General features: G+C 51.1%; 59 protein-coding genes, 1 tRNA gene, 1 pseudogene and 1 riboswitch. Of the genes and pseudogenes, 59 read left to right on the top strand and 2 right to left on the bottom strand.

What is annotated here, in order from left to right; genetic code table 11:
* Window positions 1-257: 257 nt before the first annotated feature.
* Complete coding sequence (locus EYB31_RS37200; protein ID WP_131018627.1) at window positions 258-776, bottom strand: hypothetical protein; 519 nt, start codon at window positions 774-776, stop codon at window positions 258-260.
* A gap of 192 nt (window positions 777-968) precedes the next feature.
* Between EYB31_RS37200 and EYB31_RS37205 the strand changes: the two genes are divergently transcribed.
* From EYB31_RS37205 to rsmI, 10 genes are all read left to right on the top strand, one after another.
* On the top strand, window positions 969-1,196 hold the full coding sequence (locus tag EYB31_RS37205; protein ID WP_131018628.1) for a sigma factor G inhibitor Gin: 228 nt from the start codon (window positions 969-971) through the stop codon (window positions 1,194-1,196).
* Window positions 1,197-1,318: 122 nt separating this feature from the next.
* The gene (locus EYB31_RS37210; RefSeq protein WP_131018629.1) at window positions 1,319-2,794 is read left to right on the top strand and encodes an aminotransferase class I/II-fold pyridoxal phosphate-dependent enzyme; all 1,476 of its coding nucleotides are present in this window, start codon (window positions 1,319-1,321) and stop codon (window positions 2,792-2,794) included.
* 44 nt (window positions 2,795-2,838) lie between these two features.
* Window positions 2,839-3,483, top strand: a complete 645-nt coding sequence (tmk, locus tag EYB31_RS37215) for a dTMP kinase (protein ID WP_131018630.1) — start codon at window positions 2,839-2,841, stop codon at window positions 3,481-3,483.
* A gap of 35 nt (window positions 3,484-3,518) precedes the next feature.
* Window positions 3,519-3,848 (top strand): cyclic-di-AMP receptor, encoded by a 330-nt coding sequence (locus EYB31_RS37220; protein WP_131018631.1) that lies wholly within the window; start codon window positions 3,519-3,521, stop codon window positions 3,846-3,848.
* A gap of 36 nt (window positions 3,849-3,884) precedes the next feature.
* On the top strand, window positions 3,885-4,331 hold the full coding sequence (locus EYB31_RS37225; protein WP_131018632.1) for a YaaR family protein: 447 nt from the start codon (window positions 3,885-3,887) through the stop codon (window positions 4,329-4,331).
* A gap of 14 nt (window positions 4,332-4,345) precedes the next feature.
* A complete protein-coding gene (holB, locus tag EYB31_RS37230; protein WP_131018633.1) occupies window positions 4,346-5,323 on the top strand; it encodes a DNA polymerase III subunit delta' in 978 nt (325 codons plus the stop codon).
* Window positions 5,324-5,325: 2 nt separating this feature from the next.
* Entirely contained in the window at window positions 5,326-6,126 is an 801-nt protein-coding gene (locus tag EYB31_RS37235) for a PSP1 domain-containing protein (protein WP_131018634.1), read from the top strand.
* Window positions 6,127-6,160: 34 nt separating this feature from the next.
* On the top strand, window positions 6,161-6,502 hold the full coding sequence (yabA, locus tag EYB31_RS37240) for a DNA replication initiation control protein YabA (RefSeq protein ID WP_131018635.1): 342 nt from the start codon (window positions 6,161-6,163) through the stop codon (window positions 6,500-6,502).
* A 77-nt stretch (window positions 6,503-6,579) separates the two neighbouring features.
* Window positions 6,580-7,332 (top strand): tRNA1(Val) (adenine(37)-N6)-methyltransferase, encoded by a 753-nt coding sequence (locus tag EYB31_RS37245; protein WP_131018636.1) that lies wholly within the window; start codon window positions 6,580-6,582, stop codon window positions 7,330-7,332.
* Between the two features lie 59 nt (window positions 7,333-7,391).
* Window positions 7,392-8,261, top strand: coding sequence for a 16S rRNA (cytidine(1402)-2'-O)-methyltransferase (gene rsmI / locus EYB31_RS37250; protein WP_131018637.1), 870 nt, complete (start codon window positions 7,392-7,394; stop codon window positions 8,259-8,261).
* A 133-nt stretch (window positions 8,262-8,394) separates the two neighbouring features.
* Here the strand turns inward: rsmI and EYB31_RS37255 are convergent, their stop codons facing one another.
* Entirely contained in the window at window positions 8,395-8,649 is a 255-nt protein-coding gene (locus tag EYB31_RS37255; protein ID WP_131018638.1) for an AbrB/MazE/SpoVT family DNA-binding domain-containing protein, read from the bottom strand.
* 390 nt (window positions 8,650-9,039) lie between these two features.
* Here EYB31_RS37255 and EYB31_RS37260 point away from each other — a divergent pair, with 390 nt between their 5' ends.
* The 49 genes and pseudogenes from EYB31_RS37260 (at window position 9,040) to dusB (ending at window position 57,627) form a co-directional block, all read left to right on the top strand.
* Window positions 9,040-10,329 carry an HD domain-containing protein gene (locus tag EYB31_RS37260; protein WP_131018639.1) on the top strand — a complete coding sequence of 430 codons (1,290 nt, stop codon included), beginning with the start codon at window positions 9,040-9,042 and terminating at the stop codon, window positions 10,327-10,329.
* A 27-nt stretch (window positions 10,330-10,356) separates the two neighbouring features.
* Window positions 10,357-11,124, top strand: coding sequence for a TatD family hydrolase (locus EYB31_RS37265; RefSeq protein WP_131018640.1), 768 nt, complete (start codon window positions 10,357-10,359; stop codon window positions 11,122-11,124).
* Between the two features lie 228 nt (window positions 11,125-11,352).
* Window positions 11,353-11,518, top strand: a riboswitch (cyclic di-AMP (ydaO/yuaA leader).
* A 289-nt stretch (window positions 11,519-11,807) separates the two neighbouring features.
* Window positions 11,808-12,914 carry a 3D domain-containing protein gene (locus tag EYB31_RS37270; protein WP_131018641.1) on the top strand — a complete coding sequence of 369 codons (1,107 nt, stop codon included), beginning with the start codon at window positions 11,808-11,810 and terminating at the stop codon, window positions 12,912-12,914.
* 101 nt (window positions 12,915-13,015) lie between these two features.
* A complete protein-coding gene (rnmV, locus tag EYB31_RS37275) occupies window positions 13,016-13,594 on the top strand; it encodes a ribonuclease M5 (protein ID WP_131018642.1) in 579 nt (192 codons plus the stop codon).
* Entirely contained in the window at window positions 13,575-14,486 is a 912-nt protein-coding gene (gene rsmA, locus EYB31_RS37280) for a 16S rRNA (adenine(1518)-N(6)/adenine(1519)-N(6))-dimethyltransferase RsmA (RefSeq protein WP_131018643.1), read from the top strand. The genes rnmV and rsmA overlap by 20 nt, the downstream gene beginning before the upstream one ends.
* Window positions 14,487-14,542: 56 nt before the next feature.
* Window positions 14,543-15,400 (top strand): sporulation peptidase YabG, encoded by an 858-nt coding sequence (gene yabG / locus EYB31_RS37285; protein WP_131018644.1) that lies wholly within the window; start codon window positions 14,543-14,545, stop codon window positions 15,398-15,400.
* Between the two features lie 331 nt (window positions 15,401-15,731).
* On the top strand, window positions 15,732-16,007 hold the full coding sequence (veg, locus tag EYB31_RS37290) for a biofilm formation stimulator Veg (protein WP_131018645.1): 276 nt from the start codon (window positions 15,732-15,734) through the stop codon (window positions 16,005-16,007).
* 138 nt (window positions 16,008-16,145) lie between these two features.
* A pseudogene (locus EYB31_RS37295) lies at window positions 16,146-16,325 on the top strand (small, acid-soluble spore protein, alpha/beta type); the annotation flags it as partial.
* A 250-nt stretch (window positions 16,326-16,575) separates the two neighbouring features.
* Window positions 16,576-17,430, top strand: coding sequence for a 4-(cytidine 5'-diphospho)-2-C-methyl-D-erythritol kinase (gene ispE, locus EYB31_RS37300; RefSeq protein WP_131018646.1), 855 nt, complete (start codon window positions 16,576-16,578; stop codon window positions 17,428-17,430).
* Between the two features lie 142 nt (window positions 17,431-17,572).
* Window positions 17,573-18,391, top strand: coding sequence for a pur operon repressor (gene purR, locus EYB31_RS37305; RefSeq protein ID WP_131018710.1), 819 nt, complete (start codon window positions 17,573-17,575; stop codon window positions 18,389-18,391).
* Between the two features lie 20 nt (window positions 18,392-18,411).
* Window positions 18,412-18,801 carry a RidA family protein gene (locus EYB31_RS37310; RefSeq protein WP_131018647.1) on the top strand — a complete coding sequence of 130 codons (390 nt, stop codon included), beginning with the start codon at window positions 18,412-18,414 and terminating at the stop codon, window positions 18,799-18,801.
* Between the two features lie 121 nt (window positions 18,802-18,922).
* On the top strand, window positions 18,923-19,207 hold the full coding sequence (spoVG, locus tag EYB31_RS37315) for a septation regulator SpoVG (protein WP_127610130.1): 285 nt from the start codon (window positions 18,923-18,925) through the stop codon (window positions 19,205-19,207).
* 124 nt (window positions 19,208-19,331) lie between these two features.
* Window positions 19,332-20,726, top strand: a complete 1,395-nt coding sequence (gene glmU / locus EYB31_RS37320) for a bifunctional UDP-N-acetylglucosamine diphosphorylase/glucosamine-1-phosphate N-acetyltransferase GlmU (protein ID WP_131018648.1) — start codon at window positions 19,332-19,334, stop codon at window positions 20,724-20,726.
* A 103-nt stretch (window positions 20,727-20,829) separates the two neighbouring features.
* Window positions 20,830-21,468 carry a 50S ribosomal protein L25 gene (locus EYB31_RS37325; RefSeq protein ID WP_131018650.1) on the top strand — a complete coding sequence of 213 codons (639 nt, stop codon included), beginning with the start codon at window positions 20,830-20,832 and terminating at the stop codon, window positions 21,466-21,468.
* Window positions 21,469-21,596: 128 nt separating this feature from the next.
* Window positions 21,597-22,157, top strand: coding sequence for an aminoacyl-tRNA hydrolase (gene pth, locus EYB31_RS37330; protein WP_131018652.1), 561 nt, complete (start codon window positions 21,597-21,599; stop codon window positions 22,155-22,157).
* A 95-nt stretch (window positions 22,158-22,252) separates the two neighbouring features.
* The gene (locus tag EYB31_RS37335; protein ID WP_131018654.1) at window positions 22,253-22,483 is read left to right on the top strand and encodes an anti-sigma-F factor Fin; all 231 of its coding nucleotides are present in this window, start codon (window positions 22,253-22,255) and stop codon (window positions 22,481-22,483) included.
* A 127-nt stretch (window positions 22,484-22,610) separates the two neighbouring features.
* Window positions 22,611-26,132 carry a transcription-repair coupling factor gene (gene mfd / locus EYB31_RS37340; RefSeq protein ID WP_131018655.1) on the top strand — a complete coding sequence of 1,174 codons (3,522 nt, stop codon included), beginning with the start codon at window positions 22,611-22,613 and terminating at the stop codon, window positions 26,130-26,132.
* Between the two features lie 22 nt (window positions 26,133-26,154).
* The gene (locus EYB31_RS37345) at window positions 26,155-27,225 is read left to right on the top strand and encodes a peptidylprolyl isomerase (protein WP_240763195.1); all 1,071 of its coding nucleotides are present in this window, start codon (window positions 26,155-26,157) and stop codon (window positions 27,223-27,225) included.
* A gap of 298 nt (window positions 27,226-27,523) precedes the next feature.
* Window positions 27,524-28,066, top strand: a complete 543-nt coding sequence (gene spoVT / locus EYB31_RS37350) for a stage V sporulation protein T (protein ID WP_131018658.1) — start codon at window positions 27,524-27,526, stop codon at window positions 28,064-28,066.
* Window positions 28,067-28,196: 130 nt separating this feature from the next.
* Window positions 28,197-29,882 (top strand): putative polysaccharide biosynthesis protein, encoded by a 1,686-nt coding sequence (locus EYB31_RS37355; protein ID WP_240763196.1) that lies wholly within the window; start codon window positions 28,197-28,199, stop codon window positions 29,880-29,882.
* A gap of 39 nt (window positions 29,883-29,921) precedes the next feature.
* Entirely contained in the window at window positions 29,922-31,427 is a 1,506-nt protein-coding gene (gene yabN, locus EYB31_RS37360) for a bifunctional methyltransferase/pyrophosphohydrolase YabN (RefSeq protein ID WP_131018660.1), read from the top strand.
* A 112-nt stretch (window positions 31,428-31,539) separates the two neighbouring features.
* Window positions 31,540-31,812, top strand: a complete 273-nt coding sequence (locus EYB31_RS37365) for an HU family DNA-binding protein (RefSeq protein ID WP_131018661.1) — start codon at window positions 31,540-31,542, stop codon at window positions 31,810-31,812.
* A complete protein-coding gene (locus EYB31_RS37370; protein ID WP_131018663.1) occupies window positions 31,812-32,084 on the top strand; it encodes an RNA-binding S4 domain-containing protein in 273 nt (90 codons plus the stop codon). Before EYB31_RS37365 ends, EYB31_RS37370 begins: the two co-directional genes overlap by 1 nt.
* A gap of 91 nt (window positions 32,085-32,175) precedes the next feature.
* Complete coding sequence (gene yabP, locus EYB31_RS37375; protein ID WP_420819499.1) at window positions 32,176-32,502, top strand: sporulation protein YabP; 327 nt, start codon at window positions 32,176-32,178, stop codon at window positions 32,500-32,502.
* Window positions 32,499-33,080 carry a spore cortex biosynthesis protein YabQ gene (yabQ, locus tag EYB31_RS37380; RefSeq protein WP_131018665.1) on the top strand — a complete coding sequence of 194 codons (582 nt, stop codon included), beginning with the start codon at window positions 32,499-32,501 and terminating at the stop codon, window positions 33,078-33,080. Before yabP ends, yabQ begins: the two co-directional genes overlap by 4 nt.
* Window positions 33,081-33,330: 250 nt before the next feature.
* A complete protein-coding gene (locus tag EYB31_RS37385) occupies window positions 33,331-33,699 on the top strand; it encodes an FtsB family cell division protein (RefSeq protein WP_131018667.1) in 369 nt (122 codons plus the stop codon).
* A gap of 113 nt (window positions 33,700-33,812) precedes the next feature.
* Window positions 33,813-34,277, top strand: a complete 465-nt coding sequence (locus EYB31_RS37390; protein WP_131018669.1) for a S1 domain-containing RNA-binding protein — start codon at window positions 33,813-33,815, stop codon at window positions 34,275-34,277.
* 126 nt (window positions 34,278-34,403) lie between these two features.
* Window positions 34,404-34,477: transfer RNA gene (locus EYB31_RS37395), tRNA-Met, on the top strand.
* Window positions 34,478-34,926: 449 nt separating this feature from the next.
* Entirely contained in the window at window positions 34,927-37,419 is a 2,493-nt protein-coding gene (spoIIE, locus tag EYB31_RS37400; RefSeq protein ID WP_131018671.1) for a stage II sporulation protein E, read from the top strand.
* Window positions 37,420-37,558: 139 nt separating this feature from the next.
* The gene (locus EYB31_RS37405; protein WP_131018715.1) at window positions 37,559-38,311 is read left to right on the top strand and encodes a vWA domain-containing protein; all 753 of its coding nucleotides are present in this window, start codon (window positions 37,559-37,561) and stop codon (window positions 38,309-38,311) included.
* A complete protein-coding gene (locus EYB31_RS37410) occupies window positions 38,295-39,203 on the top strand; it encodes a protein kinase domain-containing protein (RefSeq protein WP_131018672.1) in 909 nt (302 codons plus the stop codon). Before EYB31_RS37405 ends, EYB31_RS37410 begins: the two co-directional genes overlap by 17 nt.
* A 59-nt stretch (window positions 39,204-39,262) precedes the next feature.
* The gene (gene tilS / locus EYB31_RS37415; RefSeq protein WP_131018673.1) at window positions 39,263-40,684 is read left to right on the top strand and encodes a tRNA lysidine(34) synthetase TilS; all 1,422 of its coding nucleotides are present in this window, start codon (window positions 39,263-39,265) and stop codon (window positions 40,682-40,684) included.
* A 12-nt stretch (window positions 40,685-40,696) separates the two neighbouring features.
* A complete protein-coding gene (gene hpt / locus EYB31_RS37420) occupies window positions 40,697-41,236 on the top strand; it encodes a hypoxanthine phosphoribosyltransferase (RefSeq protein WP_131018675.1) in 540 nt (179 codons plus the stop codon).
* 70 nt (window positions 41,237-41,306) lie between these two features.
* Window positions 41,307-43,259, top strand: a complete 1,953-nt coding sequence (gene ftsH, locus EYB31_RS37425) for an ATP-dependent zinc metalloprotease FtsH (RefSeq protein WP_131018677.1) — start codon at window positions 41,307-41,309, stop codon at window positions 43,257-43,259.
* A 1,041-nt stretch (window positions 43,260-44,300) separates the two neighbouring features.
* Window positions 44,301-45,239 (top strand): quinolinate synthase NadA, encoded by a 939-nt coding sequence (gene nadA / locus EYB31_RS37430; protein WP_131018679.1) that lies wholly within the window; start codon window positions 44,301-44,303, stop codon window positions 45,237-45,239.
* A 37-nt stretch (window positions 45,240-45,276) separates the two neighbouring features.
* A complete protein-coding gene (gene nadB / locus EYB31_RS37435; protein WP_131018681.1) occupies window positions 45,277-46,890 on the top strand; it encodes an L-aspartate oxidase in 1,614 nt (537 codons plus the stop codon).
* Window positions 46,883-47,752 (top strand): carboxylating nicotinate-nucleotide diphosphorylase, encoded by an 870-nt coding sequence (gene nadC, locus EYB31_RS37440; protein WP_131018683.1) that lies wholly within the window; start codon window positions 46,883-46,885, stop codon window positions 47,750-47,752. The genes nadB and nadC overlap by 8 nt, the downstream gene beginning before the upstream one ends.
* Window positions 47,749-48,513 carry a type III pantothenate kinase gene (locus EYB31_RS37445; RefSeq protein WP_131018685.1) on the top strand — a complete coding sequence of 255 codons (765 nt, stop codon included), beginning with the start codon at window positions 47,749-47,751 and terminating at the stop codon, window positions 48,511-48,513. The genes nadC and EYB31_RS37445 overlap by 4 nt, the downstream gene beginning before the upstream one ends.
* A 44-nt stretch (window positions 48,514-48,557) precedes the next feature.
* Entirely contained in the window at window positions 48,558-49,427 is an 870-nt protein-coding gene (gene hslO, locus EYB31_RS37450) for an Hsp33 family molecular chaperone HslO (protein ID WP_131018686.1), read from the top strand.
* Window positions 49,428-49,467: 40 nt separating this feature from the next.
* Window positions 49,468-50,418, top strand: coding sequence for a peptidylprolyl isomerase (locus EYB31_RS37455; protein WP_131018688.1), 951 nt, complete (start codon window positions 49,468-49,470; stop codon window positions 50,416-50,418).
* A 136-nt stretch (window positions 50,419-50,554) separates the two neighbouring features.
* Window positions 50,555-51,493: a cysteine synthase A gene (gene cysK / locus EYB31_RS37460; protein WP_131018690.1), complete on the top strand. Its 939-nt coding sequence runs from the start codon at window positions 50,555-50,557 to the stop codon at window positions 51,491-51,493.
* Window positions 51,494-51,634: 141 nt separating this feature from the next.
* A complete protein-coding gene (locus EYB31_RS37465) occupies window positions 51,635-53,179 on the top strand; it encodes an anthranilate synthase component I family protein (protein ID WP_131018692.1) in 1,545 nt (514 codons plus the stop codon).
* 18 nt (window positions 53,180-53,197) lie between these two features.
* Window positions 53,198-53,779 carry an aminodeoxychorismate/anthranilate synthase component II gene (gene pabA, locus EYB31_RS37470; protein WP_131018694.1) on the top strand — a complete coding sequence of 194 codons (582 nt, stop codon included), beginning with the start codon at window positions 53,198-53,200 and terminating at the stop codon, window positions 53,777-53,779.
* Window positions 53,773-54,666, top strand: coding sequence for an aminodeoxychorismate lyase (gene pabC / locus EYB31_RS37475; RefSeq protein WP_131018696.1), 894 nt, complete (start codon window positions 53,773-53,775; stop codon window positions 54,664-54,666). Before pabA ends, pabC begins: the two co-directional genes overlap by 7 nt.
* A gap of 7 nt (window positions 54,667-54,673) precedes the next feature.
* A complete protein-coding gene (gene folP / locus EYB31_RS37480) occupies window positions 54,674-55,516 on the top strand; it encodes a dihydropteroate synthase (RefSeq protein ID WP_131018698.1) in 843 nt (280 codons plus the stop codon).
* Window positions 55,517-55,529: 13 nt separating this feature from the next.
* Entirely contained in the window at window positions 55,530-55,892 is a 363-nt protein-coding gene (gene folB / locus EYB31_RS37485) for a dihydroneopterin aldolase (RefSeq protein ID WP_131018699.1), read from the top strand.
* Between the two features lie 6 nt (window positions 55,893-55,898).
* The gene (folK, locus tag EYB31_RS37490; RefSeq protein WP_131018701.1) at window positions 55,899-56,399 is read left to right on the top strand and encodes a 2-amino-4-hydroxy-6-hydroxymethyldihydropteridine diphosphokinase; all 501 of its coding nucleotides are present in this window, start codon (window positions 55,899-55,901) and stop codon (window positions 56,397-56,399) included.
* Entirely contained in the window at window positions 56,384-56,593 is a 210-nt protein-coding gene (locus EYB31_RS37495) for a helix-turn-helix domain-containing protein (protein WP_131018702.1), read from the top strand. The genes folK and EYB31_RS37495 overlap by 16 nt, the downstream gene beginning before the upstream one ends.
* Before the next feature lie 14 nt (window positions 56,594-56,607).
* Window positions 56,608-57,627, top strand: a complete 1,020-nt coding sequence (gene dusB / locus EYB31_RS37500; protein WP_131018706.1) for a tRNA dihydrouridine synthase DusB — start codon at window positions 56,608-56,610, stop codon at window positions 57,625-57,627.
* Window positions 57,628-57,671 lie beyond the last annotated feature (44 nt).

The raw sequence follows: 57,671 nt of genomic DNA on the forward strand, positions 1-57,671 counted from the left end.
GCGCGGCAACGTGTGCAGCTGACGAATACTAATCGGTCGAGGGCTTAACCAAAACATCCCAAGAAAGTGAAGATAAGCGTTGCAGCTTATTCCGAATACTTTCTCGGGGCCCAAAGGACAAGAAGCATATGCTGAAGTTGTTTCGCATCCAGTTTTCAGGGAGTAATGCGATTAAATAAAAGCAGCCGCTGCATAACGGCTGCTTTTTGGCGTGCACATAAGGATGACGGGCGGGATACAAAACAAGACACCTCCCGTTATTGAGCGTAACATGAGGTGTCTTGCGCCGATATTTTAATTAGGGCGGATTGGATATGCTTGCGAAATAAATAAAAGACAAGTATACGAGGCAAAGCCAGCCAAAGATGGGAAACTAGCAAGTACAGCATTGTTAAAGAAGAAACCCAAGGATACAAGCAGGTGAGAAGGATCATCGGCACCCAAAATAGCTGTTGATGGAGTTTGGCCAGCTTATTTAACGAATAATAGTTGTCGGGTATGAGACAGACCCACGGCAAGCGCAGGTGAAGCGACCAGGCCTGCGGAGCGCGTTCTTCTTTCATGATAAACAGCAGCCGGATCACCCCGTAATGACTAGCGGCAACGAAGGCAAAACAGGCAGGCAGCCGGACAGGATCCATACGAAACAAATCTGCGGCATACAATGCACCTAACAAGCCTATATAGACATATGTATACATCATCGGATAACGGAGTCTTTTGAGCAGCCTATAATTATAGATGGTAGCGTCTTTGTTTACTTGTTGTTCTCTCACAGCAGCCTCCAGAATGAGCTCTTGTAGTGGGTGACTATCATTTTATCGGAAAAAGACAGCAAAAATATAAGCCTTTTTGCGTAACAGAAGCAGAAGCGGCGCATAAAATATAGCGCTATAATAAAAGAGGATTCGTTTAAAAAACATAGAGTATGGGCATACTTGATAGAAAAAGGGTCAGGAGGGTAAGGCATGGACGAAACGGAGAACATTCAGAAGGACAATTGCACTTGTACTTGCATCATCTGCGGTGAAACGCGCAACGACGGGATTATGATTATAGATGAATTCATTTGCGACGGGTGCGAGGCGGAAATCGTTCGAACCGACGTGAAAGATGCCAAGTATCCTTTTTTCATTCATCAATTGAAGCGCATATTATATAAAGGGAATATAAACGAGAAACATATAGATTTGTAATCATAGGGCTTTCTTCATTGAAGAAGAAGCCCTTTTTGCATATCAAGAAAGCGGCAGCGGTGTTGGTAGATCGCTTTGAAATAAGCTACAATGAAAGGATCAGTGCATTAAGGAGATAGGAAATGGATGAAAACAGAGCCCCTTTATATGAAAAGTTAGCGGAGCATTCCCGCCGGCGGCCGTTAAGTTTCCATGTTCCCGGCCATAAATCGGGACAAGGTTTGGATGAACGGGCAGAGGATCATTATGCATCGGTCATGGCAATCGATTTAACGGAAATAACCGGTCTGGATGATTTGCATCAGCCCGAGGAAGCGATAGATGAAGCCCAGAAGTTAGCGGCGCAGTGTTTTGGGGCGGAGATGACTTTTTTTCTGGTGAATGGAAGCACCGTAGGCAATCTCGCCATGCTGATGTCTTTGTGCGGCAAGGGGGATCTTGTGCTTGTGCAGCGGAATGTGCATAAATCGGTCATTCATGCGCTGATGTTGGCCGAAGCCAGAGCTGTTTTTATAACGCCGCAGATGGACGAACTAACGGGCCTGGCAACCGGCGTGTCCGCCGGGGATGCGGAACGGGCGTTAAGAGCTTATCCGGAAGCCAAAGGGCTGCTCATTACCAACCCCAACTATTACGGAATGGGAGTGCGTGTGAGCGAGTTGGCCGAGCTGGCCCATCAATATGGGAAACCGCTGCTGGTTGACGAAGCGCATGGCGCCCATTACGGATTTCATCCCGGTGTGCCGCCATCGGCATTGTCTGAAGGGGCGGACGTTGTCGTCCAATCGACTCATAAAATGCTGACCTCGATGACGATGAGCGCGATGCTTCACGTTCAGGGTCCTCGAATCGACAGGACGGGACTGCGCCGTTATTTATCGATGCTGCAAAGCTCCAGTCCGTCTTATCCGCTGATGGCGAGCCTGGATCTGGCCAGGAGGCAGATGGCGACCCAGGGGGAGCAAATCATTGATCAGGCATTGCAGCATATCCGCTGGTTTACCGGGCAAATGAGCAAACTGCCAAGTTTTCGGGCCATTGGCGAAGGAATGTTTTCCGCTGCTGTACATACGAAGGATCCATTTAAAGTGGCGATCGAGGATCTTACCGGCACATTAAATGGTTACAAGCTGCAAGAGCGCTTGGAGGCACGGGACTGTTTCTGCGAAATGGCGGACCCCAGGCATGTGCTGCTGGTGTTTGGATTAGGTTCACATAAACGGGATGCGGAGAAGCTGTTTCAAGTTTTTTGCGAGATTAATGCCGAATTGAGATTGGATAAGAAGGAACTTATGCCAAAGACAACGAATATATATAAATTAACCCCGCAAATGTCGATTTCCGCCCCTGTTTCCTTTAGTCACTCAGCGGCCAGACGATCCGGTCCGACCGTTCGAGTGCCGATAGATGAAGCCGTGCAGCGCTTCGCGGCAGAGCTGATAATTCCGTATCCGCCAGGCATTCCGATCTTGTATCCGGGAGAACAAATTACTCCCGAAACAGCTGAATATTTGGGTTCGCTTACGCGAGCAGGAGCTAAATTTCACGGGAATGCCCCGGATGAACGCTGTACAATCGCGGTATTTGCACAATGTTAGCTATAAAACGCACAATCAACATAGAAGGAATGCAGGAGGATCCAGTGAAAGGACTATTCATAACATTCGAGGGACCGGACGGCGCCGGTAAAACGACGCAGCTGAAACGGCTTGCCGCCAAGCTTCAGGAGACGGGACGAGATGTGATCGTCACCAGAGAACCCGGCGGCACATCGATCAGCGACCAAATCCGCGAGGTCTTATTGTCCCCGGATAACAAGAAAATGACGGACCAGGCCGAAGTGCTGCTTTATGCGGCATCGCGAGCCCAGCATGTGCATGAATTGATTATCCCGTCTTTGGCTCAAGGCAAAATCGTATTGTGCGACCGCTTTATCGATGCCAGTATGGCTTATCAAGCTTATGGACTAGGGATTGACGAACAATTCGTTCGTTCAGTCAATCATTATGCGAGCTCGGGTCTTCAGCCGAACCGTACGTACTTGCTGGATGTGCCCATTGAAGTAAGTCTTGCAAGATTAAGCCATAGACAAAGTACAGTGACGGGCAGCGAGTTGGATCGCATCGAGCAGAAACCGGCTGACTATCACCGTAAGGTAAGAGAAGGATTTGTCCGAATTTCCGAACAAAACCGCGAACGCGTTTGTTGGGTGAATGCAAGCAGAGGCGAGGAAGAAATTGCCGGGGACATTTGGAGTGATTGTAACCGTTTGCTGAATCATTTTTAATCCGAAAACAGGTATAATGAAGGAGGCGTAAAACCATGAAATTAGTGATTGCCATTGTACAGGACAAAGACAGCAATCGATTATCCAATTCCTTGATTAAAGAAGGATTCCGCGCAACGAAGTTAGCCAGTACGGGTGGGTTTCTAAGAGCAGGCAACACGACGTTTATGATCGGTGTGGAGGATGAGCGTGTCGGCGAGGTCATGCAAATCATTAAAGCAAACTGCAAAATCAGGGAGCAGATGGTCACGCCGGTTTCCCCTATGGGAGGAACGACCGACTCTTACATTCCGTTCCCTGTCGAAGTGCAGGTTGGCGGAGCGGCAGTATTTGTCGTACCTGTAGAACGATTTGAACACTTTTAACATGTTGCTCATGAAACCGGAGGAGAGTGGACCGAAGTGAAGATCAATCCGGGTTGGCGCCCTTTTGGCAAAGAAGTCAAGATGGCTGAAAACAACTCTTCTCCGCAGCTGCAGCCTAAGACGTTTTCCGATATGATGCAGCATCACGATGAAAAAGCGTCTCAGGAGCAGCTGCAAAAGATGCTGCAGCAAATTCAAACGCAAGCGGATCGGCTTAGTAAATCGATGACCGTTCGCGAATTGCGTCAATATAAAATGCTCGTTAAGCAGTTTCTGGAGGAAACCGTACGCCGCGGCGTTCATCTGAAGGAAACGCGGGGCTGGGACCGCCGAGGACGCGGCAAGAGATACAAAATTTTGGACGAAATCGATAAAGAACTGCTAGGTCTGGCTGACGACATGTTGGAGAGCGAGCAGGGGAGAATCGATATATTGTATAAAATCGGCGAAATTCGCGGCATGCTGATTAATTACGCATTTTAAACGGAGCGTACATCATGTCATTTCAATCCATCCGCGGCCAAAACCGTGTGAAACGCATATTGCAAAACAGTTTGCTGAACAATAGCGTATCCCACGCTTATATATTCAGCGGTCCAGCAGGCACCGGCCGCAAAGCGATGGCGCTTGCGCTAGCTCAGGCGATCTATTGCAAAGTGCTGCCTGACGACGCTTGCGGCGTCTGTTTGGATTGCCGGAAAGTGCTGCATCGCAACCATCCGGATTTGCTTTTTATCGAACCCGACGGGTCTTCCATTAAGATTGACCAGATCCGCGGATTGCAAAAAGAATTCGCCTACCGTTCCACCGTGTCGGGAACAAAGATCTATATTGTGGACGAAGCAGATAAAATGACCGTGCAAGCTGCAAACAGCTTGCTTAAATTTTTGGAAGAGCCTGCTTTTAGCGTTGTCGCTATACTCATTACGGAGAACGGACATGCGCTGCTGCCCACCATTCAATCGCGGTCGCAGTGGATTTCCTTTACCCCGATGAGCCGCAAGGAAATGACGGAGCTGCTGCTGGAGGAAGGACATTCCCCTGCGCTTGTTCATTGCGCCGTTCATTTGACGGCCGGAGTGGATGCGGCGCGGGAGCTAATACAAGGAAATGGGTTTGCAGAAATCCGGAGCTTAGGTGTACAATTAGCAAAGGATAGTCTAACCCGTCTGCCTACGGCGATGTTGACCGTACAGCAAAAGCTGGGCAAATCGGAGCTTTCGGAGCAGCTGCCGCTGCTGCTTGATTTGCTTATATTGTGGCTTAAGGACATGGTTCAGATTCATCTGGGAAATAAAAATAATCTCGTCTATATAGATCAGCTCGATTGGATGAGCGGACAAGCCCTATCGAAAGAATTATCGCATTGGGTCTCCGGTATGGACCGGGCGGTAGAGCTTCAAAAGCGGCTGCGTTATCATGCCAATCCGCAGCTGGTGCTCGAAAATATGCTTTTGCAGCTAAGGGGGGTGTAAGGTTGTATTCCGTCGTTGGTGTCCGATTTAAGAAGGCAGGCAAAGTGTATTACTTTGATCCTAGCGATCTGCCTGTAGAAAGAGACAACTCTGTCATTGTAGAGACGGCAAGAGGCATAGAATACGGCAAGGTGGTCATCGGCAAAAAGAATGTGCAAGATGACGATGTGGTGCTCCCTCTAAAAAAGGTTATCCGTATTGCCGATCATCTTGACGCCAAGCTTGTGGAAGACAATAAATCTGCGGCGAAAGAAGCTTTCGCCACATGCCAGAACAAAATTAAGGACCATCAGTTAAAAATGAAGCTGGTGGACGTTGAATATACATTTGATCGGAATAAGATCATTTTTTATTTTACCGCTGAAGGACGCGTCGACTTCCGGGAACTGGTCAAGGATTTGGCAAGCATCTTCCGCACACGCATTGAATTGCGTCAAATCGGCGTGCGCGATGAAGCCAAAATGCTTGGCGGGATTGGTCCATGCGGGCGGATATTATGCTGCTCTTCGTTTTTGGGCGATTTCGAGCCGGTGTCGATCAAGATGGCGAAGGACCAGAATCTTTCATTAAATCCAACGAAAATATCCGGACTTTGCGGCCGGTTGATGTGCTGTTTGAAATACGAGCACGATAATTACGAAAGCGCTAAGGATGACGTTCCGCGTGTGGGTCGTGAAGTGATTACCTCATACGGCAACGGAAGAGTAGTAGCATTAAATATGAGTGAGCGAACGGCCAAAGTACAGCTCTTTGATCTCAGCAAGGTGATGGATTTGCCTTTTGACGATGTGGTAGAGCAGTAAGAAGCCGGGCGCGGCAAACGAGGCAGGTGACAGAGTGGATAAGCGGGATGTCGTTGTGCAAATTCAGACTATGGAAGAGCAAGTCGGCACCATGCTTGCCGAATTAGGCGAGCTGAGGTCGAAAGTAGTAGAGCTGCTGGAAGAAAATAAACGGCTATCGATTGAAAATCAACAGCTGAGAAAGCTGCTTAAAAATGACGCCCCGCCGCCGCAGGATGGCCACTCTGTGGAACCGACGCCCGTATCGGCCACAGGGGAAGGTTACGACAACCTGGCACGGTTATACCACGAAGGCTTCCATATTTGCAACGTATACTACGGCCATTTGCGAACCGAGGGAGATTGCTTGTTTTGCTTGTCATTTTTTCATAAATAATGCAAAAGACCGTGGTGGCATTTGCCCTGCGGTTTTTTTGAGGAAAAACGAGAAACAAGAAATGAAAGGGAATTCGTATGTCATCTGTACATTTACATAACTCAGAGCGGCTCGACGACTTGCTCACACACAATTTGAAGATCATTCAAAGCGACGAAGTATTCAGCTTCTCATTGGACGCCGTGCTGCTCGCCCGCTTTTGTTCCGTCCCTGTCCGCGGCAAAATGATCGATTTGTGTACCGGCAACGGGGTGATCCCGCTGCTTCTGACAACCCGGACAAAAGCATCCATCACGGCGATCGAGATCCAGGAGCGGCTTGCCGATATGGCGAGGCGAAACGTCCAATTAAACGGCCTTGAGGATCGAGTACAGATTGTACACGGCGATATCAAAATTGCTCTCGATTTGTTCGGACACGGCGCGTTTGACGCCTTGACGGTTAATCCCCCGTACTTGCCGGTACCTAACGGAGAGCAAAACACAAACGAGCATTTTGCGGCCGCGCGGCATGAAATTTATTGCACCTTGGAGGACGTCATCCGAATCAGCAGCAGGCTTGTGAAAAGCGGGGGAAAGGTTGCTATGGTGCATCGGCCTTCCAGACTAGTGGACATCATGACCCTCATGCGGCAATATCGGCTGGAGCCCAAAAGGGTAAGGTTTGTGCATCCTCGCCAAGATGAAGAGGCCAACATGGTATTAATTGAAGCGCTGCGCGACGGCAAACCGGAGGTCAGGATGCTGCCCCCATTGATCGTATATACTAAAGGGATTGAATATAGTCAGGAATTGATGGATGTCTATTATGGAGGCAAATCCAGCCTCTGATCTGAACACGGGGTCAGAGGGCTATTAAGGAGAGCCGAAAGAAGAAAGGAGGATTCCGTTTGTTTGTACAAAAGAGCTATCGAGATGAAACGTCTGGCAAGCTGTACCTTGTGGCCACGCCGATCGGCAATCTGGAAGACATGACTTTTCGCGCCGTGCGCACGTTAAAGGAAGTGAACTGGATCGCTGCGGAAGACACCAGGCAAACTAGAAAGCTGCTCACCCACTTTGATATTTCTACCCGGATGGTCAGCTATCACGAGCATAACAAAGCGAGCAGCGGGCCGGAGCTGATCCGCCTGCTGTTATCCGGCGATTCCATCGCATTAGTCAGCGATGCGGGGACACCGGCCATCTCCGATCCGGGCTACGATCTGGTCTGCATGGCCATCGAGCGCCATATCGATGTTATTCCCATTCCCGGGGCCAACGCGGCGCTGTCCTCGCTTATTATTTCCGGTATGGCGACGGACCGGTTTACGTTTGTCGGTTTTCTGCCGAGAGACCGGAAAAGCATACATAAAGAGCTGGAGCCTTTGGGCCAAGCCGCAGGTACGCTCATGTTTTATGAATCTCCTCACCGCGTTCAGAAGACGCTGGGATATATGGCAGAGGTGTTCGGGGCGGATCGGCAGGTATGTCTTGTCCGTGAGCTGACGAAGCGGTACGAGGAGGCGGTACGCGGCACCATACAGCAATGCCTTGACCATTTGCAGGAGCATGCGCCGCAGGGAGAGTACTGCATCATTGTTGCAGGCGCATCCACAGCGCCATCTCGGGACGATGAGAGCTGGTGGGCAACCTTGACGCCGGAAGAACATGTCGCTCATTATGAGACGGCAGACGTAACTCGCAAAGAGGCGATCAAGCTGGCGGCGGCCGATCGGGGAATGCCCAAACGAGATCTTTATAATTTGATTCACCAATAATTAAGAAGAAGTTCGGAAAAGAAAAAGAATCCCTGATTCTGTGGCGAAAGCCAAGGACCAGGGATTTGAGGAGATATGAAAAAGGTTAGAATTACCGTAGTTGTGGTGCTAAGACTATTATAACCTATTTTTTTTATTTTGTCACAGGTATTGGCATTTCGGTTAAACATTCGTGGCAGACAATTTTTCCCTTGAAGTAAGTGACATTTTCCGCGTTCCCACAGAAGATGCAAGCAGGCTCGTATTTTTTCAACATAATACGTTCGCCGTCAACGTAAATTTCCAATGCGTCTTTTTCTCCGATTCCCAGCGTGCGGCGCAGCTCGATCGGAATAACGACACGGCCCAATTCATCAACTTTTCTCACGATACCAGTAGATTTCATCATATATATAATTCCCCTCTCAAATGATAGAATTGATGAAATAAAATCGCCATCTTTCGACATATTTCTCGCTTCTAATGATACCAACCATTCCCAAAAGTGTCAACCTACTTTTCCGAAAAATTGAAAGAATCGTAGAAAATAGTTTTTAGATTTTCGGAAAATTGACATGATTAAAGTCTGTCTTTCCTTGTTGTATAAGGGAACTCAAGGGATTATCCGTAAAATCCGCGATCTCTCTCAGAAAAATTTGGACACTTTTGGGTTGGAAGATTAAATACATATCATTCGACAAAATACGCTTCGAGTTCTGTTTGTTTATGTCGAATTAAATCTTATTTTGTTTTTAATACGTTTTAGCGTATTCCAATATAGCGAAAACCGAGGTGATATATCTTGAGTCTGCTCAAAGAAGAAAAGGTGTTTAAAGATCCGGTGCATAAATATATTTATGTTCAGGATCAAATTATTTGGGACTTGATCAATACGAAGGAGTTCCAACGTCTTCGCCGTATACGCCAATTAGGTACGTGTTTTCTAACGTTTCATGGCGCGGAGCACAGCCGTTTTTCTCATTCGCTGGGTGTATATGAGGTAACGCGCAAAATCATTTCCCAGTTTGAACGAAATCAATATGAGGACTGGCCGCGTGAAGAAAAATTGCTTAGTCTTTGCGCGGCGCTGCTCCATGATGTTGGACATGGACCTTTCTCCCATTCGATCGAGCGAACGTTTGAGATGAACCATGAAGAGTGGTCGTGCAGAATCGTGCTTGGCGATACGGAAATTAACCGGGTGCTGCGCCGTGTCTCCCCTGATTTCCCCAATCATGTCGCCGGTGTAATCGCCAAGACGTACGGCAGAGAAATCGTCGTCAGTCTCGTATCAAGCCAGCTTGACGCGGACCGGATGGATTATTTGCTTCGGGATGCTTATTATACGGGTGTGAATTACGGCACATTCGATTTGGAACGGATTTTACGTGTGCTGCGCCCGTATCGGGGGCATATTGTCGTTAAAGAAAGCGGCATGCATGCAGTCGAAGATTATTTGATGTCCCGTTATCAGATGTACTGGCAGGTCTACTTCCATCCGGTAACGCGCAGCGCTGAAATTATTTTGAACAAAATTTTTGCAAGAGCAAAAAAGCTGCATGAGGACGGGTACGGGTTTCGATTCATGATGCAGCCGCTGTTTAATCTATTCGAAAATCAATTGCGCCTTCAGGACTACCTATTGCTGGATGAAGCGCTGATGCAAACCGTCATGCGTCAATGGACGCTCGAAGACGATGGCATATTAGCCGATTTGTGCCGCAGATTTCTCGACCGCGATTTATTTCAGTATGTTACGTTAGACAGCGCTCAAACGCAGGGAATCGAGCTTTTGCGCCAGCATATGCAATCGATTGGTGTCGATCCGGCATACTATCTGGAAATTGATTTCCCTTCCGACCTGTCGTATGATGTGTACCGACCGGGGGAACATGATGAGAAGCTTCCAATATTACTGCTGGACCAGAATCACCAGTTGACCGAAATTTCCAGGAAATCGGAAATTGTCCGTTCCATCAGCGGCATCCAGATGGGCAGCTACCATCTGTATTTTCCCGCTGAGCTTGTCCGGGACAGCGGAGCGCCAATCCCGCCTGATATCCTGAAACAATCCGGCCGGAACAACTAAATTTTCTCGCCGAACGAAGGAGAACTTATGCTGACCGATACCCACACACACCTCAATGCGCATCAATTCGATGAAGATCGACATGAAGTCATACAACGTGCAATCGAAAACGGAATTAGTCGAATCATCAATGTCGGTTTTAACCGGGAAACGATCCCGTCATCGATCGAACTTGCCGAACGTTACGATTTCATTTATTCCACTGTCGGATGGCACCCGACGGATGCCGTCGATATGCAGGACGGTGATCTGGAATGGATCGAATCGTTATGCAGCCACCCCAAGGTAGTCGCCATCGGAGAAATCGGGCTGGATTATTATTGGGATACGTCACCGAAAGATGTGCAGGACCGCGTCTTTCGCGAGCAAGTCCGGCTGGCCCGCAAGGTCGGGAAGCCGATCGTCATCCACAACCGAGATGCCCACCAGGACATTATTCGCGTGTTGAAGGAAGAGAAGGCTTCGGAAGTAGGCGGTGTCATGCACTGTTTCTCGGGCAGCTGGGAGACAGCCAAACAATGCCTGGATATGAATTTTTATATTTCGTTTGGCGGCCCGATTACTTACAAAAACGCCAAGCAGCCAAAAGAAGTGCTTGCTCAAGTTCCGATGGACAGGCTGCTGGTTGAAACCGACGCTCCGTATTTGACGCCTCATCCTTACCGCGGAAAGCGAAACGAGACAGGTTATGTGCGTCTGGTTGCTGAAGCTGCGGCAGAAATAAAAGGGTTAGACTTGGAAGAATTGGCTTCCATTACCACGGCAAACGCCATCAAATTATTCGGGATAAGATAGCCAAATAGGGGGGTAGAGGACAGCCTTTTTTACTCGACGGTGAGAAAACTGGAGGATTTTTGATGTTTTCGATGGATATGCTGAGAAAAAGGTGGCAAAACCTGCTCGTAATCCAATAATATGCCGGATTTTACCCGTAATTCATGAAAATATAAGAAGTTTGTATACTTTACAGTTTGAAAGATCCGTCGTAAACTACGAATTAACAAAACCTAAATATGCACTACCATTTTCCAAACGCTGAGTTTCCGACTGGAAAACGGGGGAACCGATCGGCTGTCTGCCGATTCAACATTGGGGTGAATCCTGGAATTGCTTTCGAGCAAAACCGGGTAGGGCGACTCTCACGTCCGAATCCGTCAGCTAACCTCGTAAGCGTGAAGAGAGAGGTAACCATTGTCGTGTCCATTTGAACATGTCCGCATTTTCAAAGTCACGGGAAGAGACCTCTTCTCCGTGGCTTTTTCTATTTTCTTAGGTTCGCAGCTGTGCTCTGAAACTATTCGGCGCAGTTGTAAGAATTTGACGAAACCACGGGGGTGAGCTGAGGGTACCTTAAGCATATCATTTGGGCTTTAAGGAAGTTAGTTACTTTTTACCCATTTTTATAAATTAACCATAGTCGCGTCAGATTATATCATGCGTAACACACGACGGCGGGGCTTTCGAGGAGGACCGAACAAGTGGGCTTAATCCAAGACCAGGAAACCCATGTAAGACGATCATCCAGCATGTCCTTCGCATTGCGATGGAAGCATGAAAACTTAGCAAAAATCATACTTATCATAACGTCATCACTGGCTATGACTTTCATGTTCTTGTTGTTGCTTTACGGTACTGCAATCAAGCAGATTACCTTGGTAGTGAACGGTCAAGAATCCGTTGTCCAGACCAGACAGTGGGAATTGGACCGTTTGTTGGATGAGCGAAGTATTTCTGTGAATGAGCATGACCGCATCGCGGCTCCGATTGGTCCGAAGCTGAAGAACGGCGACCGTATTGTCATTAACCATACGAAGCCGGTGCAGCTGACGGCGGACGGTACAACGGAGACGAAATACACGACCGGTAAAACGGTAGCCGAAGCTCTGAAGGATCTTAACGTCAGTTTAGGCGAATTGGACAAGACAGTGCCTTCGCTCGAAAGCGCATTGGACGAAACCACGCCTTTACAGGTAATTCGCGTCAAGAAAGAAACGGAGCAGTTAACGGAAACGATACCGTTTGAGGTTGTTAAACGCAATGACGCCCAGCTGCTTAAAGGCAAAGAGCAGGTTGTGCAAGACGGGCAGGAAGGCGTATTGCTGAAGACGAAAGAAAAGATATTTGAAGACGGCAAGCTTGTTTCCGAAAGCGTCATTGAGGAGAAAACGGAAACCGAGCGGGTAGATAAAATTGTAGCTGTCGGCACGAAAAATCCGGTTATTGCACTGTCCACCACTTCCCCCAATATGGATGAAGTTACGAAGAATGGCGTTAAATTCGGCTATAAGCAAATCGTTAAGAACATGACATTGACCGCATATACGGCAGGGACCGGCGGTAAGACGTATACAGGAACAGGCGTCACGGAAGGACGCACCATAGCGGTTGACCCTAAGGTGGTTCCGCTTGGCTGGTGGGTTTACATTGAAGGAATCGGATTCCGCAGAGCGGAAGATATCGGGAGTGCCGTAAAAGGCAATATCATTGACATATATTTCGATAGTCGCGATTATGCCAGCAGGTTTGGCTTGAAACGCGGTTATACCGTCTACATTATCGGGCCGAAGAAGCCGACGGTCGATTAATGGACATCGTTTGGGGAAATAATGCTTTTATATAGATCAGGGAAAGTAAGGAAGAGGCGACAGCCTCTTCTTTTTCGCTTTGCGGGAGGAAGAGAAAGAACATGATCAAGGAAATTATTGTAGTCGAGGGGAAAGACGATACCTCCGCGATTAAACGCGCATTGGAAGCGGAGACGATCGAGACCGGCGGTTCGGCGATCAACGCGCAAATTATCCGGCGCATCAAGCTGGCTCAGGAACGGCGAGGGGTTATTGTATTCACCGATCCCGATCATGCAGGGGAGCGCATTCGCAAGATCATATCGTCAAAGGTGCCGGGCTGCAAGCATGCTTTCCTGGCCCGGGAGCTGGCTCAGAAGGGCGAGGACATCGGCGTCGAGAATGCTTCCCCGGAAGCGATACGCGAAGCGCTGGCCCATGTGCGGACCGATTATAAGGCCGAGACGTCCGAGATTGGCTGGGAGGACCTGATTGAGGCCGGGTTGATCGTTCACCCGCAGGCGGCCGCACGGAGGCTTGCTATGGGCAAATTGCTCGGTATCGGCTATTGTAACGGCAAACAGTTCTATAACCGCTGCAGAATGTTTCAAATCTCCCGGGAAGAGTTTGAGCTTGCGGCAGAGCAAATAGAGAAACAGACGGAGAGAGAAGGGAATCACGATGAGCAATCTCAACCTTAGTGCAGATGAATGGATCGCCACGCCGAAGAGGACGCAGGAGCTGATCCGCAAGTATGGTATCGTACTCAAGAAAAGTCTGGGACAGAACTTTTTAGTCGACCAGAACATTTTACATAAAATCGTGTCGGCCGCTCATTTGGACGTTCAGAAGGGAGCGCTGGAAATCGGCCCCGGCATCGGGGCTCTGACGCAGCATCTGGCCGTCCAGGCAGGGAAAGTGGTGGCGGTGGAGATCGACCAGCGGCTGATCCCCATTTTGGGTGAGACGTTAGCGCCATATCCGAATGTATCGGTTGTTCACGGCGACGTGCTGGAAGTCGATTTGCCCGGATTGTTCGCCGAACATTTCGGAGGCATGGAGCGGGTCAGCGTTGTGGCCAATCTGCCGTATTATGTGACCACGCCGATTATTATGGGACTGCTTGAACGGAAGCTGCCGCTGGAGTATATCGTGGTGATGATTCAGAAAGAAGTGGCCGAGCGCATGGCCGCGAAACCGGGCGGCAAAGAATACGGCAGCCTGAGCATCGCGGTCCAATATTACTGTGAACCGGAACTGGTGACGATTGTTCCTCGTACGGTGTTTATCCCGCAGCCAAATGTGGACTCCGCGGTGATTAGACTTAAGGTTAGAACCCAACCTCCCGTAGAGGTGGCGGATGAAGCATTTTTCTTCGAAGTCGTGCAGGCGTCGTTCGCCCAGCGGCGCAAGACGATCTATAACAACCTGAGCAGCCGTTTCTTCACGAAAGAAACCAAAGCCGAGCTGGGGCCGCTGCTGGAGCAATGCGGCATCGAACCGTCGCGCCGCGGCGAAACGCTCAGCCTTGAGGAATATGCAAGGCTCAGCGGGGCGCTGCTGGAGTATCAAGGGCGCACCTCAATTTCGTAGATGGCCCCTCACCAAACGCCCATACGCGCATAGGATAGACGAGGAGGCGATTTGCCATGAAGCAAGGAGACCTTGTCTATCGAAAGTCTTACGGCGGGGATGTGTTGTTTAAAATCCAGGAAATCAGGTCCGTTCATGCGGTGCTCCGAGGCGTTGATTTCAGGCTGCTCGCCGATTCGCCGGTTGCCGATTTGGAGACGGCGTCGGCGGAAAGCCAAATTCCTTATCATATTTCCAACCATCCGGAGACGGATCAGGCGATGAAACGGCTGAGGAACAACATAGCGGGTTTTGAACCGTCTCCGCCCCCCGAACCGAAAAAAAAAGTAGGCGTCTTTTTTGAGCTTCCCGGCAAAGTGCTGCATTTGGACGGAGATCCCGGCTATTTGCGGAAATGCATGCACTTATACGAGGAGCTGCGCGTCCCGGCAGAAGGTTATTACGTGCCCGAGGCGCACATGGACGAGGCGTTATACAGGCTGCTTCCTCAGGTGAATCCGGATATTGTGGTCATTACCGGTCACGACGGGATTCTGAAACACCGGCGTGACGATATAGGCAGCCTGAGCAGCTACAAAAACTCACACAACTTCGTCAACGCGGTGAAGGTGGCCCGGCAGTACGAGAAAAATCGGGATGCTTTAACGATTATTGCGGGGGCGTGCCAATCGCATTTTGAAGCGCTGCTGCAGGCCGGCGCCAATTTTGCCAGCTCGCCGGCCAGAGTGCTGATCCATGCGCTGGATCCGCTCTGCGTAGCGGCCAAAGTAGCCTACACGTCCATTAAGGATACCGTGAATGTCGCTGATGTAATCAATTTGACGAGCAGCGGCGTGGAAGGTGTGGGCGGCATTGAATCAAAAGGGAGCCACCGGATGGGTTTGCCGAAGGTACTTTACAGCGCTCCGCAATGAACAATGCGGCAAACCCGCGTAAACCGGCTTTAGACGGCTTGATGAAGATGGGAAGGCGGCAGAACCATTCGCCTTCGAAAGACACCTCTTTTGTGTGGTTGTGATTGCCTGAGAAGGTATTCGCAGCTTGACAGAGGGGTGTTTTTTTTGTGTAAACTTGGAAATGTGAAATTTGTGTGAATGAAAAATGGGTGAAACCCCTGAAACTGCCGCAGCAGTAAGGAAAAAGTCCATTGACATACTGATTGTCATGCTGATATAATATTTGGCTTTGTTTGACATACTACCTTTATTGGAGTATAATTTACAAGGAAAGAGGTGGTAGTGGACAATGGCAAAAAATGCGCTATTGGAAATCAAACGTAGTTTGGAACCTCATGTCGGACAAAAGATCATGTTAAGAGCAAATGGCGGTCGCCGAAAGACGATCGAACGATCCGGTGTATTGGAGGAAACCTACCCTTCCGTTTTTATAGTGAAGCTGGATCAAGAACAGCATGCATTTAAGCGCGTTTCTTACAGCTACGCTGATATTTTGACGGACTCGGTTCAAGTGACCGTCGTCAGCGATGAAGAGCAAGTGCGCATCACGTATATTCAACATTAGCATATTGGGCGGTGATCCTTAAGGATTGCCGCTTTTTGCTGTCCGCCCATAAGGCTCGGTATGGAATAAATCACATTTTCACATACTACTTCCGAACGGATAAACGGCAACATCATTTCATTGCGGGAGGGAATATGGATGGGACGCAGAAATAGAAGAGGAGTTATGTCGGAGAGCTTTAAATACGAGCTGGCCAAGGATCTTGGTTTCTACGATACGGTACAGAAGGAAGGCTGGGGCGGCATCCGTACCAAAGATGCGGGCAACATGATTAAACGGGCCATACAGATCGCCGAGCAGGCGGCCGCCCAGCAGCAGACGCAGCCGGCCTCCTATCAGCAGCAGGCGGCTCCGCAATCGATGGGACAACAGCAAACCCACCAATGGTCGGCCCAGCCGCAAACTTCCTATGGGCAACCTCCGGCCGGCAGGTTTTGAATATTTGTTGAACGCAGAGAGCTAAAGCCCGGCGCTTTAGCTTTTTTCGTATGCGGCAAAAGATGTTTTTGTTTATGGCATTTGGTATATTAAAGAAAGCAAGTTTTGCCCGAAAGAAGGTGCCGCATACATGAAAGTGTTTGAAAAAGCGTCGGCCAAAATCAATTTATCGCTCGACGTGTTGCGCAAGAGAGAAGATGGATACCATGAAGTAGAGATGGTCATGACCATGGTGGATCTGGCCGATCGGATTGAGATGCAAGAGCTTCCCCGCGATACGATCATTATATCAAGCCAGGCGGGCTATATACCGCTCGACGAGAAAAATTTAGCATTCCAAGCCGCCCGGCTCATTAAAGACCGGTATGACGTAAAACGCGGGGTATACATACACTTGGATAAACGGATACCCGTTGCCGCAGGGCTCGCCGGAGGCAGTACCGACGCGGCTGCGACGCTGCGGGGGCTGAACAAGCTGTGGCAGCTCGGCATATCAAACGACGAGCTAAAGCTGCTCGGACAGGAACTGGGCTCGGACGTGCCGTTCTGTGTCACCGGAGGCACGGCAATTGCCCGGGGACGGGGAGAAAAGCTGGAGATGATCGATTCTCCGCCCCAGTGCTGGGTAGTGTTGGCCAAGCCCCCAATCAATGTCTCCACCTCCGAGATTTACGGCAAGGTGAGCGTGAAGGAGATTGAGAAACATCCGAATACGTCGCAGGTGGTGCAGGCGATTCGCGAGAAAAATTTCGATCACCTGTGCAGTCATTTGGGCAATGTGCTGGAGGATGTCACGATGAGGCTGCATCCAGAAGTAAAGCAGCTGAAAGAAGTGATGGTCAAGCTGGGAGCGGATGGGGCATTAATGTCGGGAAGCGGCCCGACCGTATTCGGCCTTGTGTCCAAAGAATCCAAGGTGGCCCGGATTTACAACGGACTCAGAGGTTTCTGCAAAGAAGTGTACGCAGTACGGCTGTTGACCTGAGAACTGGAATTGTTAATTGTTAGGTGTGCGTAAGGCCATTGTTAGAATAATTTTCATGCAATAACTTGAAAAAATACGGATAAAAGTGATATATTTGCTTTATAATATTCGGTTTTTCTGGAGAAAAACAAGGGGGCAGATGATGAAAAAGTTAAAACGGAGTGCCAGATTGGTTGAAATGACACAGTACTTGCTCATTCGCCCCCATACGCTTATCCCTTTAACCACATTTGCGGATCGTTATAATTCGGCTAAATCTTCAATCAGCGAAGATTTGGCGATCATAAAAGAGGTATTCGAGGCCGAAGGTCTCGGCGACCTGCAAACCTTGGCAGGAGCTGCAGGGGGAGTGAAGTTTATTCCCCGTGTGCCGAAGGAAGCGTCGCTGCGTTTCGTCGATGGAATATGCCGCCAGCTGGAGCAGCCGGAAAGGGTGCTGCCGGGCGGTTATTTGTACATGTCCGACATTATCGGGCAGCCGCTTGTTCTCAATGAAGTCGGCAAAACGTTTGCTTCTGCCTTTGCAGGCAAAGATATCGATTGCGTCATCACAGTGGAAACGAAAGGCATTCCGATTGCGTACGCGACAGCGTCTTATTTGAATTTGCCGGTGGTGATCGTCCGCCGCGACAATAAAGTAACGGAAGGTTCTGTGGTCAGCATCAATTATGTGTCGGGATCGAATAAACGGATCCAGACCATGTCGCTTGCGCGCCGGGCGCTTAAGGAAGAGTCGAAGGTGCTGATTGTCGACGATTTTATGCGCGTTGGGGGGACCATCCACGGGATGATTGATCTGCTTGCGGAGTTCAAGGCGACGGTCAAAGGGGTTGGCGTATTTGTGGAATCGGGTGAAGTTGAGGAGCATTTGGTAGAGGATTACATTTCGCTGGCCAAGTTATCCGGCGTAGATGCGAAGACCCGCCAGGTCACGGTTGTACCTGGGAACTATTTCAATTAACAGTTAAGGAGTGTACATATATGACCCAATTAACGACAATCACAACAAATCAAGCGCCTGCTGCGATCGGGCCTTATTCTCAAGCTATGGTGTTTGGGGATATGGTGTATACATCGGGGCAAATTCCGCTCGGATTGGACGGACAAGTAGTATCCGGGGGCATTGAGGAACAGACGCACCAGGTGTTTCAAAATTTGAAAGCGGTTTTGTCGCAAGCGGGCTCTTCTTTGGAGCAAGTCGTCAAAGCCACGGTATTTATCAAGGATATGAATCAATTTGCAGCGGTCAATGAAATCTACGCTTCTTATTTTGGCAGCCATAAACCGGCCAGATCCACTGTCGAAGTAGCGCGCCTTCCGAAGGATGTTCTTGTCGAAATTGAGCTGATCGCAGCGAGATCTGTCGAATAATTCTGAGTTAGGTAAAAAGTTATAAATTTTTTGAAAATTCTTCATAAAAAAGAAGGAATCTGGTTAAAAATGTGGAATTATACACCAAGTCTTCTGAATGGAAAAAGGTGGTGAACAAGAAGTGCAAATTACCGACGTAAGACTCCGTCGGGTAAACTCCGAGGGAAGAATGAAAGCCATTGCATCCATAACCATTGATAACGAGTTTGTCGTACACGACATTCGGGTTATTGACGGCAATAACGGTATGTTTGTGGCTATGCCCAGCAAACGCACTCCGGATGGGGAATTTCGGGATATTGCTCATCCGATATCCTCATCTACTCGCGAAAAAATCCAGGCAGCGGTCCTGGCTGAGTATGATCGCGCCGCCACAGAGGAAGAAGTTATTGAAGAAGGAGCGTAAGAGCGCTTACGCTGTTAAGAGAGCCGAAAGGCTCTCTTTTCTTTTGAACGCAATTGCGCTATATTTGGGGAAAGCGCATGAAAGGGACTCATGCTTATTTTTTTACGGTCAGGAGCTGGATGGATTGAATATAATGGGCATCGTACTTGCCGCTGGGCAGGGCAAACGAATGAAATCGAAGCTGTATAAGGTGCTGCATACGGTATGCGGCAAGCCGATGGTAGGTCACGTTGTACATTGTCTGGAACAGCTTGATACGTATAAAACGGTTGTAGTTGTCGGACATGGCGCCGAGATGGTCAAAAGTTATTTGGGCGACCGGGTGGAATACGTACTGCAGGAGCAGCAGCTCGGCACAGGACATGCGGTTATGCAGGCGGAACCGGTCATGGGGCAAGAAGACGGGATCACGGTGATTTTGTACGGGGATACGCCGCTCATTACCAGCGCATCGCTGAAGGATATGATGAACTTCCATCAGGAGAAGGGCGCGGCGCTGACGGTCATGACCGCAATCATGGACGACCCGAGGGGATTGGGCCGGATTATTCGCGATGAGCAGGGGCGCGTCACCCGGATTGTCGAAGAGAAGGACTGTTCGCCGGAGCAGCGTGAAATTAAAGAAATCAATTCCGGCTTATACTGCGTATCCAACCGCAAGTTGTTTGAGGCACTCTCCAAAGTAACAAACAACAACGCGCAAAAAGAATATTATTTAACCGATGTCATCGGTATTTTGGTATCGGAGAATGAAGTTGTCGAAGGGTATATCACCCCGGATGCTACGGAAACGGTGGGCGTAAACGACCGGCTTGCATTGGCTGAGGCGGAGACGTATATGCGCAGACGGATTAACCGGCAGCATATGCTGGATGGCGTCACGTTGATCGACCCGGCCAACACCTATATCGAACCGGACGTTAAAATCGGATCCGACACCGTCATTTATCCCGGCGTCTCGCTCAAAGGCTCTACCTCTATCGGGGAAGACTGCGTCATCGGTCCGCACACGGAAATTACGGACAGCACGATTGACAACGGCGTGACGATCAAACAATCGGTATTGCAGGAAGCTGTAGTGGGCAGTGGCACATCCGTTGGTCCTTTCGCTTATTTGCGGCCGGGCGCGAATCTCGGGGAAAACGTCAAGATTGGCGATTTTGTCGAAATCAAAAACGCGACGCTGGGCAACGATGTGAAGGTATCGCACCTTTCTTACGTGGGAGATGCCAAGATCGGCAGCAATGTTAATTTTGGCTGCGGCGCGATTACAGTAAACTATGACGGCTTTAACAAGCAGCTGACGGAAGTGGAAGACGACGCGTTTATCGGCAGCAACGTCAACCTGATCGCTCCGGTGAAGATCGGCAAAGGCGCTTATGTCGTTGCAGGCTCAACGATCACGCACAATGTGGCTGCGGACGACTTGGCGATCGCACGTGAACGTCAAACCAACAAGCCGGGTTATGCGGCGAAAATTAAAGCTAAATTTTTAGCGAAAAAGCAGTCTAAGCAGTAAGGTCTTCGAAAACGGTCCGCCGGGTTGGTTTGAACCTCCGAAAATTGGGTACAGTAAGGGGAGCAATAGCTTCAGTCCCAGTTCATAGGAGGTTCGACAACATATGGCGACAACGTTAAAGGCGGAAAGCCGGCAAACCAAAACAAAAAGCGATATTCGGCAATTGCGTCAAAATGGCAAAATACCCGGCGTGGTCTACGGTGAAAAAGTGGGCGGCGCTCCGATCATGATCGAGCAAAAGGCGCTGCACGCGCTTTTGCGAGGGAACCGGCATGCGCTGATTGAGCTGGACGTACCCGAGCTTGGCAAACAGCCGGTGATGATTAGCGAAATGCAGCGGGACAAGCTGAGCGGCGAGCTGCTGCACATCGATTTTCACCAGATCAATATGGATGAGCCGGTGCGGGCGACGGTTCTTCTGGAATTTGACGGAGATTCGGCAGGTGTCCGCGAAGGCGGTATCCTGCAAATTCAGAAGCATGAAGTGGAGATCCGCTGTCTGCCGCAGCAAATTCCGAACGCCCTGCAGGTAGATGTGAGCAAGCTGGGGATCGGGGAAAATATCCACGCCAGCGACTTGCAGCTGCCGGCGGGAGTCGAGCTGAAATCAGACCCCGGCGAGCTGCTTGTGACGATTTTGCTGCCGCAGAAGGAAGAGCCGGCTGTTGAAGAAGCGGCAGCGGAGGCCCATGACAAGCACGCTGACGAGGCGCAGGCTGCTGCGGAAACGGCGGAGGTATAAGACGATGTATAGAAGCTGTGTCCTTGCGGGCGCAGCTTTTTTTAACGGGCAAGGTGCAGTAAACTTTCCGCAGCGGCGGAAAAGCTGATATAATGGGATGACAAGTGTGCAGGAAGGATGGGGACAGCTTGAAATGGTTTGTCGGTCTCGGCAATCCCGGGACACAATATGAAACGACCCGGCATAATATAGGGTTTATGGCGCTGGATCGCTTTGCGGAAAAGCATGGCATCAAAATCAGCCAGAGCAAATGCAAAGGATTGCTTGGCGAAGGCAATGTAGGCGGCGAGAAGGTGGCTTTGCTTAAGCCGATGACATATATGAATTTGTCCGGAGAGTCGATGCGGGCATATATGGACTTCTACAAGGTGAAGCTGGAGGATTTGATTGTCGTCTATGACGATCTGGATACGGAATTCGGGCAGATTCGGCTCCGTTATCAAGGCAGCGCGGGGGGACACAACGGCATCAAATCGACGATCCAGCACATGGGAACGCAGACGTTTAACCGGATTCGCATAGGCATCTCAAGGCCCCCACAAGGCTATGACATCGCAGATTATGTATTATCCCGTTTCTCGAAGGAAGAATTTAGCCGGATGCCGCATATTCTGGATAAGACGGTTGATGCAATGGAGCATCTGCTGACGCAGCCGTTCGAGAAAACGATGGCGAAATTTAACGTCTAGACATCAAGTGCCAGATCTGCCGCCTTCGGCTAAACTTTGCCTGTTTTGTCCATACTAAAGAAAGTATGAGCAAAACTATGCGGGAGGTGCTGGCCGTGTCTGTGAATTATGTTTGTCGCCATTGTCAGACGTTGATCGGCAGATTGGACAATAAACAAGTTAACGAATCGCTGCTCGGATTCCATTTCTTGACCCCTGAGGAGCGGCAGGATATAATATCGTATGACCCGAATGGGGATACAACGGTAAAGGTTGTATGCGACTATTGCAAAGAAGCATTGGATGCCAATCCCGAGCTATCGCTCGTGACAAGCCCGCTGCAGTAACACAATTTGCGTAAACGATGGTTTTTAGCCTAGGCAGAGCATGCCGTAGGCTTCTTTTTGTAGACGCAACGCTACCAAGATTATACATTTTGAAGCTTTGGCTTATTGTTGAGAGGGGTGTCCTGTTTTGCAGGCGTTAATCCAGGCGTTTTCCGAAGATGCCGATTTTCAGACAGTTGTATCCGGCATTCGTTCGGGGATCAGGGAACAGCTCATTGCCGGGTTGACGGGTTCATCCCGCCAGGTAATGATCGCTTCGCTTGTGGCGGAGCTGAAGATCCCGGTATTGATTGTCACCCATAACATGTTTTCGGCGCAAAAAATTGTAGAAGATTTAATGGAGTGCCTGGACGCCGATCAGGTGCTGCTTTTTCCTGCCCATGAATTGATGGCCGCAGAATCGGCTACGGCAAGTCCCGAGATGCTGGCTCAACGCATTGACGCACTGACGAAGCTGGCCAAGGGCTTCCGCGGTGTCGTTGTCGCTCCGTATGCCGCCGTGCGCAGGCTGTTGCCCAATCACGAGATGCTGGCCGAGTCCCAAATGCGCGTAGAAGTCGGCAATACGCTTGAACTCGAATCTTTTATCGGCAAAATGGTAGATTTGGGCTACGAGAGAGTGGAGCGCGTGGAAGCCAAAGGCGAGATGAGCGTGCGCGGCGGCATTATCGACTTCTTCCCGTTGTCTTCGGGAGTTGCATTCCGAATCGAGCTGTTCGATAACGAGGTGGATTCGATCCGCTCGTTTGATGTCACGGATCAGCGGTCGATGGATAAACTAAGCGGCATTGACATCACGCCATGCAACGAGATCATCGCCGATGGAAAGCGCTTCCATAACGCGGCGCAGCATGCCTATGAGCTGCTGCAGGCGCAGCTTGAGAAAATGAGCGACCGGCAGGCGAAAGAACGGCTGCTGGAAGGTATCGGTCAGGATATCGAGCATTTAAGGCAGCAGATGACGTTTTCCGGTCTGTATAAATACATCTCGCTGCTGTACCCGGAAAGACAGACGCTGATGGACTACGTGCCGAAGGATTCGCTGCTCATTATCGACGAACCGTCGAGGCTGATTGAAACAGCCAAGCAAATGGAGCGGGACGAGGCGGAATGGGTTACGCTGTCGCTTGCCGACGGCCAATTCCTGCCTTCCTTTGTGCTGTCCAAACCGTATGAGTCGCTGATGGTGCGCAAGCCGTTCCCCACGCTGTACATTTCGCTGTTCCTTCGTCAGGTACCGGGTATCGTGCCGCAGAATATCGTTAACTTCATGAGCCGCGCGATGCAAAACTTCCACGGGCAGATGAATTTGCTGAAGGCCGAGATGGAACGTTGGAAAAAGACCGGGAGCAAAGTGATTATGCTGGCCGGCGACGAAGAGCGTATCGAACGGATGCGCCGGGTGCTGAATGACTATCAGATCGAAGAACCGATGCTGATCAGCGGCAGCCTGCAATCCGGCTTCGAGCTGCCTTCCATTCATCTGGTTGTGATTACGGAAGGCGAGATGTTTGCGCAGAAACAGCGCAAGGCGCGGAAGATGGACCGGAAGCTGGAAAATGCCGAGCGGATCAAAAGCTACCAGGAGCTCAAAATTGGCGATTACGTTGTACACGTCAACCATGGCATCGGGAAGTTCGTCGGCATCGGAACGCTCGAAATCAACGGCATTCATAAGGATTATTTGCATATTTTGTACGCCGGCGGCGATAAATTGTCGGTGCCCATCGATCAAATTGATCTGATTCAGAAGTATGTCGGCTCGGAAGAGAAAGAGCCGAAGGTATATAAACTCGGCGGGGCCGATTGGAACCGGGTGAAAAGCAAGGTCCGTTCTTCGGTGCAAGACATTGCCGACGATCTCATCAAGCTCTACGCGGACCGGCAGGCGACCAAGGGATACGCCTTCAATAAGGATACCAGTTACCAGCACGAGTTCGAGGGCATGTTCCCGTATGAAGAAACGGTCGACCAACTGCGGGCGATCGAAGAAATCAAAGTGGATATGGAGAAGCCGCGGCCGATGGACCGGCTGTTGTGCGGCGACGTCGGTTACGGGAAAACCGAAGTGGCGATTCGCGCCGCTTTCAAATCGGCGATTGACGGCAAACAGGTTGCCGTGCTGGTGCCAACGACCATTTTGGCGCAGCAGCATTATGAGACGTTTAAGGAACGTTTCTCCGGTTATCCGTTTAACATTCAAGTGCTCAGCCGCTTCCGGTCCAAAAAGGAGCAAAATGAGACAACAAAGGGCGTCAAGAACGGCACTGTCGACATTGTCATCGGCACGCACCGGCTGTTGTCGGCCGATATGCAGTTTAAGGATCTCGGCCTGCTGATTGTCGATGAGGAGCAGCGTTTCGGCGTGTCGCATAAGGAGAAGCTGAAGCGGCTGAAAACGAATGTCGACGTGCTGACCTTGACGGCGACGCCGATTCCGCGTACGCTGCACATGTCGATGTTGGGCGTACGGGACTTGTCGGTCATCGAGACGCCGCCGGAAAACCGCTTCCCGGTGCAAACCTACGTGGTAGAGCACAGCAACGCTTTGGTCCGCGAGGCGATCGAACGCGAGTTGGCCAGAGAAGGCCAGGTCTACTACCTGTACAACCGCGTGCAGAACATCAATCAGATCGCCGATCAGCTCTCCATGTTGGTCCCGGATGCAAGAGTGACCGTAGCGCACGGCCAAATGTCGGAGCAGGAGCTGGAGAAGACGATACTTGATTTCCTCGACGGCGAATACGACGTGCTCGTCAGCACCAGCATTATCGAGACCGGTGTCGATATTCCGAATGTGAATACGCTAATTGTCCATGATGCCGATAAAATGGGGTTGTCCCAGCTTTATCAGCTCAGAGGCCGGGTAGGCCGGTCCAACCGGATCGCTTACGCTTATTTCTCCTACCAGCGGGACAAGGTGCTTACCGAGGTGGCCGAGAAGCGGCTGCAGGCGATCAAGGAATTTACGGAGCTGGGCTCCGGCTTCAAGATTGCGATGCGCGACCTCTCGATCCGCGGTGCGGGTAATCTGCTTGGTGCGGAGCAGCACGGGTTTATCGCTTCCGTCGGGTTTGATCTGTACTCGCAAATGCTGGCCGAGGAGATCGCCAAACGCAAAAACGAGATCGAAGGCGTCGAGGCGCCGCCGGAGAAGGAGTGGAGCACGCAGCTGGACATTCAGTTGGACGCTTACTTGCCGGGTGATTACATTTACGACAGCGTGCAAAAAATTGAAATCTACAAAAAGGTTGCAGCCGTCAAAACGCTGGAGGAAGTGGGCGACTTACACGACGAATTAGTCGACCGCTTTGGCGACCCGCCGCCTTCGGTCATGAATCTTTTAACCGCGGCGAGGTTGAAAGTATACGGCGCATCCTATAAGATAGAAACGATCAGCCAAAAGGGAGACAACTATTTGATTACGGTGCATCCGGATCAAAATGGCAATTTGGACGGGCAGAAGTTATTTGTTTTGTCGAATCAATTTGAGGGCAAAATTAAGCTCATTGCCGGACCGCAAATGATGATCGAGGTAAGATGCAAGGGGCTTGGTCCAGAAAAGTCCATTGAATTTTTGGAAAATTTTCTGGTACAGTATAAAGATGCTCTCAAATTGAAAGGGGAACTGCAAAATGCAGCACAATAAAAGGAGAATGCGCAAAGGGTGGGTGGCATTGGCTTCGGCCGTTCTTGTCGTCGCACTGGCAACCGGTTGTACCAAAAAAGAGGAGGCGGCCGCGCCTACGCCTGCACCTGCGCCTGCGCAAAGTGCAACCGGAGGGAACGTGCTGGTCACATATAAGGACGGGGGCAAGGTAACCCAAGGCGAGTTCGACACCTTTTTGAATATCAATAAATTTTTCTACCCACAATATGCGCAATTTGCATCCGATCCTTCCTTCCAGCAGGAAATGATGAATCAATACGTGACCTTTAAAGTGCTTTCTTCGCGGGCCGATGAGAAGTCGAAAGCGGAAGCGGACAAAAAGGCCAAGGAACAGATGGATCAGATTAATCTGTACTTCGGTTCCCAAGAGGGCGGATTGGAGAAGAAGCTGAAGGATGCAAGCCTTACGACGGCCGACGTCGAGCAGTTTGTGAAAAACAGCATGTATTCGATTTTCTCCATGGAGAGCAAGGTTACCGACCAGCAGATCAAAGATAACTACGATAAGAAAATTGCGCAGGATGCGCATGTTTACGATATCGCGACGGTCAGCCACATCCTGATCGGCACAAGCGACCCGGCTACAGGCAAGGAAACCCGCAGCAAGGAGGATGCCTTGAAGCGGGCTAAGGAAGTGCAGGACAAGCTGAACAACGGCGGAGATTTTGTCGCGCTTGCCAAGGAGTATTCCGAGGACCCGGGTTCGAAGGATACCGGCGGCAAATATGAAAATGTGGAAATTTCCCAATGGGAACCGTCGTTTGCCAAAGCGGCAGCCGAACTGCCGCTGAATAAAGTCAGCGATCCGGTGGAAACCGCATTCGGCTATCATATTATGTTCGTTCACGCCCGTTCCTCCAAGTCGTTCAACGATGTCAAAGACGGCATTAAAGCGGAGCTTGCCGAAGCGCAGCTGTACGATTTTGTGGAAAAGGAACTGCCAGGCATGATTCAGACCAATAATCTGCCTAAACCGCAACCTCAGCAGCCTGCGGGCGGCGCGCCTGCTTCGCCGGCACCGGCAGGGGAAGCTCCGAAAGCGGACGCTCCTGCGGCGACGCCAGCGAAATAAATTAGCGATAAAGAAGCCCTTGATGCAGATGGGGCTTCTTTTTTTTGCAGAGGGCTCCGCTGCCGTTACTGGCAACTTTTATCGCAGCATGCAGCCTGTCCGGGGTGAACGTTTTGCTTCCGCGCCATATTTACAGGCCCGCAAAGCTGTCAGGACAGAGAAGCTTAACCGGATGCGGAAATGTATAACATGGTGGGGATGGAAGAATACTATGCCTAGTTACCGATAACACTCCATTGATGAATACAACTTAATCAGCCGCATTACACTCTTCAAGGAAAGCGAGGCATCTAGAAATATGAAAGCAACAGGAATCGTTCGCCGTATTGACGATTTGGGAAGAGTCGTTATTCCGAAGGAGATCCGCCGTACGTTAAGGATTCGGGAGGGCGATCCGCTGGAGATTTTCGTTGACCGGGACGGGGAAGTGATTTTGAAGAAGTATTCTCCGATCGGAGAATTGGGCGATTTCGCCAAAGAATATGCGGAGTCCCTATTTGAGAGCACGAACCATATTACGATGATTTCCGACCGGGATACGATTATTGCGGTTTCCGGGGGATCGAAAAAGGATTATCTGGACAAGCAAGTAGGTGCTTTGGTCGAAACCTGCATGGAGAACCGCAAGGCGTCCATGGAGAGCAGCGCCGGGCAATATGATATTTGCAAGGATCTGAACGAAACGTACACTTCTTACGTCATCGCTCCTATTGTAGCGGGGGGTGACCCGATCGGCGCCGTCATTTTGCTCAGCAAAGATGAGAGCGTCAAGATGGGCCAGATGGAGATCAAAATGGCTGAAACCGCGGCGGGGTTTTTGGCCAAACAAATGGAACAGTGAAACAACGATGGAAAGCTTCCAGACGAACGGCGGTTCGGGTGGGAGCTTTTTATCGTTGTGTCCTTATGTGCGTGTGCGTTGATTCCGAGGATCGGGTATAATGAATGGAATAACAAGCGAGGAGTCTGCAGTGAGACAAACCAATCTGCCCTGCAGACTTTGGGAATGGAAGGTAAAAGGGGAAAGTGGCTCCATGATGGACAATCCGCGTAAAGACAAGGGCAGCGCGACCGGTATGCTGCTGAAAGGCGCCGCCGTGCTGGGTTTAGCCGCCGTCTTGTCCAAGCTGATCGGCACACTGCAGAAAATTCCGCTGCAAAACATGGCCGGGGATGCGGTATTCGGCATTTATAACGCGGTGTATCCGCTGTACATCTTGATTTTATTTTTGGCGACGGCGGGTTTCCCGCTGGTTGTTTCGAAGTTTGTGGCCGAACAGGTGGCCCAGCGGAAGTACCGGGCAGCCGCACGGGTGCTGCAGGTGTCCATAGCGGTATTGATGTGTACAGGCGTTGCCTGCTTTTTGCTGCTGTTTTTCGGATCGGGATGGATTGCCGGGCTGATGGGAACGCCGAAGGCGGAACCCGCCATCCGCAGCGTATCCTTCGCATTGCTGCTTGTGCCGGTGATGTCGGCGCTGCGCGGATATTATCAGGGGTATCAGAATATGGTGCCTACTGCGGTATCTCAGGTTGTCGAACAGACGGTCCGGGTGGCGACGATGTTTGGCCTGCTCCTGTGGTTTCTTAAGGAGAACTACGGGCCGGATTCGATTGCCGCCGGAGCTACCTTCGGGTCGGTGGCGGGGGCTGCTGCGGGGCTTGCGGTGATGTTGTGGTTTCGCTTCCGAGAGCCGCGCCCGTCATCGCTGACGGACAATGAGCCCCTAGAGAAAATAGGGCCCTTGGTAAAACGGCTGGTGGCTTATGCCTTGCCGATTTGCTTGGGTTCGGTGGCGCTGCCGATTCTGACGCTGGTCGATTCCTTTACGATGCCGCGTTTGCTGGCGGAGCGCGCAGGCGGCGAAGCGGAGGGTTTGTATCAATTTGGCTTATATAACCACGGCCTGCCGCTTGTGCAGCTTGTCGCGATGATTGCTTCCTCGATGTCTGCGGCGCTAGTGCCCGCCATCGCAGAAGCCCGCTTGCGCGGCGACCGCGAGGCGGTCCGCAGCCGCACCGAAGCGGCGCTGCGGCTCACATGGTTTATTGGACTCGCCGCTTCATTTGGGCTTGCTGCGCTTGCCGCGCCGCTGAACATGATGTTTTTCAAGACGACCGAAGGCTCCGCCGCGATGGCGGTGCTGGGTTTTACAGCGCTGCTCAGCACGCTGAACATCGTGGCGGGCAGCGTGCTGCAGGGCTGCGGCGCGGTGACGGCGCCCGCGGTGTACCTGCTCGTTGCCGCCGCCCTAAAGGTGGCGGGCAACGAGCTGCTCATGCCGCGCTGGGGCATCGACGGCGCCGCGGTTGCGGCCGTGGCGGCGTATCTCGCCGCCGGCGGTCTTGCGTTGGCGCATGCGCTGCGCGCCACGGGCGCGCGCTTCCCGCTCGCAGCGTACGTGTACCGCCCGCTGACGGCGGTTGCCGCGATGTGCGCCGGGCTGCTGGCGCTGCGCGCGCTGGCGGCGTACGCGCTGCCGCCGGGGCGCGGCGCTGCGGCTGTTGTCGCGCTCGCCGGAGTCGCGCTCGGCGCCGTCCTGTACGGCGTCACGCTGCTGCGCGCCGGCGCTTTAACGGAAGGCGAGCTGCGGCTGGTGCCGAAAGTAAAGGAGAAACATATCGCGCTGCTGAAAAAATACCGGTTCATCCGGTAATATTTTTATCATTTTCATAGAATAAAGGTGGGATTCGCTATGGCAAACGCCAACGGCAAAATTACCGTTGTAGGACTAGGCTCCGGAGATGCGGAACAACTGACTTTGGGCATTTGGAAAAGGCTGCAGGCCGCTAAGCGGCTGGTTTTGCGGACCGAGCAGCATCCCGTCGTGGGATGGCTGCGCGAGAACGGCCTTGTTTTCACAACATACGATCATGTGTATGAACAACACGGCACGTTTGAAGGCGTATACGAGCAGATTGCCGCGGAACTGGTGGCTGAGGCCAAGACGACGGGGGAGGAAATTGTGTACGCTGTACCGGGGCATCCGATGGTGGCCGAAGCCAGTGTGCAACTGCTGCGCCAGCACTGCCCGCAGGAAGGCGTTGAGCTGACGGTGCTGGGCGGGGAAAGCTTCTTGGAGCAAGCGTTTCTTCGGCTCGGCTTCGATCCGGTCGACGGTTTCCAACTGCTTGACGGCTGCGCGCTGAACCGCTACACGTTAAATCCGCAGCTGCACACGGTAATTACCCAAGTGTTCGATACATACACGGCTTCCGATGTGAAGTTGACATTAATGGAGCTTTATCCGGACGATTACGAGGTGGTGGTGGGCCACGAATTGGGCGTCGCCGGAGCCGAATCGATATTGCGTATCCCGCTGTATGAGCTGGACCGCGTGGAAGGTTACGGCAATTTATCGCTAGTTTGGGTGCCGAAATCGGAGCGCGAGCATATCCGCAACCGCACCTTCGCCCGGCTGCATGAAATCGTCAGCATTTTGCGCAGTCCGGAGGGGTGCCCGTGGGACCGCGAGCAAACCCATGCGTCGCTGCGTAAAAACTTGATCGAAGAAGCGTATGAGGTCATCGAGACGATCGAAGAAGATGATCCCGCGCATATGTGCGAGGAACTTGGCGATTTGCTGCTGCAGGTGATGCTGCATGCGCAGATTGAAGATGACGAGGGCAGCTTTAACGTATTTGACGTCATCCAAGGTTTGAATGAGAAGCTGCTGCGCCGGCATCCCCATGTATTTGGCGATATTTCCGCTCAAACGGCGGACGATGCGCTGGCCAGCTGGCAGGCGATCAAGCAAGAGGAGAAAAGGCAGAAGGGGATCGATGTGGAGCAGCAATCTGCGCTGGATGGCGTGCCTCGGGAGCTGCCGGGGCTGATGCGAGCCTGGAAGCTGCAGAAGAAGGCGGCCGCCGTCGGCTTCGATTGGAGCCGGGCGGAAGAAGTGTGGGTTTCCGTCGAGCAGGAGCTTGCCGAGTTGAAGGAAGCGATGGCCGAATCGGACCGCGAGCATCAGAAAGAGGAGCTTGGAGATGTGCTGTTTTCCCTTGTCAACCTTGCCCGCTTCCTCAAGGCGGACCCGGAGGAAGCGATCGCGCTCACCAATCGCAAATTTATTCAAAGATTTGAATATATTGAGCAGCAGCTGCGTTTAAAAGGCGTTTCTTTTGCGCAAACTGATCTAATAGAGATGGAATCTTTGTGGCAGGAAGCAAAAAAAGTTTTGAAAAACATAGGCGACTAGCAGGATTTTCCTAATGCGCAAAGAATACATAACTGCGTAATGTATTTTACGCGAGATAGCTGGTATACAAGATCAGCTCAATTTTTTTGTCGAAAAATAGGAGGAATTCGCAATGAACAAAACAGATTTGGTCAACAATATCTCTGCAAAAAGCGGAATGACAAAGAAAGATGTCGAAGCGGTGCTCAACAACTTCCTCGGCGAAATTACAACTGCGCTCTCTTCCGGCGATAAAGTTCAATTGATCGGCTTCGGTACATTTGAAACCCGTAAACGTTCGGGCCGTACGGGCCGCAACCCGCAAACCGGCAATACAATTACGATTCCTGAGTCGAAAGTTCCGGCTTTCAAAGCAGGAAATAAACTTAAAGACGCTGTAAAATAATGCGGCTCGATAAGTTTTTAAAAGTATCCCGGCTCATCAAGCGGCGTACGGTTGCGAAAGATGTTTCCGACCAGGGCCGTGTTCTGGTGAATGGCAGGGAGGCGAAGCCGAGCAGTACGCTTAAGGTCGGAGACGAGCTGACGATTCAGTTCGGTCAGAAGAGCGTTACTGTCCGTGTGGAGCAGCTGTCGGAGTCTACCCGCAAGGATGACGCGGCAAATATGTACACCGTGTTGAAGGAAGAACTGCGCAAAACCGAACCTTGGATCTGATTTAAAGCAGCTTGGGATATACCCCCGGCTGCTTTTTTTATCTTTTGACGGTTGTCCCTGCAGTGAGTTCTAACCTGGGACATCCCCCCATATGCTTATAGTAAACAAGCTATGGAAAGGGGAAGGTGTTGTGGTGATGGATCCGGGCAAAACCGTCAAACGGCAGGAAATTAAAATGCTGAATCGTAAGCTGCTGGAAATTACCGGCGTTCGCAACGTCGAAAGTTTTGACAGCGAGGAGTTTCTGCTTGAAACCGATCTGGGCTTTCTGATGATTAAGGGCTCTAACCTGCATATTAAAAATTTATCCCTGGAGCAGGGGCTGGTAGCCATTGAGGGGATGGTCAACGAGCTTGCTTACGTCGATGCGAACTCCCAAGGTAAATCCAAGGGATTTTTCGGCAAGCTGTTTAAATGACCTTAAGCACTCAGTTTGTTACGCTGGGCATGATGTTTGTGGGCGGACTTGCGCTTGGCGTTTTGTATGATATGTACCGCGTGCTGTCGGATCGGCTCAAAGTGCCTAATTGGGTGCTGGCCATCCTCGACATATTGTATTGGCTCGTAGGGACAGTCCTTGTGTTCCGAATGCTGTACGCCAGCAATCAAGGCCAAGTGCGGGTATTTATTTTCATCGGGCTTGTCGCGGGCATCATCGGTTACTTCGCTTTGCTCAGCCGCATGGTGCTGCGTTTTATCGGTTTTATCATCAAGGTGGTGCAGGCCGCCATCCGAATCGGCAAACGGATGATCGATATATTTATCGTCCTGCCGATTAAGTTTTTGTACCGCTGCTTGGTCATCATTTTTGGATTTTTCATTGCGATGGCTATTTTCCTTTATAAAGTTGTGATACAATTGTTGTATCCTTTTTGGAGAATATTGGTATGGCTCACAAAACCGCTGTGGCGATGGGCTCTTTCGTGGCAATGGCCTAGACAAATATACCGGACAACCTTATCATGGTGGAAACGTTTGTTCGGACCGAAGCAATAAGACAATTGAAACCTTACAGCAGAAAATGATAGATTCACAATGTTAAAAAGATAGCTTTGCGCCTGCGAAGCTTATAAGATATGCTTACGGCAGTTCCATTTCCGTGAACGGAACCGAGGTTACGGTCCATTTCGCTGCGGCGAAACTCTTGGTTTACGCTTACGTACTGGTTTCGCTATCGTGAAACCTAAAGTTTACGCTTACGATGCTGGTTTCGCTTTGCGAAACCCTTAGGAGGCTAACATCACAAATGCAGGCTTCTTCGGTTAGACAACTTAAACCTACTAAACAAATCAAACAGACTAAGCGGCCTCAGAAGAACAAACAACCGGTAAAAGGCGGCAAGCGATTGTTCAGGCTGTCGGTGCTGATTATGATATGCGCTTTGGCTTGGGGAGCCATCAATTTCTGGGACCAGGCCGGCAAGCTGCAGGACCGCAAACAGCGGGTGTCTGCACTGGAGCAGAAAAAAACGGAAGTTACGCAGCTTAACGACGATACCAAGCGAGAAATCGCCCGTTTGAACGATAACGAATACATCGAGCAGAAGCTTCGCAAGGATTATGGCTACGTAAAGCCAGGAGAAACGCTGTTCTATAGGCCCAAGTCTGGCAATTAGTCCCTGAAATGGGCTTGTTCGTTTGAAACCTTGTGTTGACCGCTTTTTCCGCATACGTTATAATCTCCATAGTTGGCTTTTTTGAACTAATTAAGGGAGGAACATTTTACTTTATGGCAATCGAAGTGGGCAGCAAGCTGGAAGGAAAGGTGACAGGCATCACTCACTTTGGAGCTTTTGTTGAGCTTTCAGAGGGTGTCACTGGCCTTGTTCACATCTCAGAGATCGCGGACAATTATGTCAAGGATGTTAACGATCATTTGAAATTGAGCGACAAGGTTATCGTTAAAGTGATCAACGTGGACAAGGATGGTAAAATCGGATTATCGATCAAGCAAGCGGTGGATAAACCGGTAGAAGCTAAGCCCGCTCGGCCAGAAAGACAAGGTGGAAGAGATGGCGATCGCGGTGGTTTCCGTGGAGGGGATCGCGGCGGCAGATCGTTCAAGCCTCCTGCAAACAAACTGACCTTCGAAGACAAGATGTCCAGATTTTTAAAAGACAGCGAAGAACGGATTTCTTCTTTGAAGAAGAACACTGAGGGCAAACGCGGCGGCAGAGGCGCTAGACGCGACTAGATATGTAACAGCCACATTCATGCAAATGGGATGTGGCTTTTTAGTTTGTTTCCGCATTTGTTGGCATCGCTTTGGCAATCATGCTTGACAGCCGGGCAGGCAATAGTTTATACTCATGCTTGTTGTGGCGGTGTAGCTCAGCTGGCTAGAGCGTACGGTTCATACCCGTGAGGTCGGGGGTTCGATCCCCTTCGCCGCTATATTTTATGGTTTTTAATACCAGACCCAAGAACAGTTGTTGCAGGCCTATCTGCAACGGCTGTTCTTTTTTTATTCCATTTCGAGCCAAGCCGGACTTGTTCCGCCAATCGGACGAATAGTTCGTGCCAGCGTTAGACAACCGCTTGCGGAAAATTCGCGCAAGCACTTCTTTTGTCGTATGCTCAGCGGGCTCCTTGGAAATCGACACCTTTTTACGGGATTCATGCGGCGCGCGGTCAAGCAAACCGGCGGACAGATACGTACATACGTTTGATTAACGGAAAAAAGTACTGCGCTTCCAACCCGCCGTTAAGCCGAATCGCCGCTTCTCGCGGTATAGGCTCATTTTGTCGGAAAAAACTTTTACTCTATCAACTCATTGCGACAAACTTTCTGCTAGATTTCTTTTATGCTAGGAACCACTAAACCAAGTAGGGAGTTGGTCTGTATGGGGAAAGCTCAGGGAATGGAAAATTTGAACACATGGAGCTCGGAGGTACTGCATAAGACGAACCAGCGGGTGCAGGGGGTGTTTGTGGAAAATCGCCTCGTCCAAGCGCTGGTCGCGAAGAAATGGTCTCTTTTGCTGCTGGCAATGGGTTTTCTGTTAGGCAAGGCCATGATTCTGGAGCAGTTAGCCCCTTTTGCCATCGCTTATTTCGCGGTCATCTATTTTTTAAGACGAGAGCTGCTGTTATGGACAGGCACTTTTATTGCGGCGGGCAGTTTTTTCTCAGCGCTACCCGGACATACGGGATACCTGCTCGCCGAACTGGTTGTGTTCCTCTTAATTCAAAAGGGATTGGAGAAATTCGAGCGGACCGATATTTCCTTGGCGCCGATGATCGTGTTCGCTTCTTCTTTCCTGGTGCAGCTTTTCGCTTACGCGGTGGCTACCGAGATATCATGGTACACCTTAATGATCTCGGGCGTCGAATCGGCTTTAAGTCTTATACTCACTCTAATTTTTATACAGGCCCTCCCGGTGTTTACATTAACCCGAAAAAACTACCACCTTAAAAACGAGGAAGTGATATGTCTCATCATCTTATTGGCTTCGGTTATGACGGGCACGGTCGGCTGGACGATCGGTCCGGTTACCCTGGAGCATGTGCTCTCCCGATATCTTATCTTGTTGTTTGCGCTTGTCGGAGGCGCGCCGCTTGGAGCGTCGGTTGGTGTGATTACCGGTCTTATTTTAAGTCTGGCCAGCTCCAGTGCGATTTACCAGATGAGCTTGCTCGCTTTTGCCGGGATGCTCGCAGGATTATTGAAGGAAGGAGGCAGATGGACCGTAGCCTTCGGGATGCTGCTTGGGTCCTCGATTTTATCGGTTTATATCGGCAGCCAAAGCGATATTATGAACTCGCTGTGGGAATCGGGAGCTGCCGTGCTGCTGTTCCTGCTGACGCCGCGCAGCATGGTCCAGATGCTGGCCAAATATGTGCCGGGCACACAGGAGAACGTCAAATCGCAGCATGATTACGCTAAAAGAGTACGCGACGTGACGGCCAGCCGCGTTCAGCAGTTCTCCGACGTGTTCCGGCAGCTCTCCAAAAGCTTCAAACAAATTACGGAAAACGCGGCCCCGCAAAAAGAAGAGGAGGTTGGCCATTTTATGAATTCGGTTGCACACCGCACGTGTGCGACCTGCCGCAAGCAAGACACTTGCTGGGACGCCAAATTCCATCAAACCTACAAGCTGATGACGGATGTGATGGCGGAGGTGGAGCAGAAGCCGGACGTATCGATGCGGGATATTTCTCAAGAATTTAAAAAGTTCTGCATTAAACCCGATCAGGTGCTGGGCGTCATGAAACAGCAATATGATTTGTACAAAAACGACCAGCATTGGAAAAAGCAAATCGTCGACAGCCGGCAACTGGTAGCTGATCAATTATCCGGTGTATCGCAGGTAATGGAGGACCTGGCGAAAGAAATCAGGCGCGAAGGACAGGAAATGTTCCTGCAGGAGGAACAAATTCGCCACGCGCTGGAGGAATTGGGCTTATCCATACACAGCATCGATGTGATCAGCTTGGATGAGGGCAGCGTAGAAATTGAAATTGTCCATCGTTATACAAGGGGGTTTGACGAATGCCGTAAAATTATCGCGCCGCTGCTTTCCGAAATTATCGGCGAACATATAGCCGTTAAGGATGAGCAAGCCCTGCCTGAGCAGGAAGGCTACAGCACGGTTATGTTCGGATCGGCGAAAGAATACGAGATTGAAACCGGCATTGCCGGGGCCGCCAAAGGCGGAGAATTGCTGTCAGGTGACAGCTTCAGCACGGTGGAGCTGGGTAACGGCAAGTTTGCCGTAGCGCTCTCGGACGGAATGGGCAATGGGGAACGGGCGCGTGCGGAGAGCAGTACGGCGCTGAGCATCCTGCAGCAATTGCTGCAATCGGGCATGGATGAGCGTCTTGCGATCAAGTCGGTCAACTCGGTATTGATGCTCCGTTCCTCGGATGAAGTGTATGCGACGGTCGATGTCGCTTTAATCGACCAATACAACGCTCATACGACGTTTTTGAAGATCGGATCGACACCAAGCTTTATCAAAAGGGGCATGGAGGTGCTGCAGATCAGTGCAAGCAACCTTCCTGTCGGTATTCTGGACGAGCTTGATGTGGATCTGGTGAATTTTCAACTAAAGAGCGGCGATATTTTAATTATGATGACGGACGGCATATTTGACGCTCCCGGGCATGCCGTTAACAAGGAGCTGTGGATGAAACGGGTGATTCAAGAGATCGATGCGGAAATTCCGCAGGATTTCGCCGATATTTTGCTGGAGCGGGTCGTACGGCAGTATCGCGGAGATATTGTCGACGATATGACCGTCGTTGTCGCTAAAGTGGATAAATTTAAGCCGGAGTGGGCTACTTTCGGCTGGCCGGGGCTTGGACGGATCGAGCGGCCCAAAGTCGTAAGTTAATATATATGCATAGAGACGCTTACCGGACCCCGGGCGAGGGGGCTATCCGGGGCGTCTCTTTCTGTTTAGAATCTCTCAAATTGGAAAAAATAGTGAAGGAGAGGACCAATTTACCGTTTGAGAGAGTAGGGGATGGATGATGCAACAAATCATTTTAATTACAGACGGCTGTTCCAATGTTGGGGTCAGTCCGGTTATTGCCGCGGCGCATGCCAAAGCGGAGCAGATTGTGGTCAACGTCATCGGTGTTATCGACCAAGGCGAGCTGGGGGAGCTTGGCGCTTTCGAAATTCAAGAGATTGCCCAGTCGGGCGGAGGCATGAGCCGGGTTGTAACATCCGATCAGCTTTCACAAACCGTACAGATGATGACCCGCAAAACCGTAATGAATACGATTCAGCAGGCTGTAGGTGCAGAGCTGAAGCAAATTCTGGGACATTCCAGCCCGCTCGAGCTTCCGCCCGATCAGCGTTCCCGTGTCGTACAGGTCATGGATGATCTGAGCGAGACTTCCTCCTTGCGGGTAGCGCTGTTGATTGATGCGAGCGCCAGCATGAAACCGAAGCTGGCCGCTGTGAAAGAGGCTATTTACGATCTTCAGCTCAGTTTGCAGGCCCGTTCGGGAGAGAGCGAGCTGACCGTGTTTCATTTTCCCGGTACCGGCGGCGAAGAGGTCGTCATGGATATCGGGTGGACGAAAAATGTTGCAAACTTAAGCAAGTTGTTTTATAAAATAAACATGAAGGGAACGACGCCAACCGGTCCGGCCATGCTCCACGTCGTTCAATTTATGACGGGGCGTTCCGCCGATAACCGGGGGTTGACCGACACAGGTCGTCATGTTGCCGCAAGCGATACCAAGGATGGGATGCTGAGTGACTACATCGTTTGAGCCTGTATTCCAAGCGGGCACGATCATCACCGGAAAATGGAATAAGGGACAATATGTCGTTGACCGGCTGCTTGGGGAAGGTGCAAACGGCAAGGTGTATTTGGTTCGCAAAGGAACGGCGTTGTATGCGCTGAAAGTCGGTTTCGACCCGGTCGACCATCAGTCGGAGGTCAATGCGCTGCTCGCTTTGTCACGTTCGTCCAGCGCTTTCCGCAAATATTTGCACGATGTCGACGACTTCCGGCATGCGGGTACGGATTATCCATTCTGCGTCATTCGTTATATCAAAGGGCAGCCGCTCAAGGATTACTTGCGTGAGCGAGGTTACGATTGGGTGCACATCATCGGTTTTAATTTACTGCAAAAGCTGTCCGAGCTGCATGCCCAAGGCTACATATTCGGCGATTTAAAAACCGACAACATGATTATCTCCGGTTACGGAGAGGTGAATTTGGTCGATTTCGGCGGTGTGACGCCGATCGGCCGCTCCATTAAGCAGTTTACCGAAGTGTTCGACCGGGGTTTCTGGGGAGCCGGTACCAGAGTGGCTGACGAAAAATACGACTTGTTCTCGGTAGCCGTTCTGCTGCTCAGCGTAACGGATAAGGAGAAGAAGCTGCTGTCGTTCAAGCATATTTTGCCGCAGAACCGCAATATTGATTTTTTGTTGGATATGCTCAAAGGAAATGCCCGGCTCTCCAAGGCGGCGCCGTTTATCCGCAAAGCGCTGAGAGGCGAATACCGGAGCACGGCGGAAGCGTTCGCGGAATGGCGCAGATACATATTGCATAAAGAAAACCATAAGTCGCAGGTCAAGCTGCCATGGCTGAAAATATGCTTTGGCGCTTCGATTGTTTTATTTGCTTCAACGTTATATTTCTACTGGCAGTAAAGCGGAGCGGGTTCTTAAGAACAACGGCTCAAGGACAGTAAGAGGAAGGATAAGATCAGATGGATGACCTGACGGTCAAGGTGGAGCAATCGATCCGGGCTGAGAAGCTGTTTACGCAGAAGGATAGCATCGTTGTCGCCGTATCGGGGGGATCCGATTCGGTGGCTCTGTTGCATGTCCTTTTTTTATTGTCGGAGGTTTGGCAATGGAAGCTTGTCGTCGCTCATGTGAATCATCGCTTTCGCGGAGAAGAATCGGACCGGGAGGCTGAATATGTAAGCCGCTTAAGCAAGGATTGGGGGCTCGCCTGTGAAACGGTGTTTATTGACGTTCCGGCATATATCGAAGAATCGGGGATGAATTCGCAAAGCGCGGCAAGGGAAAAAAGATACGAATTTCTGCACCAGGTTGCCGAAAAGTACGGGGCGTCGCACATCGCCTTAGCCCATCATGCGGACGATCAGGCCGAAACGGTGCTGATGCGGCTGATCCGCGGAGCAGGGCTGGCGGGGTTATCCGGCATGCAGATCATCCGCCGCGAAAAAAACGTGGAACTTGTGCGTCCCTTTTTACGTATATACAAAACAGAAGTACTGGCACACTGCGAGCTGCATGGCCTTGTTTACTACGAGGATAGCAGCAACCGCGACACCAAGTACTTTCGGAATCGCATCCGGCTTGAGATTATGCCTTATCTTGAGCGGTTCAACGACCGCTTGCCCGAATCGCTGAACCGGACGGCCGAAATCGCCGCCATCGAAGACGAGTATATGGAGGCCGAAGGGGCGAAGCTGCTTGAGGAGCATGTAACTCAAACGGCGGGGAAGTTTCATTTTTCAAGGAGCTGGTTTTCTTCGCTGCACATTGCTTTACAAAGGCGATTGATTAAACTAATATTAAGTTGTCTTGGCGGAGGAACGGATATCGATTTTTCCAAGGTGGAGCAGGTACGGGGACATGTGCTGCATGTCAGCCGCTCCAATATGCGAATCGACGTAACAGGCCAAATTTTGTTGACAACGGAATATGATACGGCTCATCTTCATACTATGGTTTTGCCGCAGGGTCCTTACGCGTATTCCGTAATAACGGGGACGCGTGAAGTTGCAATTCCGGAAGCGGGCAGCGTTATCACGTTGGAGTGGGAGAGGGCGGGCCATCCCGAGCGTCATCTTGACCGCAAGCCGCGCAGGAACGAGCTGTGGCTTGATGCGGAGGAAATTGCATACCCGTTATGCATCCGCAATCGCCGTCAGGGGGACCGGATCTCTATTTTTGGTTTAAACGGGTCTAAAAAGGTAAAAGATATCTTCATTGACGACAAAGTGCCTCGGGGGCAAAGGGAGCAAACGCCCATTGTCGCCGACCATGAGGGACGGATATTATGGATCGCCGGTTTCCGGAGATCCGCTCATGCGCTTGTCACACCGAAGACCCGCAGTATTCTATATATGAAGCTAACGCAACTTATGACGGACTAGGAGGTTCCCTCTTTGCACAACGACATTCGGGAAGTACTGTATTCCGAGCAGCAGATTCAAGAGAAGGTAAAGGAAATGGGCGAAATGATCAGCCGCGATTTTGAAGGACGCAATCCTCTGGTTATTTGCGTGCTGAAAGGCGCATTCATTTTTATGGCTGATTTGGTGAAGCAAATCGCCGTACCTTTGGAAATTGATTTTATGGCTGTATCCAGCTATGGCGTTTCGACCAAATCGTCGGGTGTCGTCAAAATCATTAAAGATTTGGACGTACCGGTAGAAGGCCGCAACGTATTGATTATCGAGGACATTATCGATAGTGGTCTTACGTTAAGCTATTTGATCGATGTGCTTGAGCGCCGCAATGCGCGTTCCGTGACGGTTGCCGCTTTATTCGACAAACCGGCTCGGCGCACCGCAGAGCTCGACGCTGATTATAAAGGCTTTGTGCTTCCCGATGAGTTTGTGGTTGGGTATGGCTTGGATTATGCCGAGAAATACCGCAATCTGCCGTATATCGGCATACTCAAACCGGAAATTTACACGAAGTAGGCGAATTTGAGATGCCAAATCGCTCTATGTTACAATGGATCAAGTTGTCGTTTTCGAGAGGAGGCAGGGAATGAACCGCATTATACGTAATACCGGATTTTATCTGCTCATATTTTTGGTAACGGTCGGAATCGTTCATTTCATCAGCACGCAAAATGACCAGAAGGACAGCATCACGTACGATAAATTCCGGCAAGCTTTAGTAGACAAAAATGTGGACCAGGTCAGCGTGAAGTTTGACGGGTACACTTACCTTGTCAGAGGCAGCTATAAAGTGCCGCCGATTGCTGACAAGAAAAATTTCGAATCGAGAGCGCCTTACGATCCTCGTATTTTCACGATGATCGAAGGAGCGGACGTAACGAAATTTGCGGTCGAGAAGATGGAAGGCGACAACGTTTGGATCAGCTTCCTGACTTCAATTATTCCGTTTGTCATTATCTTTATCTTGTTCTTCTTCCTGCTGAATCAGGCGCAGGGAGGCGGCGGCAAGGTCATGAACTTCGGCAAAAGCCGTGCCCGCCTTTATAATGAAGAGAAGAAGAGGGTCACGTTTGAAGATGTGGCGGGGGCCGATGAAGAGAAACAAGAGCTTGTCGAGGTGGTTGAATTTTTGAAAGATCCTCGTAAGTTCGCTGCGCTTGGCGCACGGATTCCGAAAGGCGTATTGCTCGTAGGACCTCCGGGAACCGGTAAAACGCTGCTTGCCCGCGCTGTAGCCGGTGAAGCAGGGGTGCCGTTCTTCAGCATCTCAGGTTCGGACTTCGTAGAAATGTTTGTCGGTGTCGGCGCATCCCGCGTGCGCGACTTGTTTGAAAATGCGAAGAAAAACTCGCCTTGTATTATATTTATCGACGAGATCGATGCAGTGGGCCGTCAGCGCGGCGCCGGATTAGGCGGCGGTCATGACGAGCGCGAGCAAACGCTCAACCAGTTGCTCGTCGAAATGGACGGTTTTGGAGCCAATGAAGGCATTATCATCGTTGCCGCAACGAACCGCCCGGATATTTTGGACCCTGCGTTGCTTCGTCCGGGACGTTTTGACCGTCAAATCACGGTGGATCGTCCGGATATCAAGGGACGCGAAGCGGTGCTTAAAGTGCATGCCCGTAATAAGCCGCTCGCTAAGGATGTTAAGCTGGACGCGCTTGCGCGCTTCACGACCGGCTTCACTGGAGCCGATCTGGAGAACCTGCTGAACGAAGCGGCGCTCATTGCCGCTCGCCGCAACCGTAAAGATATTTCCAAGGACGAGCTGGATGAAGCGTTTGACCGCGTTGTGGTCGGTACGCAGAAGAAAAGCCGTGTCATTAACGAAAGTGAGAAACGGACGATTGCCTACCATGAGGCGGGCCACGTTATTGTTGGTCATTTTGTTCGCGACGCCGACGTTGTTCATAAAGTGACGATTGTGCCGCGTGGCCGGGCCGGCGGTTACGCCATGATCCTGCCGAAGGAAGGCGAGGATCGGCTGCTGCAGACTAGAACGGAATTGCTGGACCGGGTAACGGGTCTTTTGGCCGGCCGTGTTTCCGAGGAACTGTATATCGGCGAAGTTGGAACCGGAGCTTTCGACGACTTTAAACGTTCTACGCAAATCATCCGCGCGATGATCGTTGAATACGGGATGAGCGAGAAGCTTGGACCGATGCAGTTCGGGCAAGCTCAAGGCCAAGTATTCCTGGGACGCGATTTCGGCCATGAGCAGAACTACAGTGATGCCATCGCTTACGAAATCGATCAGGAAATGCAGAAGATGATCCGTGACTGCTACGCACGAGCCAAAGAAATTCTAGTGGATCATGCAGATCATGTTCATCTGATCGCCAAGACGCTGCTTGAGAAAGAAACACTCGAGAAAGACGAAATTCAAGCTTTGCTGGATACCGGCAAGCTGGAATCTTGGGAAAATAAGAAATCCGATGATGTGAAGGTGAACATCCAGGGTCAAAGCCAGGAAGCGGAAGCCAACAAGTTTGACTACTTCGATAAAAACCCGTCGGATGACGAAAATAAAGAATAATTGGAATTGCACACGGCAGCCCTTTAAGGGCTGCCGTTTTTTTTGTTTCAGCGGGAGTCAAGCGCGGACATGGGAAAAACGAATGTATCCCGTCGGAGTCAAGCGCGGAGTGCCAAGCTTAAGCGAAGGGATAAGCAGGTGCGACAGGCGCGGGCCCGAGGCACACAGCAGCACCCCGCGTCATCACGTCGTAGTGGGCGCGATGCGCCAATGCCAAGCGCAAGCGAAGGCATAGCGCACTGAGGCGCGGGCCCGAGGCACACACAATCTCTACCGTCGGCGGTCCAGGACGCAGCGCCCAATGTTTTCAGGATAAGAAGTCAATGGACCAAAGTATCGTCACAGGAATGATCAAGATTCTTTTATGCGTCGCTGGAGGTAGAACCTATCCGGATGGATCACGGACTGAATGAGACTATCGATTCATTGTGCATCCCCCCAACGTTGGAGAAGCCCACTCTCTAACGGACATGAGCGCAGCTATGTAAACCAAATCTGAAGTTTGCTCAATGGGACGGACACCAGCGCTCTTATTTGGTTTAGTATCGCGGTTTCTCCGACTTTTTTTGGCAAATAAAGGCGCGGGTGTCCGTTAGAAATGATAACCTCGATTTTTTTATCAAATAAAGCACTCCCATGTCCGTTAGCATTAGGGCATGATGTTCGCATGCATAAGGCTAATCATAGCGACGAGGATGTCCATTACAGGCAGTTAGCCAACGATCAACTTTAATCAAGTTGAATCGAAATCACTTCATTTGCTGCATTCGAGCATTTTATGGTTATCGCTAACCTGACAATATTGGCGCAGCGAGTGAAGCCCCCAAAGGGGATTGAGGGGGAGCTATACCGCGCTACAGAGCCAATAAGGAGAGATCAGCCAGTATTTCCAGTTATTTTTATTATATTTAAGCGTTGACACTGGGGGCGTTGTTGTGTAAATTAGGTGTAAATCTTAATTCTTTGTGAACATTTTCACGATCGGTCGCTGTTGGCTCATCGAGAATACGGGGGGTTCACTCTAAAAGGATGGTGTGATGCATGGAAGCTTTGGCGCTAGAGCGCAAGGCTGAGCAGAACAGGGAATTAAAGGAACGGCTGCTCCAGTTAAAGAAAGAAAAAAACGCCATTATTCTCGCTCATTATTACCAGCGTGATGAAATACAGGAAGTAGCCGATTTCCGCGGGGATTCGTTTCTGCTTGCTCAGAAAGCGGCATCAACGGATGCGGACGTGATCGTTTTTTGCGGGGTTCACTTCATGGGTGAAAGCGCTAAAATACTCGCGCCGAACAAAATCGTGCTGATTCCGGATGAGCGTGCGGGTTGTCCTATGGCCGACATGGTGAACGTAGACGGCTTGCGGGCGTTAAAGAAGAAACACCCGAATGCCACTGTCGTTACGTACATTAACTCGTCTGCCGATGTGAAGGCCGAAACCGATATTTGCTGTACTTCGGCCAACGCGCTGAAGGTCGTTAATTCAGTGGCAACTGAAGAAGTAATCTGGGTTCCGGACAAAAATTTGGGCGATTACGTATCCAAAAACACCGACAAAAAAATGATCATTTGGGAGGGCTATTGCAACACCCACGACATGCTGACCGTCAAAGATGTCGAAGAGATGAGAGCGCAGTATCCGAACGCCCAATTTGTGGTTCATCCGGAATGTCGTCCGGAAGTAGTGAAGCTGGGCGATTTTGTTGGCAGCACAACGGCGATTATCGACTATTGCAAGAAATCCGATTGCCAGGAATTTATCGTCGGCACAGAAGACGGCACCGGCTACCAGCTGCGTCTGGACAGCCCGAATAAACAGTTCCATTTTGCAACCAAATATCTCGTATGTCCGAACATGAAAGTGAACAATTTGAAGAAAGTCGTTCGTTGTCTTGAAACGATGCAGCCGCAAATCTATGTGGCGCCTCACGTTGCCGAACAAGCCAAATTATCGCTGGAGCGCATGCTACAGGTGAAGTAGCATGCGCTACTTCCTTGTATAAGAGCGGGAGACAATCATGATACCAAGATATTTAGTCGATTTTGATTTGGACCAACTGCCACATGTATATACGGACGTTATTGTGATCGGCGCGGGCATCGCCGGTCTTTTTACCGCGCTTAAAGCCAGCGAAACAAGCAAGGTGCTGATGATTACGAAGAAGTCCTTGCTCGACAGCAATACACGTTATGCGCAGGGCGGGATTGCAGCGGTGATCTCGGATGAGGACGCTCCCGAATATCATATACAGGATACGCTGATCGCAGGGGCGGGATTGTGCGACAAGAATGCGGTTGATGTGCTGGTTCACGAAGGACCGGACGGCGTGAAGGAGCTCATCCGGATGGGAACGCAATTTGATCTGGAGAACGGAGAGTTTGCGTTGACGAAAGAAGGCGCGCACAGCCAGCGCCGCATCCTGCATGCCCACGGAGATGCGACAGGCGCGGAGATTGTTAGAGCCCTTTCGGAGAAGACCAAGCAGGATCCGGGCATCACATTGTGGGACGATCATTTTGTCATCGATTTGATTACCGAAGACGGTGTTTGCTGCGGAGCCTTGGTGCAAAAGCCGGATGGCTCGAAGGTGTTCGTTCATGGGAAAGCAACCATATTGTGCAGCGGCGGAGCAGGCCAGTTGTTCCGCTATACGACAAACCCCGATATCGCCACCGGTGACGGCATTGCGATCGCTTACCGGGCCGGCGCGGACATTCGCGACATGGAGTTCATCCAGTTTCACCCGACAGCGCTTTGTTACCCTGGCGCTCCGCGGTTTTTGATCTCGGAGGCGGTTCGCGGAGAAGGAGCCGTTCTTCGCAACATTCACGGGGAACGTTTCATGGAGCGGTACCATGAGCAGATGGAGCTTGCTCCGCGCGACGTGGTGGCCCGGGCTATTGTGCAAGAGATGGAAGATACGAAATCTACGTTTGTATATATCGATTTTACTCATGAGACTGAAGAAATCGTGAAGCACCGCTTTCCGACGATCTACGAGGAATGCTTGAAATACGGGCTGGACCTTGCTTCCGACTGGATACCGGTGGCGCCGGCGGCACACTATATAATGGGCGGCGTGCGTACCGATCTATACGGAGAAACGTCTGTCAAGCGGCTTTTTGCATGCGGTGAAGTATCGTCCACCGGTGTGCACGGAGCGAACCGCCTGGCCAGCAACTCCTTATCCGAAGCGATTGTATTCGGGCGCCGCATTGTTGAACGGATTAACGGCTTAGACCCTCTGTCCACTGTTCCAAGCGTACGGGAAACGGGGCACCGGAAAGAAGGCTCCATACAACCGGTGATCGAGAAAAGACTGAAGCTGCAGAAGGTCATGCTCCGCTATGCGGGACTTGTCCGCAACGCCAAAGGGCTGGCCAAGGGTTATGAGGAGCTGCGGCGGCAGCTGCCGATTTATGAGACCGGTTTATCCAAACGTGAGGAATATGAGTTTGCGAATTTGCTGACATGCTCCCTGCTGACTACAGAAGCGGCCCTACGGAGAACCGAGAGCCGCGGCGGTCATTCCCGTGAGGATTATCCGCAGAAAAACGATGATATTTGGCAAAAACATACTTTGTTTAACCGTGAAACCGGGATTACGGAGGAGATGATCCATCATGCTTGAATTGCAGTCGCATGCGCTTCGGCTTCAAATACGCGAATGGTTAAAAGAAGACATCGGTATGGGAGACGTTACGACGCTGACAACGATTCCCGCCGATAGTCAGGCGAAAGGAATCATTCATGCTAAGGAGGATGGCCTCATTGCCGGACTGCCTGTAGCCAAAGCGGTTTTTGCGGAAGTGGATGAAAACCTCGTGTTTACACCGCTGCTCTCTGAAGGTACATATGTTACAAAAGGAACCTTGCTCGCGGAAGTAAGCGGCAGCACCCGCAGCATTTTGCTGGGAGAACGGCTCGCTTTAAATCTGATGCAGAGGTTGTCCGGCATTGCCACTCGCACAAAACAGTTCGTCGATGCGTTGGAAGGGCTGCCTGCACGGCTTGTCGACACCCGCAAGACGACACCGGGGCACCGTGTGCTGGAGAAATATGCTGTCCGTATCGGCGGCGGCCATAATCACCGGTTCGGACTGTTTGACGCAGTGATGATTAAAGACAATCACATCAAGGGAGCTGGGGGCATTACCCAAGCGATCCGTTCCGCACGCGAGCATATCCCCCATACGATGAAGATTGAGATCGAAATCGAGAACCGCACTCAATTGGAAGAGGCGCTTGTAGCAGGCCCGGATATCATCATGCTGGACAATATGAGCAATGAGGTTATGGCGCAAGCGGTTGGGCGCATTAAAGAGCATTCCCCGCATATCCTTGTAGAGGCGTCGGGATCCGTAAGACTGGAGACGGTCAGATCGATCGCATTGACCGGGGTTGACGTGATTTCGGTAGGCAGACTGACGTATTCCGTTCAATCGCTCGATATCAGCTTGGATTTAAACGAGCGGAAGGAGCAGGGCGAATGATACTGGTTGTGGATGTGGGCAACACAAATATTGTATTGGGCTTATATAAGCAAAGCAAGCTGCTTCACCACTGGCGCCTCAGCACCAATCGTTCGGCTACGGCCGACGAATACGGCATGACGGTATACAACTTGTTCAGCCATGCGGGAATCCAAGTGGAGCAAATTCAAGGGGCGATTATTTCTTCGGTAGTCCCGCCGCTTATGTTTGTGCTCGAACAGTTATGCTCAAAATATATAAAGAGAACGCCGCTGATCGTCGGCCCCGGCATCAAGACCGGGCTTAACATCAGATATGAAAATCCGAAGGAAGTAGGCGCAGACCGGATCGTCAACGCAGTGGCCGCCATTGAAATGTATGGGCCTCCTTGTATCGTCGTCGATTTCGGTACAGCCACTACATTCGATTATGTCGACGAATCGGGACAATACATAGGCGGCGCGGTCGCGCCGGGAATCGGCATATCTACGGAGGCGCTGTATCAGCGCGCTGCGAAGCTGCCAAGAATCGAACTTGTCAAGCCAAAAAGCGTCGTTGGACGCAATACCGTCGCCTCTATGCAAGCCGGTATTGTATACGGTTTTGCCGGGCAAGTGGACGGAATTGTCGAGCGGATACGGGAAGAGTTCGGCACCTCGGCGAAGGTAATCGCTACAGGGGGGCTTGCCGAATTGATATCGGCGGAATCGAAGACGATTCAAACCGTCGACCCGCTTTTGACGCTGCAAGGTTTGCAAATCATTTACGAACGAAACAGTTAAGTTCTATCAACCGGGTGAAAGCGGCAGAAGAGAGGGTTACATGCATGTCAGATTATTTGATTAGAGCTACCGCACTCGATGGCAGGGTGCGCGCTTTTGCGGCTACGACAACAGCCGTTGTGAACGAGATCAGCCGCAGGCACCAAATGACGCCAACCGTTGCAGCCGCCGTAGGCAGAACAGCTACTGCGGCTTTGATGATGGGAGCCATGCTGAAGGGCGAAGAAAAGCTGACCGTCCAAGTGAAGGGCGGCGGGCCGATCGGGCAAATCGTCGTTGACGTGAACGCAGCGGGCACCGTCCGGGCTTATGCGGACGAACCGCAAGTCGATCTGCCGTTAAACGGCGTGGGCAAACTGGACGTCGCTGGCGCTGTGGGGACGGACGGCTTTTTATACATCATCAAAGATTTAGGATTAAAGGAGCCTTACCGCGGCAGCGTGCCGATTGTTTCGGGCGAAATCGCCGAGGATTTCACTTATTACTTCGCCAAATCCGAGCAGACGCCGTCGGCTGTCGCTCTTGGCGTCTTGGTTGATGTCGATTACAGCATCAAAGCGGCGGGGGGCTTTATCATTCAACTGCTGCCGGGGCTGACCGATGATGAAATCGCCGAGATGGAGGAGCGGCTTTCGAAGCTTCCATCCGTAACGTCGATGATTGCCCAAGGAGACTCGCCGGAGATGATCTTAGAGCAGATATTGCCGGGAGTTAAGCTGCTTGAGCGCGTGGATGCCGAATTCCGCTGCAAATGCTCTCGTGAGCGTGTGGAACAGACGGTGATTAGCTTGGGGCGCGAGGAAATCGAGGCGATCCTGGCGGAAGAAGGCCAAGCGGAGGTACACTGCCATTTTTGCAACGAGGCCTACATGTTTGAAGAGTCCGATTTGCAGGCTCTGCTTGATAAAATGTAACCGGGACTAATATAGAGAGAAGTCATATGAGGGGATTAGGATGAGGAATGTAAGGCTGTTATGGGGAATAATCGGTCTGCTGTTTGCGGCCGTCGCAGCGCTTTCCTTTATCGCAATGAGAAGCGTATTTCCTCATGTTGAAAGCGAGAACCGCAACAATCCGCCCTCTTCTTCGTCAGAGCAGCAGCACATCGTCGCGGTAGTGGGGAACAAACAAATCACGGCCGGGCAGCTGCAAAGCAACTTGAACGCCAGATACGGCAACGACATATTAAATCAAATGCTGGACCAAGAAGTGGTACGTTTGGAAGCTGAACAACTGGAAATCAAGGTGAGCCGAAGCGAAATTGACAATGAGCTGAAGCGAATGCAGCAAGGTTACGATGGCGAAGCCGAGTTTTACAAAGCGATGAAGGATCAGCTTGGGATGACCAAGGAACAACTGCGCGAGGACGTGTACTACCGGCTTCTGCTAGAAAAAATCGCTATCAAAGACGTTCCCGTGCGCGATGAGTGGGTGGATGAATATATCCGGCTGCATCCCGAGGAATTCAAGAAGCCTGCCGAGCTGAAGATACAGCAAATCATCGTCGGCAATCAGGAACAAGCAAATAAGGTGCTGGACGATTTGAAAAAAGGGGCCGATTTCGCCGGATTGGCCAAAGACCGCTCATTGGACGACGCAACCCGTAATAGCGGCGGCGATTTGGGATGGGTGGAAGAGAACGATCCGTTTGTTCCGGCTCCTGTGCTGAAAGCAGCCAAGGGACTGAAGAAAGGCGAAGTCAGCAAACCGTTTGAATTGGCCGGCAAATATGCGATGATCAAGCTGAATGACCGTAAGGAGCAAGGCGGGGAAACCGCTGACGGACTTCATGAGCGGGTCCGCAAGGAGCTGGCGCTGCGTGAAGCGGCTCCTTTGCCCGAGGTCACCCGTAAATTGCGCGAGAAATGGAAAGCGCAAATTACAGATCCGGAGTTTGGGACATAAGAGCCGGTGAGGCAAACTTTTTTAAGGCCCCGGGAAAAACAGATTGACAACCTTTCAGAGCATTGATAAGATGAATGTATATAATACCTACTAAACTACTCGGAAATATTAATTTTATCGCTCAGGAGGAGATATTATGGCCAGATTAGTCCAAAGCATCACTCAATTGATTGGTGATACGCCGCTTGTTCGTTTGAATCGTGTTGTTCCGGAGGGCAGTGCGGAAGTTTACGTGAAACTCGAGTACCAGAACCCGGGTGCAAGCGTGAAGGACCGTATTGCCATCAGCATGATCGAAGTTGCCGAGCAAGAAGGCAAGCTGAAACCGGGCAGCACCATCATCGAGCCGACCAGCGGCAACACAGGTATCGGTCTTGCCATGGTAGCGGCAGCTAAAGGATATAAAGCCATCTTGGTTATGCCGGAAACGATGAGCATGGAGCGCCGCAACTTGCTTCGCGCTTATGGGGCACAACTGATCTTGACTCCTGGAGCGGAAGGCATGAAGGGCGCTATTCGCCGTGCTGAAGAACTTGCCGCGGAGAACCCGGACTACTTTATCCCGCAACAATTCAAGAACCAAGCGAACGTGAAAATTCACCGCGAAACGACAGGTCCTGAAATCGTCGAAGCGATTAATTCCCACGATGGCAAGCTGGATGCGTTTGTTGCCGGTATCGGTACGGGCGGAACAATCACTGGCGCGGGTAGCGTGCTTAAAGAAAACTTTCCGAACATTAAAATATTTGCGGTAGAACCTGCCGCTTCTCCGGTATTGTCCGGAGGCAAGCCGGGACCTCATAAAATTCAAGGGATCGGAGCCGGATTCGTGCCGGACATCTTGAACACCAGTCTGTACGACCAAATCATCCAGGTGGAAAATGACGATGCATTCGAAACTTCCCGCCGTGTAGCTAAAGAAGAAGGCATTCTTGGAGGCATCTCTTCCGGGGCCGCTATTTTCGCCGCGCTGCAAGTAGCCAAAGATTTGGGCCCAGGCAAACGTGTATTGGCGATCCTGCCAAGTAATGGCGAAAGATATTTGAGTACGCCTCTGTATCAATTTGAGGATTAATTCAGGAAAACCGGTGCGCTTTACCGGCAAGTCCTTCCAGCCGATCGCTGGGGGGACTTTTTTTCATACTCTTGATTCGGTATACTTAAGGGCAACTTATATGAAACAGAAATTGGAAAGCGAAAGAGGAGCAGGAGGGTCATGCGTGTAACGGAAAGTAAGGATTGGCTGGAGTGGAACGGCGAATATGAGATGCTTCCTTATGTAGAGCGGCACCCGCTGACCGCCGACCGGATCCTTTCCTGGGAGGCGGCGTGGACGGAGGCATCGCCTTATGCGTTTGTGCTTGAAAGCGGCAAGGGCGGGAGGTATACGTTTCTTGGGCTCCACCCCGACGAAGAAATTCGCGGCAAGGGGGACCGCGCTATAGTGACATACCGGAGCGGGCGTAAGGAAGAGCTGACCGGATCCGCGTTGAAGCTGGTCAAGATGTGGCTGGGCGGCGCACGTTCGCCGAAAGTGAAAGGGGCTCCCAAATGGCTGGGCGGTTGTGCCGGATTCTGGGGCTACGATGTAGCCCGGTCGATTGAGAAGCTGCCGGTTATCGCTAACGATGACTTGGAACTGCCGGATTATTGTTTTGTCCGGGTTAATCGGTTATGGATCATCGATCATCAGGAGAAAACGTTATATTTTGCGGTACACACCCATGTTCCGCCTGAATCGGACAGCGAGACCGTTACTCGGCTGTATGACGCAGCCGCCGATACGGCCCAAGAGATGAAGGCACAATGGGAGCGGATTGCAGCCGTTCAACGTAACCCGCTTTTGCTGCAAGACGTGGCGGAACGGCGCGAACAAGCGGATAGAGACAAACTCCAGATTGACGTCGAAGCGGTTCCGGGCATCCGGGCCGAATTTGACCGGGGCGAATTTATCGCTGCTGTGAAGCGGGTTCAAGAATATATCGGGCAAGGCGATATTTTTCAAGTCAATTTATCGGTTCGCCAAAGCAAACGCCTGCATGCTTCCCCGGAGAGCATCTATGAATGGCTGCGTATTGTCAATCCTTCGCCGTATATGGGATTGCAGCGGTTCGGCGACTTTCAGCTTGTATCGGGTTCGCCCGAGCTGCTTGTTCAATTGGAGGATGGCATCATCCGTACTCGTCCGATCGCCGGTACGCGACCGCGCGGCAAGACGGCGGAGGAAGACCGGGCGCTGGCCGAAGAGCTGATTCATCATGAAAAAGAGCGGGCCGAGCATATTATGCTTGTCGACTTGCTGCGCAACGACATCGGCCGGGTATCCGCTTACGGATCGGTGCGGGTCAGCGACTTTATGGTGATCGAGTATTATTCTCATGTCATGCACATTGTTTCCCAAGTTGAAGGAACAATGGCCGAAGGAAAAGATTTGTACGATGTCATGGCTTCGGCATTCCCGGGCGGAACGATTACCGGTGCGCCGAAGGTGAGAACGATGGAAATCATTGAAGAGCTGGAGCCTGTGCGCCGCGGACCGTATACGGGATCGATGGGATGGATTGACTATAATGGCAATATGGAATTTAATATTATTATACGAACGATGGCCGTTAAAGACGGGATTGGTTATGTCCAAGCCGGGGCGGGGATCGTTATCGATTCTGTCCCTGAGAAGGAGTATACGGAATCGCTGAATAAAGCGAAAGCGCTCTGGAAGGCCATTCAATACAGCGAAGCGGCAGGTGTCATGCAAGGCTAAAACAAAGGGGGATTGTCTATGATATTAGTTATCGATAACTATGATTCATTTACGTATAACTTGGTGCAGTATTTGGGCGAACTTGGCGAGCAAGTGGTCGTTCACCGCAACGATCAGATCGACCTTGCAGGAATAGAAGCGCTGAAACCGGATCACATTCTCATTTCGCCGGGACCTTGCACGCCAAACGAAGCGGGTATCAGCCTGGCGCTCATTGATCATTTTAAAGGAAAAATACCTATTCTCGGCGTGTGCCTGGGACATCAATCGATCGGCCAAGCTTTTGGCGGAGAGGTGATTCGCGCCGAGCGGCTGATGCACGGGAAAACCTCGGATATTTTTCACGACGGCAAAACCGTATTTGAAGGCTTGCCATCGCCTTTTACGGCGACCAGATACCATTCCTTGATTGTGAAGGCGGAGACGCTGCCCGATTGTCTGGAAGTAAGCGCGCGTACGGCGGAAGGCGAGATTATGGGCCTGCGCCATAAGGAATACCCGATTGAAGGCGTGCAGTTCCACCCCGAATCGATCATTACGGATCATGGGCATGCGATGCTGCGTAATTTCCTGAAGGGAACGGTTGTGAATAAATCGTGATTGTGCTCTTAAACGGGAAGTTGATTGATGAGCAAAAAGCCGTGGTCTCGGTATACGATCACGGTTTTCTTTACGGCATGGGCCTGTTCGAAACGTTCCGCACCTATGGCGGAGAGCCGTTTTTGCTGGAGAGGCATGTACGCAGGCTGGAGGCCGGCTGCCGGGATTTAGGCATCGGTTATACGCCGGATGCGGGCGAGATCGCTTGGTCCGTTCGCAGCTTGCTGGAGGCCAACCATTTAAAGGATGCGTATATCCGCTGGACGGTGACGGCCGGTGAAGGCATTCTTGGTTTGCCTGCGGGCGAATATGACCAGCCGAATGTGATTGGTTACATCAAGGAGCTGCCTGCGGTTAACATACAGCCGGACGCCCCCGGCAAGACGCTGCAGCTGCTTAAGCTGCGCCGGAATTCCCCGGAAGGCGAGGTGCGCCATAAATCGCTTCACTATATGAACAATATTTTGGGCAAAAGAGAATTAAGCGCATATACATGGGCTAAGCAGGCCGAAGGTTTGTTTTTGGATGAACGCGGGTATGTGGCCGAAGGCCTTGTCAGCAATCTGTTTTTTATAAAAAATGGAGTTTGCTGCACTCCATCGCTGGATACCGGTATTTTGCCGGGAATTACCCGGGAGTTTGTGCTGGAGCTTGCCGAATCGCGCGGGATGAGGACGGAACAAGGACTTTATCGATGGGAAGAGCTGCTGGAAGCCGACGAAGTGTTTATGACCAATTCGATTCAAGAAATCGTCCCTGTTACTTCGATCTACGACACGGCGGGAACGGAACGTATCATAGGAAGCCGGCAAGCGGGAGCGGTGACTGCCCATCTCCTTGAGCAGTACCGTGCCGCAGCTTGCGCTAAATCGAGTATCGGGGAGTGACGGGGCGATGAAATCGGAGCTTGAGCAGCAATTTGCCATCGATGCACGCGGGCTGCGCCTGCCTGTCGGCGAGCGGACATTGATCATGGGGATTCTGAATGTGACGCCGGATTCGTTTTCCGACGGGGGCCGGTATGAACGGGTGGAAGCAGCAGTAGCACGGGCGCGGCAAATGGTCGAAGAAGGCGCCGACATCATTGACCTTGGAGGAGAGTCGACACGTCCGGGTTTTGAACCGGTGCCTCTGGAGGTTGAGCTTGCGCGGGTCATTCCCGTCATTGAAGCGCTGCGTGGCGAAGTGAAAGTGCCCATATCGGTCGATACATATAAAGCGGAGGTTGCCAGACAGGCGGTGGAAGCCGGGGCGCACATCATTAACGATATATGGGGCTTGAAAAAGGATAAGGATATGGCGGCCGTAGCAGCCGACACCGGGTGTCCGATCGTGTTGATGCATAACCGCGTCGAGCCGGCGCATTATGCCGATTTTGTAGCGGAAGTGGTGTCTGACTTGGAGGCCAGCGTACGGCTGGCACACGAAGCGGGGATTCACGACCGGCAAATTATCCTTGATCCGGGTATCGGATTCGCCAAAAGCCATGAGCAGAACCTGCAGCTGATGAGTCATCTCGGGGCCATTGCCGCTCTTGGGTATCCAGTGCTGCTTGGTACCTCGCGCAAACGGATGGTGCGGCTTACGCTTGAATTGCCGGTGGGTGAATTGGCTTTTGGTACGGCGGCAACCGTAGCGCTGGGCATTATGCAGGGCTGTGGTATTATGAGAGTACACGATGTTGCGGAAATGAAGCGGGCCGCCTTGATGACCGATGCGATCATGAAGGCCAAGTAAAGGAGCTGCGGGAATGGATAAAATTACATTGTCCAATATGCAATTTTTTGGATATCATGGGGTGTTTCCCGAAGAAAACAAGCTTGGGCAACGGTATGTCATCAGCGTCGAGATGCTGCTCCCGCTGGAGAAGGCGGGAAGTTCCGACGATCTGCAGGATACCGTTAACTATGCCGAAGCGTATGAAATGATTAGGGATATTGTGGAGAAGCGGGTTTATAAGCTCATTGAGGCGCTGGCTGAGCATGTTGCATCGGCACTCCTCTCCACTTATACTGATATCAACGCGGTGACCGTGAAGGTAGTGAAACCGCATCCGCCGGTAGCTATCCAGTTTGACGGCGTCTCTGTAGAAATTCATCGAAAGCGGGCCTAACCAATCATGAATAGCAGTGCAGTCTGTGCTTACATCGGGATCGGCTCCAATATCGGGGACCGGGAGCATCATTTGCTCCAGTCGCTTGTTATGCTGGGTTGTCATCCGGAGATCGAAGTCACAGGCCAATCCCGAATATACGAAACCGATCCGATCGGGTATGTGGACCAGGAGCCTTTCTTAAACATGACAGCCGAGCTGGCGACAACATTGTCACCGGAACATCTGCTGTCTTATATGCTGTCGGTAGAGCAGCAGCTTGGCCGTATACGCGATATTCGCTGGGGACCGCGTACCATTGATCTGGATATGCTTTTATACGGCAGTGCCCAACATCACAGCGACGACCTGCAGCTGCCGCATCCCAGAATGCTGGAAAGAGCTTTTGTGCTGGTTCCTTTAATTGAGCTGGTCTCGTTGCGGGATCCAGCTATGGCCGAATGGTTAGCCTTGCATCTGGAGAAACTGGACAGGAAGGAAGGCGTTAGCTTATGGAAAAAAATATGATCGCCCAGCGAATCCGTGCATTCCGCAAATTAAAGGGATACACACAAACGGAGCTGGCTGAGCGACTCGACGTTTCCATTGCCGTTTTAGGCTCTATTGAACGCGGAACACGCAAACCGGAGCCCAAAATTATACGTAAAATTTCTGAAGTATTAGGCATTGATCCGGAAGAACTGTCTTCCGCTGCACGATAAAGGAGTGAGTTTTTATGTTAAAAATCGGCAACGTCGTGGCGCCGAATAATGTAGTCCTGGCCCCGATGGCCGGTGTGTGCAATCCTGCGTTTCGGCTGATCGCCCGCGAGTTTGGCTGCGGTCTTGTTTGCGCTGAAATGGTTAGCGATAAAGCGATTATTCACGGCAATTCACGGACCATGGAAATGCTGTTTGTCGATGAGCGGGAGAAGCCGCTCAGTCTGCAAATATTCGGCGGCGATACCGAAACGCTGGTCGAAGCGGCGAAATACGTGGATCAGCATACCAATGCGGATATCATCGATATCAATATGGGCTGTCCCGTGCCCAAAATTACGAAATGCGACGCGGGTGCACGTTGGCTGCTGGATCCGGGCAAAATCGAACAGATGGTCTCCGAAGTGGTGAAGTCCGTTAGCAAACCGCTGACTGTTAAGATGCGAATCGGCTGGGACGACGATCACGTATACGCGGTGCAAAACGCCAAAGCGGTCGAGAACGGCGGCGGCGCGGCTGTTTCCGTACATGGACGCACCCGTGTTCAGATGTATACCGGAACGGCGAATTGGGAGATCATTAAGGAAGTTAAGCAATCGGTCGGAATACCCGTCATCGGCAACGGAGACGTATTTTCGCCTGAAGATGCCAAACGCATGCTGGATGAAACCGGCGTTGACGGGGTGATGATTGGCCGCGGAGCGCTCGGTAATCCGTGGATGCTGTACAGAACGGTGCTGTATTTGACAAAAGGCGAGCTTCCGCCCGATCCGACACCGCAGGAAAAAATCCGCATTGCCATCCTGCATATGGACCGCCTCGTTTCATTGAAGGGCGAACATGTGGCGGTGAAAGAAATGCGCAAGCATTTGGCATGGTATTTGAAAGGTTTGACCGGTGCGGCGCGGATTAAGGATGTCATTATGGAGCAAACCAAACGCGATGTGATGGCGGGAATTTTGCAGGATTTCGTCGATAACATGTCGAACGACGGCATATCTTCAGATGATGTGGAAGAACCCGTGACTTCTCACTAATGATTGACAATAATCCCGCGTTTTGGGTTACATTGACAATTAAA

The sequence above is a fragment of the Paenibacillus thalictri genome (genome assembly GCF_004307995.1).
Taxonomy (GTDB): domain Bacteria; phylum Bacillota; class Bacilli; order Paenibacillales; family NBRC-103111; genus Paenibacillus_AF; species Paenibacillus_AF thalictri.

Coding starts and splice junctions, on each gene's coding strand:
- EYB31_RS37205 (WP_131018628.1), top strand. CDS start 969: ATGGACGAAACGGAGAACATTCAGAAGGACAATTGCACTTGTACTTGC.
- EYB31_RS37210 (WP_131018629.1), top strand. CDS start 1,319: ATGGATGAAAACAGAGCCCCTTTATATGAAAAGTTAGCGGAGCATTCC.
- EYB31_RS37220 (WP_131018631.1), top strand. CDS start 3,519: ATGAAATTAGTGATTGCCATTGTACAGGACAAAGACAGCAATCGATTA.
- holB (WP_131018633.1), top strand. CDS start 4,346: ATGTCATTTCAATCCATCCGCGGCCAAAACCGTGTGAAACGCATATTG.
- EYB31_RS37245 (WP_131018636.1), top strand. CDS start 6,580: ATGTCATCTGTACATTTACATAACTCAGAGCGGCTCGACGACTTGCTC.
- EYB31_RS37255 (WP_131018638.1), bottom strand. CDS start 8,649: ATGATGAAATCTACTGGTATCGTGAGAAAAGTTGATGAATTGGGCCGT.
- EYB31_RS37265 (WP_131018640.1), top strand. CDS start 10,357: ATGCTGACCGATACCCACACACACCTCAATGCGCATCAATTCGATGAA.
- rnmV (WP_131018642.1), top strand. CDS start 13,016: ATGATCAAGGAAATTATTGTAGTCGAGGGGAAAGACGATACCTCCGCG.
- rsmA (WP_131018643.1), top strand. CDS start 13,575: ATGAGCAATCTCAACCTTAGTGCAGATGAATGGATCGCCACGCCGAAG.
- yabG (WP_131018644.1), top strand. CDS start 14,543: ATGAAGCAAGGAGACCTTGTCTATCGAAAGTCTTACGGCGGGGATGTG.
- veg (WP_131018645.1), top strand. CDS start 15,732: ATGGCAAAAAATGCGCTATTGGAAATCAAACGTAGTTTGGAACCTCAT.
- ispE (WP_131018646.1), top strand. CDS start 16,576: ATGAAAGTGTTTGAAAAAGCGTCGGCCAAAATCAATTTATCGCTCGAC.
- purR (WP_131018710.1), top strand. CDS start 17,573: ATGAAAAAGTTAAAACGGAGTGCCAGATTGGTTGAAATGACACAGTAC.
- EYB31_RS37310 (WP_131018647.1), top strand. CDS start 18,412: ATGACCCAATTAACGACAATCACAACAAATCAAGCGCCTGCTGCGATC.
- EYB31_RS37325 (WP_131018650.1), top strand. CDS start 20,830: ATGGCGACAACGTTAAAGGCGGAAAGCCGGCAAACCAAAACAAAAAGC.
- spoVT (WP_131018658.1), top strand. CDS start 27,524: ATGAAAGCAACAGGAATCGTTCGCCGTATTGACGATTTGGGAAGAGTC.
- yabN (WP_131018660.1), top strand. CDS start 29,922: ATGGCAAACGCCAACGGCAAAATTACCGTTGTAGGACTAGGCTCCGGA.
- EYB31_RS37365 (WP_131018661.1), top strand. CDS start 31,540: ATGAACAAAACAGATTTGGTCAACAATATCTCTGCAAAAAGCGGAATG.
- EYB31_RS37370 (WP_131018663.1), top strand. CDS start 31,812: ATGCGGCTCGATAAGTTTTTAAAAGTATCCCGGCTCATCAAGCGGCGT.
- yabP (WP_420819499.1), top strand. CDS start 32,176: ATGCTTATAGTAAACAAGCTATGGAAAGGGGAAGGTGTTGTGGTGATG.
- yabQ (WP_131018665.1), top strand. CDS start 32,499: ATGACCTTAAGCACTCAGTTTGTTACGCTGGGCATGATGTTTGTGGGC.
- EYB31_RS37385 (WP_131018667.1), top strand. CDS start 33,331: ATGCAGGCTTCTTCGGTTAGACAACTTAAACCTACTAAACAAATCAAA.
- EYB31_RS37390 (WP_131018669.1), top strand. CDS start 33,813: ATGGCAATCGAAGTGGGCAGCAAGCTGGAAGGAAAGGTGACAGGCATC.
- spoIIE (WP_131018671.1), top strand. CDS start 34,927: ATGGGGAAAGCTCAGGGAATGGAAAATTTGAACACATGGAGCTCGGAG.
- EYB31_RS37405 (WP_131018715.1), top strand. CDS start 37,559: ATGCAACAAATCATTTTAATTACAGACGGCTGTTCCAATGTTGGGGTC.
- tilS (WP_131018673.1), top strand. CDS start 39,263: ATGGATGACCTGACGGTCAAGGTGGAGCAATCGATCCGGGCTGAGAAG.
- ftsH (WP_131018677.1), top strand. CDS start 41,307: ATGAACCGCATTATACGTAATACCGGATTTTATCTGCTCATATTTTTG.
- nadA (WP_131018679.1), top strand. CDS start 44,301: ATGGAAGCTTTGGCGCTAGAGCGCAAGGCTGAGCAGAACAGGGAATTA.
- nadB (WP_131018681.1), top strand. CDS start 45,277: ATGATACCAAGATATTTAGTCGATTTTGATTTGGACCAACTGCCACAT.
- nadC (WP_131018683.1), top strand. CDS start 46,883: ATGCTTGAATTGCAGTCGCATGCGCTTCGGCTTCAAATACGCGAATGG.
- EYB31_RS37445 (WP_131018685.1), top strand. CDS start 47,749: ATGATACTGGTTGTGGATGTGGGCAACACAAATATTGTATTGGGCTTA.
- hslO (WP_131018686.1), top strand. CDS start 48,558: ATGTCAGATTATTTGATTAGAGCTACCGCACTCGATGGCAGGGTGCGC.
- EYB31_RS37455 (WP_131018688.1), top strand. CDS start 49,468: ATGAGGAATGTAAGGCTGTTATGGGGAATAATCGGTCTGCTGTTTGCG.
- cysK (WP_131018690.1), top strand. CDS start 50,555: ATGGCCAGATTAGTCCAAAGCATCACTCAATTGATTGGTGATACGCCG.
- EYB31_RS37465 (WP_131018692.1), top strand. CDS start 51,635: ATGCGTGTAACGGAAAGTAAGGATTGGCTGGAGTGGAACGGCGAATAT.
- pabA (WP_131018694.1), top strand. CDS start 53,198: ATGATATTAGTTATCGATAACTATGATTCATTTACGTATAACTTGGTG.
- folP (WP_131018698.1), top strand. CDS start 54,674: ATGAAATCGGAGCTTGAGCAGCAATTTGCCATCGATGCACGCGGGCTG.
- folB (WP_131018699.1), top strand. CDS start 55,530: ATGGATAAAATTACATTGTCCAATATGCAATTTTTTGGATATCATGGG.
- folK (WP_131018701.1), top strand. CDS start 55,899: ATGAATAGCAGTGCAGTCTGTGCTTACATCGGGATCGGCTCCAATATC.
- EYB31_RS37495 (WP_131018702.1), top strand. CDS start 56,384: ATGGAAAAAAATATGATCGCCCAGCGAATCCGTGCATTCCGCAAATTA.
- dusB (WP_131018706.1), top strand. CDS start 56,608: ATGTTAAAAATCGGCAACGTCGTGGCGCCGAATAATGTAGTCCTGGCC.